The following is a 56,949-nucleotide window of genomic DNA, read 5'->3' on the forward strand; positions in this document are numbered from 1 at the left end:
TGGTAGATGGCGCCCACCCAGTAGAAATCGTCGCGCCCGGTCAGCGTGCCGTTCTGGTCCCGGTTCTGCCCCCAGCGGTAGCCGCCCATGACCCGCGCCTGCCCGAACGCATAGCTTGCCGCCGCCACCGCCTTCTTGACCGTGCCGCTGCCCGTGCCGCTGCCCGCGCCGATGGTCGGGTTGAACTGGTCATAGCCCAGCGTCATGCTCAACGGCCCGGCGGAATACGCCGCCGCCACGCCATAAGCGCTGTCGCGCCGGAACTGCCCCGGCACCTCGCCATTGCCGCCGATCGCCGTGCCCGCGGCCGCCACCTGCGGCAACGCCAGTCCGGTGCCGAACGACCAGTGCGCCACCGCCGTAAGCGGGCCGAACGTGCCCGTGTACTTCACCACGTTGTCCTCGCGGAAGTTGGCGCCCGTGAGCATCACGATCGGCTCGTACTGCGTCGCAAAGTAGGCTGGCACGAAATTGGCGATGTTGTCGAACAGCGAGGTGTACTGCCGCCCCAGCGTGATCTGCCCATACCGCGCGCTCTGCAAGCCCACATAGGCCTGGCGGCCGAACAACCGGCCGCTCTGCTGCGTGGTGCCCGTATCCAGGTTGAACCCCGTCTCCAGCACGAACAGCGATTTCAGCCCGCCGCCCAGATCCTCCACGCCGCGCAAGCCCCAGCGCGAGCCGGACAAGCCGCCGGAACTTAACCGGTACACATTGTTGGACGCCCCCGGATTGAAGCCGTTGGCCGCCGTCGGCACCACGCCCGCGTGATTGACGAACTCCAGGTTCATGTCCGCCACGCCATACAGCGTCACCCCCGACTGCGCCCACGCCGCGCCCGAACCGGCGAGCAGGCAGGCCAACGCCATCCGTCCGTATCGCCCATACCGCCCGTACTGCCCATGCCGCCCGTACTGTCTGCACTTCATGTCTGGTCTCCTCCTTCGATTTATGTTTTGTCCACACCGCCGCCATCTACCTCTACCGCTACATCCCACCCCTCATATTGCTAGCATGGCAATTAATGTAGGTTAATTTTGATAGTGACTCAATTTATGGTTTTCCCGGGTACGAGCGAAGAGAGCGCCACGCGCGGTGGCCAGTGCACATCAGGGAGGCACTTCGGCGATATCCGCCGCGCGCGGGCGGCTACAATGCAAAGCGCGACGGCGCCTCCGGCGAGGCCCGCAACCGCCCGGAGAACCGCATGCCCCACGACCCGAAGCACTTCAGGCCCCTGGACCCCGGCCGCGTGAACACCATGGACGGCGTGGAACTGCAATACTGGTGCGCGGAGCTCAACTGCTCGCCCGCCGAACTGCAGGAAGCCGTGGCCAGCGTGGGCGACCACATCTCCGCCGTGCGCGCCCGGCTCGAAGCGCTGTATCCCGACAGGCGGCACGGGTAAGCCCCGGCCGCCCGCGGTACTACGGTACGGCTCAGCGGCCGGTCAGGGCAGCGCCTGCCGCGCGTCCGGCGCGACCATCTCGCTCAGCACCAGCGTCTCCTGCGCCAGCCCGGCCGCCAGCGACAACAGCCGGCCGCGCAGCTCCGCCGCCGGATTGTTCCCGCCCGACGCGGCGTAATCGCTTGCCACCGACAACAGCGCATGCAACTGCGCCGCCTTCTCGGCAGCCACGCTCAGCGGCGTCTCGCACGGCATGTGGGCGGTCACGAACATGTCGGCGCCGGTGTGCTCGACGGTGATGCCTTGGCGAGTGTGCTTAGGCATGGGTGGCCTCCGCTTGGGGGATGGGCGGGTGGGCGGAGATACGGACGATGAAGAGAGATGAGTGCCCGGAATGGGCGAATGAAGACTTCGGCATGAGTGCCTCCTGTGAACGGGACTTCAATCCCGCACCCCGCTGTCAATCGAGGTGGGCGGGCGCAAGGCAGGGTTGACAGACCGACACAGGACCGGCGAGCCCGAAGGCTCCCCCACCCAGGCCCGCCCGTAGGGGCGTGCGAAGGCATAACGGACGAAAAAAAGCCGCCAGGAAATCGGCGGCCATCCGCCTGTGTTCGGGCTGTCAAACCCTGTCGCTGTTGTTTCAGCGACCCACGAAGTATACCTTTGGCCGCACTAGGCTGGAAGCCGCGCCAGGGAACGGATGTGTAAACTTTTGATTCCGATCCGCCAGCGACAACATCATGCACTACGTGGGAGGTACACCGCCATCCAGTTGGCCGCTTACAACATACCGAGGGTCGCCCATACCTCCTCCAGTGCCGGCCTGCTAATTTAGAGGCTCGAACCACGCGAAGGACACGCATGCCCAAGCAACGATACCCCTGGACCCGACACGCCGCCGCCGGCGCCATCGCACTCGCCACCCTCTTTGCAGGCTGCGCTGCCCAATCCCCCATGACGCCCATCCCCAACCCCGGCCCCCAAGGCGCCCGCGGCACCCCTGAAGGCTGCCAGGCCGACAAGCTCGGCGACGACGCCCTCATCGGCAAGACCGAAGCAGATGCCATCGCCCTGCTCCAGGGCTGCGCGTGGCGCTTCGGTAATCGCGAAGGGCAGCATATGCCTGGGACAATGGATTACAACCCGCAGCGGCGGACGTTGGATGTTAAGGATGGGAAGGTGGTGGGGGTTAGGCGGGGGTGAGGGATGGGGGATATTTGTTTGGTGAGGATGGCTGATATCGGCCAGAAGCTGCCGGTCAGCATTTATTCTTGTCTGACCGCCTCAGGTCGGTAACTGCCCTCTGTGTCCGGCGCTCGACCCTGTTGCGAGGTCGTATGCAGACCCAGTGTGTGGCAGCTTGCCAGGCGCGCGCGAGGCAGCGTCGGCTTCGGCGTGCTGGCAACTGGCGGCCCAGAAGTCCCGCTCAGCCTGACCGGCCCCGCTGGCGCCTCCGCGCGTCAGCGCGGTCCCAGCCTCGAGGTCGGGTAGGCGTGCTGCCCGCTACTGACGGTGCCGGCTTGGGCGGCGTGCCGGCCGGTGCCGGCGTCGTCTCGGTTCGGGCTGCAAGGTGAGCCAGCATGTGGGCGCTGGAGTCTGCTCTCTCTCACGGGTGTGCGTGCCGGCAGTTGGTGGCCCCGGCCGGTCGCTGCCGGTGCCGTGGGGCAGTGGGGGCGCTAGCCGGCTCACGGATGAGCGGTTCGCATCGGCACGCCGGCAGCTGGTGGGCCTGTCCGCGCATGGCGTTGCCGTGCGGGATGCGGACCAGGTCCGGTGCGAGCCGAGGTGCGCCGGCGGGCTGGCAACCCGCGGCGCTGAAGACCCTGGCCAGCTTGCCCGGCAACGCTGGCGCCTGTAGCTCTCTGCCTGCGCAGGCCTGATGCTAGCCTCTCGCGGGAGGGCCAGCCGGTCCGTACACGCCTCACGGCGGTGGCCGGTAGCCTTGTCGACCATGCTGGCGTCGGCGGCGCTGCCGACGCTGCCAGCAACGGCGGCCCGGAACGGTGACGTCTGAGCAGTGTGGGCGAGGAGAGTGGCCGTGCACGTCACCGCTACAATGGCCGCAGCCATTTGCAGACATTCGACAGTCTGTGGAGAATCGCCTACGGCGCGCGAGAAAATAATCCGAAAAAGATTTGGGGAAAGACGGATGACAGTGTTACGGGGCTATCTTCACGATGTCTGGCTCTGTCCGGACGACTTCGGCAACCGCCTTCCCGCATGTATCCCTCATGGACCTGACGGCGACGCGGCGCGTTCGTTGAACGAGCCGGGGAGTGAATGGGTCTGGACGTTCTGGGCATCATCACATGCTGATGCGATGAGTATTTACTATTCCTTTGTCGGTTATGGGGAGTATTTGCCGAGCGTTGAAGACCTTCTTCCCTACTCACAAGCCATGTGTGAGCGGCAAACCGATTATTTGACGCAGCATCCCTGTTCGGATCAACCATGCCATCGTGCTTAGGTGCGATCGCATCGACCCTCCTGCTGCCGGACCCTCCTCAATGTGCAACGCTGAAACGTGCGTCAGCTAGCCATCGGTTGTCCGCTAAGGGTCGATAACGGCCGCGGCATCCCGCTGAATTTCTGCTCGATTGGGAAGCCAAGACTCTCGGAACCCACGAGCAGTGACCTTGGTCGAGAATTGACGGTAATTGCTCCTCACAAGACGCCAACTGAAAAGCACCAGTCATGACACACCTAACCGATATCTTTGCAGACTGCAAGTACCTCTATCTCGACAGGTTGTTCGAACCGACCGAGAATCAATTGACGATGCGAATCCTCGAGGCTAGGGGAAATGGTCCGATCCCACCCTCACTTCTGGACGCCGAACCGTTGAAGCCCCTGAAGGAGCATCTCGGCGACGCGAAGACCATTGAGCATTGTGCGGGTTGCCGTATCTTCGAAATTACGTGGACGAGCTATGTTGGATATTCTGTGCTCAACGAAAGCTTCGCGCTACCAGAGCCGGAGACTTCTATCCGCATTGGTCATCTCTTTGTCGAATATACGTCGTCCACCTACCTGGACTATCTCAAGCAAGCTTCTTGGGCCTGTGCGGACTACCCCGGCCCATACAGGCATTGGGCCGCGCTCTGTCTAAATCATATTGTTGACGTCGCCTCCGTCGACGAGCCAACAGTCGCAGTCTCGATTTCGTCAGAAAATGAAAGCGTCCAGCAGGGCAACTTCAACGTTCAGATTCACCGCAGTTGACATTGATGTTCGCCATCTTCCGGGTGTGCTGGGGCAATGCCGTGGATGGATAGTCGCTCTTGGCACTATTGAAAGACCGCGGCAGCCGTTCGTATCAGGTGAGCCTTTGGCACAAGACACCCGTTAGTGGCTAGGTGAATCAAAGCCCCCTCCTCCATTGGATCCACCTAACTCGTCCCCGCCAAGCCCCAACAGAAAATCACCTGCCAGTTCCACACACGAATCAAAACTCAATTGAAACCCCAGCCGCCGGATGCTGTTGAACTGCTCCCGCATGATCGGCGCGCCAGCCCTTACTTGCTCGACAAAAGCCCGTGCATGCCGACCCAGATACGGCGCGGCGGCACTCAACGCTTGTGGCTCCCGCTCGATCACCATAGCCAGATCGAACAAGTCCCGCGCCGTCGCACGGTCGCCCCGATGGTAGAGCTTCTTGGCCACGATTTCCGCCGCGGTCTCGACCTTGACAGGCTGTCCCATGATTTCCCAGACTTCGAAGGGGTTTTCGGTGAGGTTCTGAGCGGCGACGATATCGATCTCGCCCGCATCGAGGACCAGCTTGACAAAGTTTGCTTGCTCCAGATAGTCGGCCGAAATCGCTTCCGCCGCATCGCTTAGACGGGGCGTCACATAGCCAATATATTGCGGGTCTGGCACAAACAGATCGATATCGCGGGACAGCCGATGGTCATAGCGAAGCATCAGAACGGTGCCACCGCCAAATGTCCAGAACGGCTCGATCCCACCATGCTTACGCACCTCATCCATCAAGGTAAAGGCATGCGGAAACAGGCTTTCCCAGGTGTCGCCTCTCAGTTTCACCTTCATGCCCACAGACCTCCGCGCGTGGCCGTCAACGCCTGCGCCAACTTGCGCAAGTTCTTCCAGATCTCGGATGGTTTGCGCTGCTGCCTGGTGGCGACTTCCGCCACGACCTTGGCGACTAGCTGGAGCGGGGCTTCGTCGAGGACCTGGGCGAGATGCGGACGGAAGGCCGGCGGCACCTGGCCAGTGACCAACGCCTGCTCAAGTTCCTCGGGCGTCAGTTCTCCGACATAGCTGACACTGGCCCCTTTCGCGGCCATCCACAGCGCCCTGGTTGGCCTTCCCTCGGCTTGCCGTTTGGATTCCGGATCACCCACCTCCAGCGACAAACCAAGCACATCCAGCAGCCGCCCCAGGGTATCGAGTGTGGCATTGACGTGACCCTGCTCTATCCCATTGAGTGACTGACGCGATACATTAGCCATCTCCGCCAATTGTTGCTGCGTGAGGCCCAAAGCGATCCGCTTGCCCTGGACGGCAGTACCGAGCGTTGCTGCGTTCATCTTGCCCTCCAATTTTGTCAAGTATAGACGACAAAATTGGCTTGGCCTATGCTTTCTGGGCCACAGGATATACCCTGCGCCGTCTGGGACGTAACCGCATATCATTTCAGCCAACCAAAGCGAAAGCGGGCTTGATGATTGCCCCGATGAGGCCGCCATGCCCCCTAACCGATATGACCGCCAACGGCCAGGAGCGGTCATCGACGGTTTGCTGTCCACTTGGTTTTACAGCGCCTCAATCGATTTTCCTATGTAGAAGCAGTCTAAAATGTAAACTTGGTCCTGAGATCTACGCGCCTACCCGGGGGGGCTTCATGAATCCACGACGCGTTCACGAACTTATGCGTCAGCATTTTCCATCTGTGGACGCGGCATCAAGAGAATGGATTCATATCATCGCTCCTGATGGTCTTCGCGAACCAGAACTACTGCATTTGCTAGAGAGATTTATCCCAGCAGACTTTGTTCTCATCGAAGTGCATCGAAAGCTTGGCGGCTATATTGCCAGAGATGAGGCTATTAAATTTACTGCCGCTCACTGGGGTGAAGGCGAGATCCACATAGCCGACCGGGATTTTCGTGGTTTCGTTGTCATTGGCCATAATGGCGTTGCAACTGGGTGGTCCGACAAAAAGTAGCGCCGAGTCCTTCTCTCGTTCGTCCTTTAGGCTTCCTGCGGCGACGGTCCGCCAAGGGTCGACCACAGCCCGTCGCCGCTGGGTTCACCAGCCGCCCTGGGCAATCGGGCACTTACCGGCCATCTGCGAACATTGGCGAGCGACTTCGCGTAAACGTTGTGGCGGCCGATATGGCTCAGCGACGGAACTCCGACTGCGACCGTGTTCGTGACATTTACGATTGAAGCGACCGCCCATCACCCTAAACGTACAGGCTCAGTACCCGGCTGCGGTTGGAAGCAGTCATGCTTCGCGTGCTCAGTCCCTGCAGTAGCCTTCGCCCGCCCGGACCGTCAAACAGTTCTTCTTGTCGGCGAGCCATTTCATTCCGGTCTCGGCGCCGTCGGTGGCGCGAATGACCTCCCTGGTCCCGTCGCGGTCGAATTCGATTCCGCCATCGGCATACCTGCCCTCGAACTTGCGCGGACCATCGAGATTCTGCACGGTGACATCGTACTTACCATGGCCACCGACCAGCTCAAGGAACGTGCCTTCCGGTCCGGTCCACTTGCCGAGCCATTCATCAGTGCGCGGTGCACTGACGGTAGCCGGCGTGTTTTCCGCACTCTTCTGAGAGAATGAGTTGCGATCCGAGCATCCGGCCATGGAAACGATGGCGACCAGCAATGCGGCGAGGAAGATATGGGGTGTCTTCATCAGTCGACTGACATGGGAATACATATGCGGATTTTCGCACGGCTGTCGAACAGGCTCTGTCCGCGCCCCTCTGATTGCCCGCCGTGCGGCCACGGACCAGTCAAATCGCCATTTCTTGCAGGAGTCGGGATCGACGCGTCAACGGTAGCGCGATTCGCCATACCTTCTGCTACGAGGGACTTTCGCTTACCTCTTGCCGGTTAGCTGGCGAGTACTGTATATTTATACAGTACTCGCCGCATCCCGGAAAAGCTGGCTCCTGAAGTCAATCCTGTGCGGCGCCCGTGCTTTCTCTCCCCACCTCGAAAGGCAATCATGTTCGTGGACCGCACCGAAATCATCAACGCCGCCAAGGCCCTGCGCGCCAGCCAGGAAGAATCCAGGTACAGCAAGCTCGTCGCGCTCGCGAACAAGCAACTCAAGGCCATGCAAACGGCAATCCAGAAGGGCAAGGAAGAATTCGAGACCAGACTGGTACTTGACATCAATGAAGACAATCCGCAAGCAGCGCTAGAACCGCGCGCGCAACGGCTAGCCGACGACCTCAGAGCGCAGGGCTACACCGCAACGGTGGCCACGTTTGCCGAGGTCAGCACCGACCGCAAGAACTGGACACCGAATATCACGGTCGCCATCGGTCTGGGCGACATGGTTTCCGAAGTCGACAATGCGATAGCGAAAAGTACCGCGACCAACGAGACGGAAGTCGCGCTGGCTGGCGAAGCTGCCAGCGAAATAGCCTGACAGCAAGCGGATGATCCGACATAGGGACCGGCATCACGGGGTTCGCGCACAGTCGCGTGAGTGATGACTGTTCCTACGAAGGAAATCCGCGCGCGATCACTGCTCGAATCGTGCACAAATGGCTGGCTGCTTTTGAGTCTGTCGAGAGACCGCTCAGGGTCGGCAACGGCCGCGGCATCCCGCATATCCCATGCCGCCAGCCAATGCCTCCCGGCGGCACAGATCCTCACGCTACCGCGGCCCCCCCCTACGCTGCGGCGCTAGGTCGTGCGGAAACAACCTCATGCCACCGCTTCACCGCGACGTGCGTCTCGGGAATCGGCATCGCGAACGCCTTCGTCGCGAAGTCAACGGCAGCGAGTCCGGTGATGTCCGCCGCGGAAAAGCTGTCCCCCGCAATGAACGCGGCACGGCCCAGCTGCGTCTCCAGATCGTCGTAGAAATTCGCGACCCGCTGCTTGCTCCGCTCGACCAGCGCCGGGATCTGGTCGTACCCGTGCGGCCCCGAAATGGCGCGCCCCTTGAGTCCCGCGACGGCATTGCGAACGCCTTCCATCACTGCGGCAAACCCCTCGATCTCCATGCGCCGTTCCCACATCGCGACCACGGCCTTGTCTGCCGCGGTCTTGCCATACAGCGATGGCGGCGTGTGCGCATCGTCGAGATAGCGCATGATCGTTGACGCTTCGCCGATGACCGTGCCGTCGTCGAGCACCAGCGTCGGCACGACGCCGCGCGGATTGATCGCGCGATAGGCTTCCGAGAGCTGCTCCCGCGTGCCGAGATCGACCGGCACGCGTTCCACTTCCAGGCCCTTTTCCGCAATCAGCATCCTGACACGGCGCGAGTTTGGCGAGCCGTTGGCATGATAAAGCTTCATTGTTTTCTCCACTTGGCGTTTCGGAATTTCAAAGTTTCAGAGCTTCGAGCCGCCGTCGACGCGCAGCGTCTCGCCGGTAATCCATCGCGCCCGGTCGGAGGCGAGAAACTCGACCGCCGCGCCGATGTCGTCGGGTTCGGCCATGCGCTTGAGTGCCTGCATGCCAAGCGTGAAGGCCCTGCCTTCCTCGCTCCTGGCGAAGCTGGACATCTCGGTCGGCACCACGCCGGGCGCCACGGCGTTGACGCGGATGCCGCGCTCGCCAAGTGCGGAGGCGAAGTGCCTGACGAGCGTGTCGATGGCGCCCTTGGTTGCCGAGTACGCCGGCAGTGTGCCCACGGCGGCATGCGCCGCGAGCGACGACAGCAGCACCACGCTGCTGCCCTTGCACATGACCGGCAGCAATTGCTGGACGAGGAAGAACGGCGCCCTTACGTTCACGGCGAACAGGTCGTCGAAGTCTTCCACCGTGGTGTCCTCGATGGTCGCCGCGCGCGAGATGCCGGCATTGGCCACGAGGACGTCGAGCCGGCCGCCGATGATGGCGCGCGCCTGCTTTGCCAGCGCATGGGGACCATCGGGAGCGCGCAGATCGGCGGCGATCTTCTCGGCCTTGCCGCCGAGTGCGCGGATCTCGGCCACGACCGCATCCGCGTCGCGCGCCGCCTTTCCGTAGTGAACCAGCACCTGCGCGCCAGCCCTGGCCAGCGCGAGCGCGCTGGCGCGGCCGATGCCCCGCGATGCGCCCGTCACGAGCGCGGTCTTACCAGTCAATGTGTTCATGATCGATGGTTCCCTCGTTTGTGCCGATTTCGTGCCGATTTCATGCCGCTTTCCAGACCGGGTAATCGGTGTAGCCCCGCGCGTCGCCGCCGTAGAAGGTGGCGCGATCGTAGGGATTCAGCGGCAAGCCCGTGCGCAGGCGCGACGGCAGGTCCGGATTGGCGATGAAGTGCCGCCCGAAGGCCACCGCGTCGACATGGCCGCGCGCGATTTCGGCCTGCGCCTCAGTGCCGTCGAACCCGCCCGCGGCGATCACCGGTCCGCCGAAGTGCGCGCGCAGGTCGCGCGCCGCAACGGCATGCAGGCCGGCGGCGATCTCTTCCGAGCCCACCACGCGCGGCTCCACGACGTGCAGGTAGGCCAGTTGCCGGCCCGACAGCGCCTGCGCCACATAGCGGAAATCCGACTCGGAATCGCTGTTGGACATGCCGTTGAACCCGCTGCTCGGCGACAGCCGCACGCCGACACGTCCCGCGCCCCAGATCGTGCGGACGGCATCCACCACCTCGATCAGCAGGCGCGCGCGGTTTTCGATCGGGCCACCGTAGCGATCGGTACGCCGGTTGCTGCCGTCCTGCAGGAACTGGTCGAGCAGATAGCCATTGGCGGCGTGGATCTCCACGCCATCGAACCCGGCCTGCAGGGCACGTCTGGCGGCGCTGGCATAGTCGTCGACGACAGCGAAAATCTCCGTGGTTGCAAGCGCCCGCGCCGGCGAGACCGGCGTCCACCCGTCCGCCGTGAAGGCGACGCCCTCGTAGGGCACGACCGAGGCCGTGACCGGCGCCGCGCCGCCGGTCAGGCTCGCGTGCGAGGTCCGGCCGACATGCCACAGTTGCGCGACGATACGCGCGCCGCGCGCATGCACGGCGGCCACGATCGGTTTCCAGGCTGCCATCTGGGCATCGGTGTACAGCCCGGGCGCCCCGAGGTAGCCCCGGCCCGTGGCCGAGACCGTGGTGGCTTCGCCGATGATCAGGCCGCCCGCCGACGCGCGCTGCGCGTAGTAGTCGCGCATCAGGGCATTGGGCACGTCGCCGTCCCGGTCGGCGCGCAGCCGGGTCAGCGGCGCCATGACGACGCGATGATCCAGCCGGATCTCGCCCAGTTCCAGCGAGCTGAACAGTGTGTTGGTGTTGGACATGATGGTTCTTTCCAGAATGAGGTGGCGCGTATCAACCGGCGGTCTTGCCGCCGTCGACGGTGAGGATCTGGCCCGTGACAAACGCCGCGCCCGCGGACGCGAGATAGATCACGGCCGCCGCGATGTCCTCGGGCTTGCCGAGGCGGGCCAGCGGTACGCCGCCGGCCAGCGCGGCCTTGTTCTCCGGCGTCCCCGTGAAGCGGTCGAGCATGCCGGTCTCGGTGGGTCCCGGCGCTACCGCGTTGACGCGCACCCCGGTGCCGGCGACTTCGAGCGCCGCCGACTTCGTGATGCCTTCCACCGCATGCTTGCTGCCCGCGTAGACCGAGGCATAGGCCGCGCCTTCGTGGCCGTAGGTCGACGAGATGTTGATCACGACACCGGAACGCTGCGCCGTCATGACGCGAAGCTCGTGCTTGAGGCTGAGCAATGTGCCCAGCACATTGGTGTCGAACGTGGCCGCATAGCTGTCGGCGGTCTGCTCGGTCACCGGACCCGGCCTGCCTTCCGTGCCGGCATTGTTGACGGCGACATCCAGCCGGCCGAAGCGCGTCACGGCCTGATCGACGAGATGGCGGACGTCCTGGTCGTGGCGCACATCGGCCTGCACGAAGAAGGCATCGGCGCCGAGCTCGCGCAGCTCGGCTTCGAGCGCGGCGCCTTCGGCGGGCCGGCGGCCCGAGACGACGAGCTTCGCGCCGGTGCGGGCGAATGCGACGGCGGTGGCGCGGCCGATGCCGGTCAGTGCGCCAGTGATGAGAACGACGGGATTGCTCATGGGAAACTCCTGTAAAGTATCGCTGCCACGCATGGGTTGGCGTTGCGCGGATAGCGGAACACGGTCGCTACAGGAGCCAATCTAGAGGCTTTCAGCACCCGCGAAAAAGACTTTGTAAGCCTGTAGGCATGCCTGTCAGGCATGAGGCGGATGGCACACGGATGGAACTGAGACATCTTCGATATTTCATCGCGGTGGCGGAAGCGGGCAGCCTGACCGAGGCCGCGGCCAATCGGCTTCATACGTCACAGCCCTCGCTAAGCCGGCAGATCCGCGATCTGGAGGAACAGGTCGGCGTGGAACTACTGCGCCGCAGCGCGCACGGCGTGACGCTGACGGACGCAGGCCGGGCCTTCATCGACCATGCGCGGCTGGCCATGGCGCAGGTCGACGCCGCGGTGGAAGCGGCCCGCCGCGCGGCACAACCCGCCAAGCCGCGCTTCGGACTCGGCTTTCTGACCGGCCAGGAGATGACATGGCTGACGGACGCCATGCACTTGCTGCGCGCGGAGCTGCCGAATATCGAGGTGAGCGTGTCGAGCGACTACTCCACGGAGCTGGCCGCCGCGGTGGCCCACGGCAAGCTGGACGTCGCCTTCATGCGCGCCGAGCCCGGATACGACCTCGAATACCAGGTCGTTGCCAGGGAACCGCTGGTCGTGCTGATGCCGAGCGACCATGCATTGACCGCGCGCGCCGCGCTGCGCGCGGAGGATCTCCGGAACGAGCCGTTCATCGCGATGGGAGACAAGGCGAGAGTGCTGCGGCAGGTCGTCGACGCCTATCTGGCCAGTTCGGGCGTAGACGTCGAGATCGCGCAGAGCGTCGACAATCCGGCCATGGTGATGTCGCTGATTGCATCGACCCGGGGCGTGACGCTGATCCCGGCCTATGTGGAGAACCTGATGCCGTGGTCGGTGGTCAGCCGGCCGCTGACCGGTGAAATCCCGACCATCGATCTCGTCGTCGGGTATAGCCCGAGCAATACCGCGCCAACGCTGCGGCTGTTCCTGTCCCGGCTCGACGAACTGAGATCGAGGATTGCCGGGCGCGCCGGACGGTGAGTGCCGCCCTCTTACTGCGCGGGCGGCTGACCCGAGGAAAGTATCGTCTTCAGTTTTGTGCCGCCAATGGATTCGCAACTGGAAGGCTTCGTATCAGTCCATTGGACCGCGACGCCGCGGACGACGGGCCGGACCATGCGCCACGGCCAGAAGCCAAACCGCTGTGATCCGGTGTACTGGACGATTGCGTCCGCTCCGCGCAATTGGGCGTACTCCGCCATTTTCGGCAGAATGTCCTGCACGCTGCCGTAGGTTCCCTTGCCGATCTTGATGTTCTTGATGATCTTGTATTTCTGGCTGGCGGGAGGGAGGTGCGCGAAGAAGCAGAATTCGCCGAGGTCGCCGTGAAGATCGTTCGCCGGGGTTTCGCCGTCTTTGGAGATATCCACTTCCGCGTCGGGGCTGGCATCCGAAGCCGGCTCCGCCGAATATGCGCTATTTTCGGCTATGCCGATAGCGAACAATGACGCGATCAACGCAACTACGAATTGCCGTGCAGGGTTCATTGGGGGATCTCGACGATCAGCGTCGGGTTGGTGTCTTGTGATGGGAGACGGGATAGTAACTAATTGTAAGTCTGCCGACCAAGGGATCGTTGTCAGTTCACCCGGGTCGCGCACGGTGGCGGCAATCCCAGGTCATGACCGCGGCCGGACGCTGACCTGCCTGCCAGGGACCGCGACCGGCCGGCGGGCGCGGCGGCTCGGAAAAGAGACGGCCCCGCACGTCCGGTCGGCTATGATGCCAATCCTCTCCGAAGTGGCCCCCATGATCTCCGTCCGTAATGTCACGCTGGTCACGCTGCGCCGCGGTCACGCTGCGCGGCGGCGTCAATGTCGTACTCGACCGCGCGTCCGCCACCTTCAACCATTTCAGCTATCGTGCGGACAAGCGCGCTCCAGCGCAGGAATCGGCCTGAAGGGACATTCGCCTTGTGGCGAAAAGTGTTTCAATCGCGGTTTGAACGTCGTTCCAGACTCGAGCCGGGCGGCAAGGCGAACATCGCGGTCACCGAGGACATCGCGGAGGACCCGAGCGCGGTGGTGTCACGGCAAAGGGCCGGACAGCATCACCATCACATTCCGTCCCCACGACGAATAAGGCAGCTCCGGCACGGAGCCGGACAATAGCGGTCGCATCATTTTTAGCACCATTTTTTTTGGAATTCCCCCATGGAAATCAAGGTCAACTTTCTCGACAAGCTACGTCTTGAAGCCAAGTTCGATGACTTCACGGTAGTAGCCGACCAGCCCATCCGCTACAAGGGCGATGGCTCCGCACCGGGTCCGTTCGATTATTTTCTGGCCTCGTCGGCCTTGTGCGCGGCTTACTTTGTTAAGTTGTACTGCGTAACCCGCAACATTTCGACCGAGAACATCCGCCTGTCGCAGAATAACATTATCGACCCGGAAAACCGATATCAGCAGATTTTCAAGATTCAGGTCGAGCTGCCGACGGATATTTCCGCCAAGGACCGCCAGGGCATCTTGCGCTCCATCGATCGCTGTACGGTAAAAAAAGTGGTGCAAACTGGACCCGAGTTCGTGATCGAAGAGGTAGAGAACCTGGATGCCGATGCCCAGTCGTTGCTGACGTTGAAGCCGGCACCTGACGCCAGCACCTATATTGCGGGCAAGGATCTGCCATTGGAGCAGACCATCGCCAATATGTCGGGTATTTTGGCGAGCTTGGGGATGAAGATAGAAATCGCTTCATGGCGTAATATCGTTCCCAATGTCTGGTCGCTGCATATCCGTGATGCGCACTCGCCAATGTGCTTTACCAATGGCAAGGGAGCGACCAAGGAAAGCGCGCTGGCATCGGCGCTGGGGGAATTTATCGAGCGCCTGAGTTGCAATCACTTTTATGCAGGTACGTTTTGGGGCGAAGACTTCGCCAATGCCGCATTTTTACATTACCCGAACGAGCGCTGGTTCAAGCCTGGGCCTAAAGATGCGCTGCCGGCTGAAATTCTCGATGCATACTGCCTGCCCATTTACAATCCCGATGGCGAGTTACGCGGCTCGCACCTGTACGAAACCAACTCGGGAAATTTGCAGCGCGGTATCTGTTCGCTGCCGTATGTACGGCAGTCGGACGGCGAAGTGGTGTATTTCCCGTCCAATCTGATCGAAAACCTCTACGCCAGCAATGGCATGAGTGCCGGTAATACACTGGCCGAAGCGCAGGTGCAATGCCTGTCGGAAATTTTCGAACGGGCGGTAAAGCGCGAAATTCTGGAAGGCGAAATGGCACTGCCCGATGTGCCCCGCGAGGTGCTGGCGAAATACCCTGGCATTCTGGCTGGCATTCAGGGGCTGGAAGAGCAAGGCTTTCCGATATTGGTGAAGGACGCTTCGTTGGGCGGAATTTATCCGGTGATGTGCGTCACCTTGATGAACCCGCGAACCGGCGGTGTCTTTGCTTCGTTCGGCGCGCATCCCAGCTTCGAAGTGGCGCTGGAACGGAGCCTGACAGAATTGCTACAGGGTCGCAGTTTTGAAGGCCTGAACGATTTGCCGCAGCCCACCTTTGTCACTAACGCCGTGACTGAGCCAAACAATTTTGTTGAACACTTCATTGATTCCAGCGGCGTGGTGTCGTGGCGCTTTTTCAGCGCCAAGGCGAATTTCGATTTTGTCGAGTGGGATTTTTCCGCCCGGGGCGAGAACGCCAATGCCGAGGAAGCAGCGACCTTGCTCGGCATTCTTGAGGACATGGGCAAAGAGGTGTACATGGCGGTGTATGACCAACTTGGCGCCGTTGCTTGCCGGATTCTGGTGCCGGGTTATTCGGAAGTCTATCCTGTAGAAGATTTGATCTGGGATAACACCAACAAGGCACTGTCGTTCCGCGCGGATATCCTGAACCTGCATTGCCTGGACGACGCAAGCCTGGAGGCTCTGCTTGAGCGTCTGGACAACAGCGAGCTCGATGAGTACGCCGACATCGCCACGCTGATCGGCATCGAATTTGACGAGAATACGGATTGGGGACAGTTGACGGTGTTGGAGCTGAAGCTGCTCATTCATCTCGCCTTGCAGCAGTTTGAGGCCGCGCACGAACTGGTGGGCGCCTTCTTGCAGTACAACGACAACACGGTCGAGCGCGGACTGTTTTACCAGGCCTTGAATGTGGTGCTGGAGGTGCTGCTGGATGACGACCTGAACCTGGACGACTACGCGGTCAACTTCCGTCGGATGTATGGCGATGCGCGGATGGACGCGGTGCTGGGTTCAGTGGACGGCAGCGTGCGTTTCTTTGGTTTGACGCCAACCAGTATGAAATTGGAGGGCCTCGACAGACACCACCGCCTGATTGACAGCTACAGAAAATTGCACTCGGCACGGGCAAACGCGGCGGCTACAGCCGGTTAAGGCCAAGGCCCTCCGTTCTGCAGCACGCGGATGCCAACGGAAATGCAATATCCGGTGGAAGCGCGCGGCTAGCAAGCGGGTAGCATCGCGGCGAGGTTCGACAGGACTCGCGCCTACTTCGCATCCACAACAACCGGTACCGTCTGCGTCTTCCACGACTCCGTCGGCAGCTTCCACAACGGCGGCATCTGCGAAAACGGCGGCACGGTATGGACCAGCCTGGCCAGTGCAAGGCGGCTGTCCGTGCCGATCTTGCTGAAGATGGCCTTCAGGTGCGCCTTGACGGTATCGAGGCCGACGTTCATCGCGGCGGCGATGGCTTCGTTGGATTTGCCCTGGGCCAGCCATACGGCCGCTTCGATCTGCCGTTGCGTCAGGCCGGGAAAGGCAAAGTGAAGGCGGTCCGCGGCGGAGAGCTTGTCGACCGTGCGCTGCTGTGCCTGGCGATAGACGCGCAGCACGTGCGCGCGGTAGGTCTGAAGCCGGTCGCGCTCGGCATCGCTGTACGCCGGCCGGCCAACGATGCGATGCGCGCTCAGATCCAGCGAGTATTCGCCGTGCTGGATCAGCACGCCCATGATGCGGCGGGCGCCGGATGGCAGGAACACTTCCTGCGCCATCGGCAGCGCCATGAATTCATCGTCGCTGAAGATGTCTGACTCGCGAATGGCCCGCTCGCCATAGAAGGCCGGATCTTTCTGCCAGAAAGGATGGCTGCCGGCATGGCGCGCGTAGGCCGCGAAGGCCTGCTCGCGCCGGCCGGGGGCGTCTTCGATCGACAGCAGCGCGCGCAGTTCTCCGCTTCGATGGTGAATCTCCGTCCAGGCGACGACGTCGGCGTCGGTCAACCTGATTACCCCATCGAACAGAACGCCTGGCAACGTCAGCAGGTCAGGCTCGGTTTCATACAGACGCACGATTTCCTGCAGCAGGATGGGGTCGGTGTGCATGACTACTCGTTCGGGTAATGGCATTTTTCTGCGGCAAATCTTACATTAGCGCGCCTTGATGTGCTTGCCGCGCCTGTGTCACGCGGAACAAACGCGGCTATGACCACGTAGTCCAAAAAAAAGACGAGGGGTTATCGGGATGAATTGCATTTACCGGCTGGTGTGGAACGGGGCGTTGGGTGTCTGGCAGGCTGTATCGGAACTGGCGGCGCCGCGCGCAAAGGGATCCGGCAAGGGAGGGAGGCGCCATCTCCGGCGGCGGGCCGGAGCGAGTGCGGTAGTGGCGCTCTCGCTGAGCCTGGCCGCGCCGATGGCGCGCGCGGTCGATGTGCTTCTCGTGGGTACCGGGGGCGTGGGTGGCGGCGACGGCGGCAATGGCGGCATCAGCGGCGGTGGCGGCGGGGCGGACTTTTTCCTTCCGGGCCCCGGCGGTGCCAGCGGCGTTCCCGCTCCAACGCAGACGATTCCCGGCACCGCCAATGGCGGTAGCCTCCTGCCGACTTACGATTACGTCGGCATCGGAGGTGGCGCCGGCGGCGGGGACGGCGCCAACCTGGGCGGCATCAATGGCGGCAACGGCGGCGACGGGGTGCTGGACCTCAATGGGACGACGCTGAACGTTGCCAACGCGCTGCTCATCGGAGGCGCCGGTGGCGGTGGCGGCTCGGGGGGCGCCGGTGAGACTCGCGGCGGCAATGGCGGCACGGGCGGCAGTGGAACGCTGACGGCCACGGGCGGCACGGCCATCACGGTCGGCACTCAGTTATACATTGGCGGCCTGGGCGGCGCGGGCGGCAACTGCGGCTGCTCCGGCAACGGCGGCGCCGGTGGCGCGGGCGTGTTCAACCTCGGCGATGGCAGCACGCTGAACCTGGCGGGCGCCACCTTCACCATCACCGGCAACGGTACGCTGAACATCGGCAACGCCACGGCCAATGGGGCGAGCGCCGGTACGATCAACGGGCTGGCCGGCAGCATCAACAATGCCGGCGCGATCCACTTCAACCAGTCCGACGCGGCATATACGTTTTCCACGGCGATCTCCGGCACCGGCACGGTGACGCAGAACGGCAGCGGCACGACCTTCCTGACCGGCGCGAATACCTACTCGGGTGGCACGACCGTCAACGCCGGCCTGATCAGCTTCAGCAATGGCGGCAGCCTGGGATCGGGCAACATCACGCTGAATGGCGGGGGCCTGCAATGGGCCTCGGGGAACACGACGGATATTTCTGGCCGGCTGAATGCGCTGGGCACGGCCGGCGGCACGTTCGACACCAATGGCAACGATGTGACCGTGGCAAGCGCCCTCGCCGGCGCGGGCGGCTTGACGAAGGCGGGCGCCGGCACGCTGACGCTGACAAACCTGAATGCCTATGCGGGCGTCACCACCATCAGCGGCGGCACGCTGGCGCTGACCGGCACGGGCAGCATTGCCAGTTCCAGTGGCCTCGTCAACAACGGCACTTTCGATATTTCCGGCAAGTCCGGCGGTGCGACCATCGCTGCGTTGTCCGGCACCGGTGCCGTCGCGCTGGGCGGCCAGACGCTGACGGTGAGCACGGGCGGCGGCACATTCAGCGGCGTGATCGGCGGCATGGGCGGCCTCACGCTTGGCGGCGGCACGCAGACCTTGTCCGGCCTGAATACCTACGCCGGCACCACCACGATCAACGCCGGCACCCTGGCATTGACGGGCGCGGGCAGCATTGCAAGCTCCGGCGGACTGATCAACAACGGCAGCTTCGACATCTCCGGCACAACGGGCGGCGCGGCGGTGCGCGCACTGTCGGGCAGCGGCACCGTGGCATTGGGCAGCCAGACGCTGACGGTCAACAATGCCGCGGGCACATTCAGCGGCGCGATTGGCGGCACTGGCGGCCTCACGCTCAATGGCGGCACGCAGACGCTGTCCGGCGTGAACACCTACACCGGCGCCACCACCATCAATGCCGGCACGCTGGCCCTGGCCGGCGCGGGCCGCCTGGCCGCGGATACCGGCGTGGCGCTGGCGGGTACCGGCGCGAGGCTGGACCTGTCCGCCGGCGGCAGCCAGTCCGTGGGACATCTCTCGGGCGTGGGGGGAAGCCAGGTGGCGCTGGGCGCCAATACGCTCACGCTGACCGACAACACCTCGCAAGCGTTCGGCGGCAGCCTGGCCGGTACCGGTGGCCTGATCAAGCAAGGCAGCGGCACGCTCACGCTCAACGGCATCAACAGCGCCTTCGCCGGCACCACGACCGTGGCGGGCGGCGCGCTGGCCGTGGGTGACGCGGCCAACGCCAATGCGACGCTCGGCGGCAACGTGCTGGTCAACGCGCCTGGCACGCTGCGTGGCCACGGCACGGTGTTGGGCAATGTCGACAACAGCGGCTTCGTGGCGCCGGGCGGCTCCATCGGCACGCTGTCGGTCGGTGGCAACTATGCCCAGGCGGCGAGTGGCACCCTGTCGATCGAAGTCAGTCCGACGGACGCGTCGCAACTGCGCGTGAGCGGTTCCGCCGCGCTGGGCGGCACATTGGCTGTGGTGTTCACGCCGGGTACCTACTCGGCGCGACAGTACACGGTATTGAGCGCGGCAAATGGCGTGACGGGCCGCTTTGCCAACGTCACCACGGCAACCGCCGGAGCCAGCCTCGGCACGCTGCAGCCGTCCGTCACCTATGGTCTTGGCGACGTTGCCCTGACCTTGGCGGCGGCCTCGCCGACAGACCCGTTGGTGGTGGCGCCTGCCAACACGTCGATCTACACGGCGCTTGGCACGACGGCGCTCTCGCAGGCGCAGGGCGCCAGCGCGACGCTGCTCGAGCGGCTGGCCAATGTGCAGCACGGCCTGGAGACGTCCAGGGACGTGTGGATCAAGGCCAACGGCACCCGCAACAAGGTGGGCGGCACCGGCAGCGCGCCGGGGTTCCAGACACACGCCTACGGTTTCCTGGCCGGCGCCGACGGGCAGCTCGGCAGTGCCACGGTCGGCGCCGCCGGCGGCTATACGCATACGTCCATCGGCGAGGATGGCACCGGCTCGTCCGGCGACATCGATACGCTGCGGCTGGCGCTTTATGGCAACCAGCCCGTGGGCGTGGTCAACCTGTCGGCCACGTTGGGTTATGGGCTGGATTTTCTGTCGCAGAAGCGGCCGTTTGCCGGGCTGGGCACGGCCGAGGGCGACCATATCGGCCACGAATTCACGGCGGCGATGCAGGCGAGCCTGCCCATGCAGGCCGGCGGATTCGTGCTGACGCCGCAAGCGGGCTTGCGCTATGCCTACATCCGCGCCAATGGCTTCGGCGAGAGCGGTGCCGGCGGCCAGAACCTGCAAGTGGATGCGGACAACGCGCGCAGCCTGCAGCCCTACGTCGGCGTGGCGCTCGACAAAGCCTTTGGCGATGCCGCGCGCCCCGTCAACGTGCAGCTGCGCCTGGGCTATGCGCACGAAGCGTTGGGCGGGAGCCGCGTTGCGCTGGTGCAAAGCCAGGATGGCACCGTGTTCGCCGCCCCGGGGACGGACCTGCCGCGCTCGTTCCTGACCACTGGCGCCAGCGTCAGCCTGCTGGCGTCGAAGGCGACTACCGTGGCGCTGGGGGTGGATGCGGTGCTCAATACCGGCCACGTGTCGGCGCAGTCGGTGCACGTGCGCGTCGACCACCGGTTCTGAACCGTGGCGCCCGGCAATCGCCACCAGCCGCTCGTTCCGCAGCAGGTTGCGATGCCGACGCCTCTCGATAAGACGGGCTGCTGCCCGGGCGCCAGGGCGGGCGTGTGAACGCTGGAAATCCCTGGCGTCATCCTTGCAGTTCAGGCGTTGCAAGCCATTCGCGTCCCTTGAGCATGCCCTGCCAGTAGAGCGGCGGCAGGATGCGCTCCTTGAGCCACCACGCCAGCCGCGAGGGCCGCGTGCCATCGATGAACCAGCGCGGAAAGCTCGGCGCGACCTTGCCGCCGTAGGTGAACTCGGCCAGGACGATCTTGCCGCGTTCCACCGTCAACGGGCAGGAGCCGTAGCCGTCGTAGCGCGCTTCGCCCCTGGCCTCGCCGCGCGTGGCCAGCACGTTGTGCGCGACCACCGGGGCTTGTTTGCGCGCGGCGGCGGCCGTCTTGGCATTCGACATGTTGCCGGCATCGCCCAGCCCGAAAATATTGTCGAACCGCTTGTGGCGCAGCGTTGCCGGATCGACGTCGACCCAGCCGGCGGCATCCGCCAGCGGGCTGACCCGGATGAAATCCGGCGCCTTTTGTGGCGGCACGGCGTGCAGCATGTCGAATTCGCGCTCCACCATCTCCGGCTCGCCGTTGGCCACGGCCCGCCGGAACGTCGCCCGCCGCGCGGCGCCGTCTACCTTCACCAGCGTCTCGCCGAAGTTCAGGGCGATGCCGTAGCGCTCCACGTACTGCATCAGCGCCGGCACGTAGTCGGCTACGCCGAACAGCACGTTGCCGGCGTTGCAGAAATCCATGTCCACGCGGTCAAGCATGCCGGCGCGGCGCCACGCGTCCGCGGACAGGTACATGGCCTTCTGCGGCGCGCCCGCGCACTTGATCGGCATGGGCGGCTGCGTGAACAGCGCCTTGCCGCCGCCCTTGCGGGTCAGTTCGCGCACGAGATGCCAGGTGTAGGGAGCGAGGTCATAGCGGTAGTTGGAGGTCACGCCGTTGCGGCCCAGCGTTTCGGGCAGGCCTTCGATCGCCTCCCAGTCCAGCTTGAGTCCGGGGCACACCACGAGCTGGTCGTATTTCACCACGCGGCAACCGTCGAGGATGACGGTATTGTGCTCGGGCTCGAAGGCCGCCACGGCCGCCTTGATCCAGGCCACGCCGCGCGGCAGCACCGAAGCCATGGTGCGAGCCGTATGGGCCGGCTCGAAGACCCCGCCGCCCACCAGCGTCCAGCCGGGCTGGTAGTAGTGGATATCCGCGGGGTCGATGATGGCGACGTCGAGCCCGGGCCTGCGTGCCAGCAGGCTCGATGCCACCGCGATTCCCGCGGCGCCGCCGCCGATGATGACGACGGCATGGCTGGCGTCGGCAATGTCCGTTGGCGTGCGCCCGCCATTGGCAATGCGCCTGACCACGCCCTTGAGCTGGTAGCCGGCGGCCGCGGCGCGCTCGATGATGTCCGGCAAGGGCCGGTGCGTGGCTTGCGACAAGGCCCACAGCGTGGCCGAGCGCATGCCGGTGCGGCAGTAGGCCAGCACCGGCTTCGGCAGGCTGTCCATGAGCCTGCCGAACGCCTGCGCCTGTTCGTCGCCGACCTTGCCCGACTCCACCGGCAGGTAGTGCGCCTGGAGGCCGAGCAGGGAGGCATTGCGCTCGATTTCCTGGAAGCCGGGCTGATCCGGGCCTTCGCCGTCGGGGCGGTTGCAGATCAGCGAACGAAAGCCGCTGGCGGCGAGGGTATGTACGTCGTCGGGAAGAATCTGCGGGCTGACCGACAGTTCACTGGTGAGGGCGCGGGGTTGCATGGTCTGTCTGTTCCTTCTGGGGCGGGTGGCTCAGAGCAAGTTGAGGGGTATCTTCAGGTAGCGCACGCCGTTGTCCTCCGGCGGCGGCAATTCGCCGGCGCGCATGTTGACCTGGACCGAGGGCAGGATCAGCACGGGCATCGAGAGAGTGGCGTCGCGCGCCTGGCGCATGGCGACGAACTCTTCTTCGCTGATGCCGTCGCGCACGTGGATGTTGTGCGCGCGCTCGTCCGCGATCGTGGTCGCATATTGCATTTCCCGTCCGCCCGGCTGGTAGTCGTGGCACATGTACAGGCGGGTGTCCGGCGGCAGGCTCAGCACCTTGTTGATGGAGCGGTACAGCGTGCGCGCGTCGCCGCCGGGGAAGTCGCAGCGGGCGGTGCCGTAGTCGGGCATGAACAGCGTGTCGCCGACGAAGGCGGCGGTGTCCGCGCCATCGCCGATCACATAGGTCATGCAGGCCGGCGTATGCCCCGGCGTGTGCATGGCGAGTGCCTGCAGTTCGCCGATGCGGAAGGCGTCGCCGTCGTGCAGCAGCAGGTCGAACTGGTGGCCGTCGCGCGCGAAGTCGGCGCCGCTGTTGAACAGCTCGCCGAACACCTGCTGCACGGTGGTGATGTGGCTGCCGATGGCGGTCTGCCCGCCCAGCCGCTCCTTGAGGTACGGGGCGGCCGAGAGGTGGTCGGCGTGTACGTGGGTCTCCAGGATCCAGCGCACGGTCGCGCCCAGTTCCCGCACGCGCCCGACGATGCGGTCTGCGCTGGCGGTGCGGGTGCGCCCCGACTTCGGGTCATAGTCCAGCACGCTGTCGATCAGCGCGCATTGCAGGCTGGTGCGGTCCAGCACAAGGTAGCTGAGGGTCGAGGTGTCGGGATCGAAGAAGGCTTCGATCTCCATTTGCGAGGTACGGGGCTCGGTCGGCGTCATGCGTTGTCGATTTGGGGTTGAGACGGGATCGGCTCCCCTGTCTCAAGACTCGTGCCAACGGCGAGGTGTGCCGCAAGGTGCTGATTTTCTTGTGATTTCCATGTGCGCCATGCCGGACTGCGCGCTGCCGGGCGCCAGACGGCGCTGCCACTTGGCAGTGATGGCAGGATTTGGCAGAATGGCACCTTCCCGATGCCGGCATGATGCCGGCCCGCCGCCAGCCCCAGGCCCCCCCCAATGGATCCCCAAGCCAGTCTCCAGGCTCTCCTCTCCTATCTGGAGCAGGAAAGCCAGCCGATGATCGTCCTCGACACCGACTACCGCATCCTGGCCGCCAACACCGCCTACCGGAGGCAGTTCGGCGCCGTCCAGCGCCCCTACCTGGGCCAGCCCTGCTATCGGATTTCGCATGGCTACGACGTGCCGTGCGACCAGGCCGGCGAGCACTGCCCGATGCGCAAGGCCTTCGAGACGCGCGGCCCGGACCGCGTCCTGCACATCCACCACACGCCGCGCGGGCCGGAGCACGTGAACGTCGAGCTGCGCCCGATCCTCGACGAGGACCAGCGGATCGTTGCCTACGTCGAGCGGCTGAGCACCGTGCGCAGCGCATCGGCCCGGCCGAGCGCGGAAGGGCTGGTGGGCCGCTCGGAGGCGTTCAACGCGGCGCTGGAGGCCGTGCAGCGCGTGGCGCCGTCTTCGCTGCCGGTGCTGCTGCTGGGCGAATCGGGCACCGGCAAGGAAATGTTCGCGCACGCGGTGCACGAGGCCAGCGCCCGCGCCGGCGGGCCGTTCGTCGTGGTGGACTGCTCGGGCCTGACCGAGTCCCTGTTCGAGAGCGAGTTGTTCGGCTACGAAAAGGGGGCATTTACGGGGGCGCTCACGCGCAAGCCGGGCCTGGTCGAGACGGCCGAGGGCGGCACGCTGTTCCTCGACGAAATGGGCGACGTGCCGCTGTCGATGCAGGTCAAGCTGCTGCGGCTGATCGAATCCGGCACCTACCGGCGCGTGGGCAGCGTGGAAACGCGGCGGGCGGACTTCCGGCTGGTCGCGGCCACGCACAAGCCGCTCGAGCAGATGGTCAGCCAGGGACTGTTCCGGCAGGACCTTTTCTTCCGGATCGCCGCCTTCCCGATCCACCTGCCGGCGCTGCGCGAGCGGCTTGGCGACATCGCGCTGCTGGCTGAATCGATCCTGCAGCGCGGCGGCGGGCTGCGGGACCAGCTTCACCTGAGTGCGGAGGCGCTGGCGTGGATGCGCGCGTACCACTGGCCCGGCAACATCCGCGAACTGCGCAACGTGCTGGACCGCGCGCGCCTTTACGCCGATGACGGCGTCATCCGCGTGAAGGACCTGCCACCGGGGCTGGGCGAGCCGGTTCTGGCGCCGGTGGCCAGGCGCCACATGCCGGGCGCCCGGGAAAGCGACGACGAGGCATTGCGCGAACGGGTGCGCAGTTTCAAGGGCACGCGGCGCGCGCTTGCCCACGCGCTGGGCATGAGCGAGCGCAGCCTGTATCGCCGGCTCAAGGAACTGGGCATCGGCTGAGCCGCGCTTCGTCGGCACCTGGCATTTCCCTGCCAGCGCACTGCCATTCACTGCCACCGCTGGCAGCACTGACACCCGGCTGACAGCCCCGCCATGCCGGCGTTGCCACGCCATTTCCGCGCAAGTGATTGTTTTGTCTGCCCTTTCGGCCCACGCGCCGGGATGGCACGGAACTTGTTCATATGTCGTCATGAACGATCCCGATCAAAACCTGTTACGTCACCTGTGCTGGATCCTGGCGATCAAGATGCTGCTGCTGGCGAGCCTCTGGCTGGCCTTCGTCGCCGGGCAGCGCGTGCCGGTCGACGCCGCCGCCGCTTCCGCGCACCTGCGCTCCGCGCCCATCGTGTCCAGCCACACACGCCTGCAAGGAGCCCGTCCGTGATTTCGGAACAACTGGTGGACCTTTCCCGGCTGCAGTTCGCCGCCACCGCTCTCTATCATTTTCTGTTCGTCCCGCTCACGCTGGGCATGGTATGGCTCCTCGTCATCATGGAGACCGTCTATGTCATGACCGGCAAGGTGGTCTGGAAGGACATGACCCGCTTCTGGGGCAAGCTGTTCGGCATCAACTTCGCGCTGGGCGTGACCACGGGCATCACGCTCGAATTCCAGTTCGGCACGAACTGGGCCTACTACTCGCACTACGTGGGCGACATCTTCGGCGCGCCGCTGGCGATCGAGGGGCTGATGGCGTTCTTCCTCGAATCCACGTTCATCGGCCTGTTCTTCTTCGGCTGGGACCGCCTCTCGCGCGTCGAGCACCTCGTCGTGACCAGCCTGATGGCGCTCGGCACCAACCTGTCGGCGCTGTGGATCCTGATCGCCAACGGGTGGATGCAGAACCCCGTCGGCGCCGAATTCAACTGGCAGACGATGCGCATGGAGATGACCGACTTCTGGGCCATCGTCTTCAATCCCGACGCGCAGGCCAAGTTCGTGCACACGGTGTCGGCCGGCTATGTGACCGGGGCGATGTTCGTGCTGTCGGTGTCGGCCTGGTACCTTCTGCGCGGGCGCGACGTGGAGTTCGCCAAGCGCAGCTTCCGCGTGGCGGCGGCGTTCGGGCTGGCCAGCGTCTGCTCGGTCATCGTGCTGGGCGATGAAAGCGGCTACACGGTCGGCGAGGCGCAGCAGACCAAGATGGCCGCGATCGAGGCCATGTGGGAGACGGAGCCCGCGCCCGCGTCGTTCAACGTGGTGGCCGGCATCAACGAGGCCGCGCAGCGCAATGACTGGGCGGTGCGGATTCCCTGGGTCATGGGCCTGATCGGCACCCGGTCGGCCACCAGGGAGATCCCGGGCATTCACGAGATCCAGGCGCGCAACCGCGAGCGGATCCGCAACGGCATCGAAGCGGTGACCGCGCTGGAGACGCTGCGCAGCCATCGCGACGATGCGCGTGCGCTGGCGACCTTGAAGCGGCATCAGGCCGACCTTGGCTTCGGCCTGCTGCTCAAGCGCTATGCGACGGACGTGCGCCAGGCCACGCCGGCCATGATCGAGCGCGCCGTGCGCGACACCATTCCCCGCGTCACGCCGATGTTCTGGGCGTTCCGCGTCATGGTGGGCCTGGGCTTTGCCATGCTGGCGCTGTTCGCCCTGTCGTTCTGGACGACCCTGAAGGGCCGGTTCCGCTCGCGCCCGTGGCTGCTGCGCTGGGCGATCTGGATGCTGCCGGCGCCGTGGCTGGCCTGCGAGCTGGGCTGGTTCGTCGCCGAGTACGGCCGCCAGCCGTGGACCATCTATGGCGTGCTGCCCACGCACCTGAGCGTCTCCACCCTGAGCGCGGCCAGCCTGTATGGCTCGCTGGCGGGCTTCGTCGGCTTCTACACCGTGCTGCTGGTCGTCGAGGTCTATCTGATGGTCAAGTTTGCGCGGCAGGGGCCGGGCAGCCTCGGCACCGGGCGCTACGAGCGCGAGCCCGTCCACGTCCACGCGCACGCATAAGGAGAACCGGATGTTCGACTACACCACCCTGAAGCTGATCTGGTGGCTGCTCGTCGGCGTGCTGCTCGTCGGCTTCGCCGTCATGGACGGGCACGACATGGGCGTCGGCACGCTGCTGCCCTTCGTCGGCCACGGCGACGAAGAACGGCGCGTCGTCATCAACACGGTCGGCCCGCACTGGGACGGCAACCAGGTCTGGTTCATCACCGGGGGCGGCGCCATCTTCGCGGCCTGGCCGCTGGTCTATGCCACGGCGTTCAGCGGTTTCTACTGGGCCATGCTTGCCGTGCTGTGGGCATTGTTCTTCCGCCCGGTCGGCTTCGACTATCGCAGCAAGATCCATGATCCGCGCTGGCGCCGCACATGGGATTGGGGCCTGTTCATCGGCGGCGCCGTGCCACCGCTGATCTTCGGCGTGGCGTTCGGCAACCTGCTGCTGGGCGTGCCGTTCCATTTCGACGCGTACATGGTCTCCACCTACACCGGCAGCTTCTGGGGCCTGCTCAACCCCTTCGCCCTGCTCGCCGGCGTGGTCAGCAGCGCCATGATCACCATGCACGGCGCCGCGTACCTTGCCCACCGCACGCAGGGACGGCTGCAGGCGCGCGCGGTGCGCGCCAACGGCTGGGCGGCCCTGGTCATGTGCGTGGCCTTTGTCGCCGCGGGGCTGTGGGTCGGCAAGCTCGACGGATACCGGATCGTCTCGGCGCTCGATACGGCCGCCGTCGCGGATCCGACCGCCAAGGCCGTCGTGCGCGAGGCCGGCGGCTGGCTGGCCAACTATGCGCGCGTGCCCGCGCTGTGGCTGCTGCCCGTGCTGGGCGTGGCGGGCGCGCTGGCCGGCGCCTGGCTCCAGCGCGCGCGGCGCACGCTGGCCGCGTTCGTGGCCACCGGCCTGAGCATGACCGGCGTGATCGGCACGGCGGGGGCGAGCATGTTCCCGTTCATCATGCCATCCAGCAGCGTGCCGGCCCACAGCCTGACGGTCTGGGACAGCGTGTCCAGCCAGCTGACGCTGACGATCATGCTGGGCGCGACCGTCCTGTTCATGCCGCTGGTGATCGGATACACGTCCTGGGCTTATCGCGTCATGCGCGGCAAGGTGACCGTGGAATACGTCAAAGCCAACGAGCATAGCGCCTACTGACATCAACGGAGTTTGCGAATGTGGTACTTCAGCTGGGTTCTCGGCGTGGGCTTTGCTGTCCTGCTCGCCATCATGAACGCCATGTGGGGCGAGAACGAGGAGGCGCGCCGCGCCAGCCGGGAAGAGGACGTATGAGCCCGCGGGCGAAAGCGCAGCGGCCCGGCATGCACTGGCCGGCATTGCTGGCGGGCGTCGCCGTCATGCTGGTCGTCAGCGTCGATCCCCGCGCGCTGATTTCGGCGAGTCCCGGCCGCACGCATCTTGCCGCGGCCCTGCTGTGCTGGGCCATGAGCGCGGCACTGGTGCGCGGTGTCGGCTTTGTCCCGGCGCACCCGGCGGGACGCTGGCTGCTCTCCGCCTGGGCGAGCGCGGCGGCGCTGGCCGGCTGCCTTGCCGCGCGCTTCGTGTAGTCTCCCGGCCCCGATCGTGTCCCCGATCCCGTCCCCCTCGATCCCGACCTTGAACAGATGGAAAACGTCGTTGCCAACAGTGCGGCACTAGGTGCCGTCGTCGGCCTCATCCTGGCGCTTACCGGCGCGGGCGGCGCCATTCTCGCCGTCCCTCTGCTGCTTTTCGTCCTGCATCTGAGCGTGGCCCAGGCCGCGCCGGTTGCCTTGCTCGCGGTGGGCCTGTCCGCAGCCGTCGGGGCCTTGCTCGGACTGCGCGCCGGCATTGTGCGCTACCGCGCCGCCTTGCTGATGGCCGTGTCCGGCACGCTGTTCTCGCCCATCGGCCTATGGTTCGCGCATCGCCTGCCGAACGGACCGTTGACGCTGCTCTTCGCCGCGGTGCTGGCGTTCGTGGCATTGCGCATGTTCAGGCAGGCCGCCGGCAGCGGGACGGCGCGCGTGGCGGACGCAGGCCAGTCCGTCCAGCCCTGCCAACTGGACAACCGCTCGGGGCGCTTTGTCTGGACCGCCTCGTGCAGCCGCGCGCTGGCGCTCTCGGGGGTGAGCGCGGGGTTTCTCTCCGGCTTGCTGGGCGTGGGCGGCGGATTTGTCATCGTTCCCGCGTTGAAGAAGGCCACCAACGCGCCGCTGCACACCATCATGGCGACATCGCTCGCAGTCATCACCTTGGTATCCGCATCAGGCGTGGTTTCGACCGCCATTGCCGGGCACATGAACTGGCAGGTGGGCATGCCGTTCGCCGCGGGCGCCGTGCTGGCCATGCTGGGCGGCCGGCTGGTCGCGAGCCGGCTGAGCGGCGCCAGGCTTCAGCAAGGCTTTGCCGTGGTGGCCGGGCTGATTGCCATCGGCATGGTGGCGAAGGTGGTCATGTCAGCCTGAGACAGGCAAACAGGCGCCCGTGGGAAAATCCGCGCGGATGCGCAGAGGTGTCTTACGGCTGGGATGTGGAAAGCAGAACACCGAGCGCGGCGGGCGTAGAGCATTCAGGCCGGCTTCGCGCTGTCGCCAGCTTCTCCTTGCACGTAGCGGTTGACCCGCCAGGCATCCGGCGCGGCGGGATCCGGCCCCGCCGGGATGCAGGAACGCTCCGCCTCCATATGCATCCGGTGGCTATCGAACGACGAAATGAGTCTTGGACGCCGAAGTGTTAAGTGTTAACACTCTCGGAAAACGACGCTTTCGCTTGTCCGATGCCTTCCGATTCCACTCTCCTCGTACCGCCCTTGCCCGGCCGCGTCTCTCTCGACGTCCAGGGCGCCACCGCCATCCGGCAAGCCATCATCGACGGCGCGCTGCATCCCGGCCGGGCGGTCAATGAGACGGCGCTCGGCACCATGCTGGGCATCTCGCGGAGCACGGCGCGCACCGCGCTGAGGCTGCTCGAACTGGAGGGGCTGGTGGTCCAGCAGCAGTACAAAGGCTGGCGGATCTTTATGCCTACCGCGCAGGATGCGCTCGACCTCTACATGCTGCGCGGCGCGCTGGAGGGGGTCGCGGCCGCCACGGTGGCGCAGCGCGCGGATCCGGCCAGCCTGGCGCGCATCGCCATGCAATACGAGGCGATGCAGGCCGCCGCGACCGAAGGCGTCATGCAGCGGATGAGTGCGTCCGACCACGCCTTTCATACGCAGATCGTGCTGGAGTCGGGCAATCCCAGGCTGGTCGACCAGTATCAGCTCGTGCAGCAGCACATCAAGATCTACGTGGCCACCGCCAACCGCATCCGGGGGCGCTTCCGCGACATCGTGCATGACCACGACGCGATGAAGGACGCGATCCTGGCCGGCCACGCCGCCGACGCGGAAGGCGCCGCACGCGACCATAGCCGCATCGCCGGCGCGATGATCGCCGACATGCTGGCCAGCGCGCCCGCGTCCGCCCTGTAACCGCATCCCTTGCCTTCCCCCTCACCCTCTTCATCATGAAAATCGTCAACGCCGACGCCATCCTCGTTTCGATCCCGTTCCAGCCCATCGGCATTCCCCCGTGGAGCTGGGGAGACAAGGCGGAAAACTGCTTCGACACGCTGCTGGTCCGCATCGAGACGGACACCGGCATCGTCGGCTGGGGCGAGGCGTTCTCGCGCAACAAGGACCGGGCGCTGGCGGAGACCATCCGCACGAAGATCCTGCCGCTCGTCATCGGCAAGGAGGCGTCGGCCATCGGCCGGATCAAGCACGATCTCGAATTCAACCTGCACAACTTCGGGCGGGTGAGCGGCGTCATGAACGGCATCTCGGCCGTGGATATCGCGCTATGGGACATCCTGGGAAAGTCCGTGAACCGCCCGCTGGTGGACCTGATCGGCGGCGCGTTCGCCGACACCTTGCCGGCATATGCGAGCCTGCTGCGCTATGCCGACGAAACGCATCTCGGCGATGCCATCGAGCAGGCGATCGGGCGCGGCTACCGGTATATCAAGCTGCACGAGATCGATCCTGGCCTGATCCGCTTTGCCGTGAACCTGGGCGCGGGACGTGCGCGCTTCATGCTCGATACCAATTGCCCGTGGCCGGTCTCCGAAGCCATCCGCCAGGCGAAGTCGCTGTCGGATGTCGACCTGATCTGGTTCGAGGAGCCGGTGTGGCCGCCGGAGAACTACAGCGGCCTGGCGCAGGTGCGGGCCGCGGGGCCGTTTCCGATCGCCGCCGGCGAGAATCAGGGCAGCCTGTTCGATATTGCCGCGATGATTGCCGCCGGCGCCATCGACATCGCGCAGCCCGACGTGGCCAAGACGGGCGGCGTGACGGAGCTGCTGAGAATCCGCGCGCTGTGCGAAGCCACCGGTGTCGATTTCGTGCCGCACTGCGCGTTGTTCGGGCCGGGGCAGGTGGCGACGTTCCACATCAATGCGGCAACCCGGTCCACGCCGGTCGTGGAGCGGCTGTACTGCGACTTCGACGAAGACCTCTACGGCGGCCGCGCCAATCCGGTGGCCGGCAATATCCGGGTGCCGACAGGCCCGGGCCTTGGCCTCGATCCGGATCCGGCCATCGTCGAAAAATACCGCGTGCGCTGACGCATCGGCGTCGCGCGACGCATCACCGATCGGACCTCAATGGTGGGACAACCAGTGAGGGAGCGGCCAGCCGCGCATTTTTTATCGAATCCCCCGTCTCTCAACCATTCCAAAGAGGTAAGTCATGAGTCGTCACGTTTCGCTGTCCCGCCGCAAATTCCTCATCGCCACGCCGGCGCTTGCCACGGCCGCCGCGGCGGGCCTGGGCGTCAGCCTGCCTTCGCGCGCCGCCAGCGCCGACACTACGCTTGTGCTCGGCGATCAGGCCGGGTTGCTGCGTGGCCTGGTGGAGGCGTCCGGCGTACTCAAGGACGCGGGCTTCAAGTATCGCTGGGCCAGCTTCCAGGGCGCGGCGCCGTTGTTCGAGGCGCAGCGCGCGAGCGCGGTGGACGTTGCCTGGGGCGGCGACCTGCCGATCCTCGCCGCATCGGTCGGCGACCCCACCTTCAAGATCGTGACCACGCTGGGCGGGCAGGCATCGTCGCTGGGCCTGCTGGTGCAGGACGACTCCAAAATCCGGTCGGTCGCCGACCTGAAGGGCAAGACCGTGGTGATTTCGTCCGCGCGTGGCAGCGTGGCGCAATACCAGTTGTATGGCGCGCTGGCGGAGGCCGGCCTGAAACCCGACGACGTCCAGGTCCGCTTTGTGCTGCCGACCGATGCGGCGGCCGCGTTCGCGTCGCGGCAGATCGAAGTGTGGGGCACCTTCGACCCGTATTTCGGCGTGGCGCAGCAGCGCGGCGGCCGCATCCTGCGCGACGGCAGCCGGATCAACAGCGGGCTGTTCTTCGTCACCGCGCCGCAGACGTCGCTGGCCGACCCGGCCAAGCGCGCCGCGCTGGCTGAGTACCTTCGCCGCCTGCAGCAAGCCGGCGCCTGGGCGAAGAACAACGCGGAAGCCTACACACGCATCTACGGCGAGCTGACGCGCGTGCCGCCGGAAGCGGCCAAGCTCATCACGAACCGGTCGTTCATCAACATCCGCCGCTTTACCGACGATGACGTGGCCACGCTGCAGAAGGTGTCCGACGCGGCGTCCGCCTGGAACATCATTCCGAAGCGCATCGATGTCAGGTCGATCGCGGAACAATCGCTGGCGACGTGACAGGCATCGGCCGGGCATAGTCTGGCGGGCGGCGCGCGATCTCCCCGGGCTCGCCACGGGCTGCCGCGCCTTCGGTAGCGGAAAGCGCTCAACGAAGCGAGTACGCGAATTCGTCGAGCTGCGTGATGGCGCTGTTCCAGCCGTCGAAGAAGCCATACTGTTCGTGCGTGGCGCGGCCCTCTTCGTCCTGGTGCATTACGCGGGCGGTATAGCGGCTTCCCTCGCCTTCGTCTTCCATCGTGATCACCGCCGTGAAGCCCAGCATGGGCCTGGTCGGACGCCAGCCCGCGGTAAGCAGCGAGGTGAAGACCAGGCGCGATTGCGGAACAACTTCGAGAAAGCTGCCCGGGTTGTCGCTGCTACCCCCGTCCGGACCCTTCATGAAGGTATGAAAGGCACCGCCCGGCCGCAGGTCGAAGGCGACAACCTCAGTCTGCCAAGGTCTCGGACACCACCATTCTTTCAACAACTCGGGCTCCGACCAGGCGCGCCACAACGCGGCGCGCGGGGCGCGCAGGACGCGGGTGATGACGAGATCACGGGAATCAGCGCTATCGGCTACGTTCTGGGTCATTTCTTCTGCTCCGCTTGATGAAGTCGTTCAACGAACCGGACCATGCGATCCGATCTGGCTTCCCACATGGCCCTTTGTTCCGCTATCCACTTTTCGGCCATCGAAAGTGTCTCCGGCCTCAGCTCGCAGGTGCGCGTGCGGCCGGCCTTCTGCGTATGGATAAGGCCGCTGCGTTCAAGCACTGTCAGGTGCTTCATGAAGGACGGCAGCGCCATGTCGAAAGGCGCTGCCAATGCGGAAACGGTTTGCGCACCGCCGACCAACGCGCAAACGATGGCGATACGTGTCGGATCCGACAGTGCCTGGAAGACCTCGCTGATCGGCGGTAAATACTTATCCATAAAGCTAAGTATAGGGTCGCTCAGAAGAATGCGCAATACCGGCGTCCGGGAACAGGAAGAACGCCGCCCGTCGCCGCCAACCCCGACAAAAAAGGCAGGCCGAAGCCTGCCTCAACGGTGCAAGGTGGAGAGGCCTTATTCAGCCACGACATTCGCCGACCTGGCGACGGCGCCCCACTTGTCCGTTTCGCTCCTGATGTAGCCGGCAAACTCCTCCGGCCTGGTCGCCACCACTTCCGCGCCGAGTGTCGCCAGCTTGCTCTTCACCTCCGGCATGGCGAGCACCTTGGTCAGGGCCGCGTTCAGCTGCCTGACGATCTCCGGCGAGGTGCCGGCGGGCGCGACGAGACCGCCCCACGAGGATGCGTCGAAGCCCTTCAGCACCGATTCGTCGATGGTTGGCGCGTTCGGGAACGCCGGCACGCGCTTCTTGCTTGCCACCGCGATCAGCTTGAGCTTGCCGCCCGTCACGAACGGGCGCGCGGCGACGGCGGTGGTGAACATCATGGACACCTGCCCGGCCATGACATCCGTCATCGCCGGACCATCGCCCTTGTAGGGCACGTGCATCATGTCCAGCTTCAGCCCGGACTTGAACATCTCGCCGACGAGGTGGTTGGAGGAGCCGTTGCCGGCGGAAGCGAACGTGTATTTGCCCGGATTCGCCCTGACCTCCGCCACCAGCCCGCTGATGTCCGCGGCCTGAACCTTGGGTCCGGCCACCAGCACGATGGGCACGGTGGTGGTCTGGCCGATGGGCGCGAAGCTCTTGTTGACGTCGTAGTTGAGGCGCGGATAGATCGTCTGGCTGATGGCGTTGGGGCCGACGTTCGCCATCAGGAGCGTGTAGCCGTCGGCGGGCGACTTGGCGACGAACTCCGCCGCGATGTTGCCGTTGGCGCCAGGCCGGTTCTCTACGACGAATGTGCCGCCCGTGACATCCTTCAGCTTTTCGCTCAGGACACGCGCGGTGGTATCGGATGCCCCGCCCGGGGGGTATGGCACGACAATGCGCACGGGCTTGTCCGGATAGGCCGCCGCCGCCGCGCCCGAGACCAGAACTGCCGCGCCGATCGCCAGGCGCCAGGAAATGTGGATTCGTGTTTTCATGGGTGTCTCCTCCAGGTTTTGATTATCGAGGTTGGATGGGTATCAGTACTGCGCCTCTTGCGAGCGGCTTGACCGTCTTGCTGTAGATGTTCAGCCAGCCCTGCTCGGCGGCGCCCAGAATCGGCGTCGCCACGGCGCGGCGCGCGGCCATCTCGCTCTCGTCGACCAGCAGGTTGATCTGCCGGCCGGGAATGTCGATCTCGATGTCGTCGCCGTCCTTGACCAGCGCCAGCGGACCGCCCGCGGCGGCCTCGGGGCAGACCTGTCCCACGGCGACGCCCCGGTTCAGGCCCGACAACTGCCCATCGGTCACCACCGCGACCTTGCCGTTGAAGCCGGCGCCTTCGACAGCCGCGACGAACGACGAGGCCAGAGCGACGCCCGGGCCGCCGATGGGTCCCATGCCGCGCAGGCACGCCACGGTTCCGGCCGTGATCCGGCCATCGGCCAGCGCGGCAAGCGCTTCTTCCTGCGAGTGGAAGACCACGGCCTTGCCGCGGAAGCTCTCCGCCTTCTCGCCGGCATTGCCAAGTTTGAGAATGCTGCCCTCCGGCGCCAGCGAGCCCTTGAGGATGACCAGCGACGGCTTGGTCGAGACCGGATCGTCCAGCGTCCGGAGAATGGACGGCGACGGCGCCTCGTACGCATCGAGAATCGCTTGCCACGTCTTGCCCGAGACCGTCAGGCAGGTCTGCTCGATCATCGGCGCCAGCCGCTTGATCGTCGCCAGCGTGCCGCCCGCCGCTTCGAGCGCCTCGGTGCGGTGCGGGCCATTGGGCTTGACCGTCGCCAGCAGCGGGACTTCGCGCCCGAGGCGATCGAACAGATCGTAGAGATCGACCTCCGTTCCGGCCTCTTCCGCGACGCCCTGCAGGTGGCGCAGCACATTGATCGACGTCGACAGCGCCAGCGCGACCCGCACGGCGTTGCGGAACGCCGCCGGAGTCAGGATGCTGCGCGGGGTCAGCCCCTCATTGACCATCTCGACGATGCGCGCGCCGGCTGCCCGGGCCTGGTCGACCATCGCGGGCGAGTTCGCCAGCACCGGGCTGGCGCCCGGCAGCGTCAGGCCCAGGGCCTCGCAGACGATGTGCATCGAATTCGCCGTGCCGAGCCCGGCGCACACCCCGGGGCCGCGCACGGCGCGCTTGCACATCCCGTCCAGGTCCTCGAAGGAAAGCTGGCCCGTCACGTGCATGCCCACCTTCTCGAAGACGTCTTCGATGTCGACATGCTCGCCCTTGTACTGGCCGCTGGCCTGGTAGCCGCAGATCACCATGAGCGTCGGTATGTCGAGCCGCGCCGCCGCCATCATCTGCCCCGGCGTGGTCTTGTCGCAGGACGCCAGGCAGACCATGCCGTCGAGTTGCGCGCCCTCGACCTGCACTTCGATGTCGTTGACGATCAGGTCGCGCGACGGCAGGATGTAGCGCCCCTGCTTGCCCGCGCTGGTGATGAAGTCGCTGGGCGCGGCCGTGCGGATCTCGAAGGGCACGCCCCCCGCCGCGCGGATTGCCGCCTTGACCTGCGCGGACACGCCGTCGAGATGGCTGAAGCAGCTCGACAGCTCCGAGGACGTGTTGACCACCGCGATCTTGGGCTTGTCCAGGTCCGCGTCGCTCAGGCCCAGCGCCTGCCACTGGGCCTTGCGCAGCGCCCATCGGGTGGTGCCCGGGTCGAAATTGCTACGGTATTTCGGGGAAGTCATTGCGGGGCTCCAAGGAAGGCACCATTGTTTTCCAGCACCTGCTGGATATCGGATACCGGCACGCGATGGACGCTGGTGCCGCGCGCCGCGGCAGCCGCGGCGGTGTGGCCGGCCGCCTCGCCCATCGCGAAGCATTGCGCGGTCACGCGGATCGAGGCCTGCGCGCCGTGGGTGGCCGACGCGCACCGGCCCGCCACCATCAGGTTGTCGAAGCCTTCCAGCAGCAGCGAGCGCAAGGGAATCTGGAAATACGTGCCGGGCGGCAGCCAGATCCACTTGGTGGCCCGGCCGGCGGCGTGATCCTCCATCGGCCACGCGCAGCAGGCGATGGCGTCGTCAAAGCGCGCGCCCTCCAGCACGTCCCGGTCGGTGAGGACATAGCTGCCGACAGTGCGCCGGCTTTCCCGGATGCCGATGACCGCGCCCGTATCCATGACAAAGGCGGACTCGAATCCGGGCACGTACTTGCGGAATGCCTTCAGGTAGGTGCAGACCTGTTCCCGCCCGGCGATTTCCGCGCGCGACATGACGCTCAGGTCGAACGGATCGGGCGACTTGCCGTCCACCGCCACTTTCGTGATGTTCAGGTGCGCGAGCCCGGGACGCTCCGCGAACACCCCGCCGGCGGTGCGGGGCAGGTCATAGCCGTCGGCGACGGCCTGTTCCAGCCGCTCGCGCAGCGCGGGGCGGCTCAAGCCGGCCAGCGCGTCGGTGTCCACCCCGCCGAACCGCATCATGGTGGTCGGAAACTGGAGATCGCCCGCCGATACCTCGCACGGCGCGCCCGCGAAGTTCACCAGGTCGGCGTCTCCCGAGCAGTCGACGAACGCCTTTGCGCGGATGGCCAGGCGCCCTTCCTTGGTCTCGATCAGCACGGCATCGACCTCGCGGCCGTTCATCGCCACGCCGGCCACCATCGCGTGAAACAGCACCTCGACCTTTGTCTCCTGAACGAGCTGGTCGAGGGCGATCTTCATGGCGAACAGGTCGTAGGGCAGCGATGCCGTCTCCAGCCACCGGGTCGGCGCCCCGAGGCCGTCGAGCCCCCGCAGCCGCTCGATGACTTCGTTGCAGAAGCCGCCCACGATCTGTCGGACCTGCGTTTCGGTGACGGCGTACAGGCCGCAGATGCTGCCCAGGCTGACCGATGTCAGCGTGCCGCCGAGGAAGCCCTCGCGCTCGAGCAGCAGCACCCTGGCGCCCGCGCGTGCCGCCGAGACGGCGGCCGCCACGCCGGCGGCACCGCCGCCCACCACGCAGACGTCGGCGGTGCGGAACACTGGCGTGGACCGGGCTGGCTCGGATACCACGCCAAATGAATACGTAGTCATTTTATCTCCAAAGAAATGCGCGATCCCAGACGATGCTGGTTCGATCGCGCCCTTAACCCATATGGTTACGTAGTCATTTTATAGGAAAAAAAGCGGTTGCCAACCTCAAGATGTTGTGCGGCGCAGCACAAGGTCGTTCGGCAGCACAAACGTGTGCGGCGGAAGGTCCGGTGCCGCCATGCGCTGCTCCAGCCGCTCCACCACCTGCTCGACCATCGCGGGCAGCGGCTGCTGCACGGTGCTCAGGCTGATGCAATCCCATCGTGCCATCGGGATGTCGTCATATCCGACGATCCAGAGATCGTCGGGGACCTGCTTCCCGGTTCGCCTGGCAGCATCGAGGACGCCGATCGCCACGATGTCGTTGGTGCAGAACACGGCATCAAGCTCGGGGCGCTCGGCGAGCAATGTCTGCATCGCCCGCAGTCCATACTCGTAGCCGAAGTCGGTGGCATCGGCACGCACGAAAGCGCGGCTGTTGAACTGGCCGCCCAGCCCCTCGATGAACCCCCTCTCCCGCTCGCGAATCGTGCTCGCCTTGGAGCCCCGGCCCGAATCGGCGGAAATCAGCCCGATGCACCTCCGGCCCGCCGACAGGAAGTACTCGGCGACCCGCCGGCCGCCGGCATGGTTGTCGCTGACGATGGTGTCGAAGAGGTCCGTCCCCACCGAGCGGTTGATCAGGATGATCGGCTTCTCGGCGGCGACGCGGCTCAGCATCTCCCGGGATTCGTCCAGCGCGGCGGCGAAGATCACGCCGTCCGTCGCGCTTTCCGCAAGCGCGCGCACGGTCGCATCGTCCATCTTTCCGTCAACCTCCCAGACGGTGGTGCGAAAATCCCGGCTGGCGAGCCGCTCGACCAGGAGCTGCAGGAGCAGCGGGTACAGCGGATTCGACAGGCTGGCGACCACCACCGCGACGGTGCCGCTGCGGCGCGTCTTCATCTGCCGCGCGGCCGCGCTCGGCGAGTATTCGTGGTCCTGGATCACCTTCAGGACGCGCGCCTTCGTCGCGGGCTTTACCGACGGCAGATCCTGCAGCACGCGGGACACGGTGGTCTGGGACACACCGGCCAGGCGAGCGATGTCGATACTGGTAAGCCTCTTGTTCATGTTGCGTGATTCGCGTCGCGATGTAGTCGGCGCCTGTGATTCTAATGGAACGCCGCGGGAACCAGTCCAAATGCGAAACTGGCGGCGCCGCGGCAACCGACTGGAGGAATTCCGACGGGCCCGAGGCGAGCGGATGCGGGTAACATTGGGCGACGTGATGCGCCCGATACAAGCCTCCGACACCGGCGCCCGATACCACCGCCCCCGACTCATGGATTACTTCTCGGCCGTCCGCGCCTTTCTCCTCGCCGGCGATCTCCAGAGCTTCAGCAAAACCGCGCAGCAGATGTCGCTGAAGACATCGACCGTCTCCCGGTACGTGTCCGAGCTCGAGGCGGATCTCGGCATTGCCCTGTTCAATCGCTCCACGCGCGGCCTGGTGCTGACCGAGGGCGGGCGCGTGTTCCGCGAGCGCGCGATGGTGGCGATGGAAGCGATGGAAGAAGCCCGCAGCATGGCGTCGTCCCTGAACGCCTCGCCGCAAGGCATGCTGCGCGTCACCGTGCCCACGTCGTTCGGCCGCAAGCACGTGGTCAGACATCTGCCCGCCTTCATCGGGCAGTATCCCCGCATCAGCGTCGATCTCGTCTTCACGGATGACGTCATCAATCTTATCGACGAAGAGATCGATCTCGCATTGAGAATCGGCGTGCTGCCCGATTCCCGGCTGGTCGCGCGGCGGCTCGCTTCGCACCGGCGCATCGTCTGCGCGAGCCCGGCATACATCGCCGCGCATGGCGAGCCTTCGGAACCCGGCGACCTGACCCGGCACACGGCGCTGCGCTTTTCCCGCGCCCACGACGACAAGTGGACTCTCGCCCGTGCCGATGGCAAGACACCCAGGGAATGCGCGGTTCCGGTCGGCGGCCAGGTCAGGGCCGACGACACCGACGCCCTGATTGCCCTGGCGGTAGCCGGGTGCGGCGTCGCGCTCCTGCCCGCATGGAGTATCGGCACGGAGCTCGCCCGCGGCGAGCTCGTTCACCTGCTCCCCGGCTGGCAGGCCGGAGCAGGCCAGCCCGCGCCGGCGATCTGGGCGGTCTATCCGCCCAAGAAGGTGGTTTCCTCCAAGGTGCGCGCTTTCGTGGACTTCTTCGCCGAGCGCTTGAACGACGAAGACGAAGACGCCCCGCCGAACGGCCGGGGCGGCAGCTAGCCAGCCCGCTCCCGCGGGACCGATGCACGATGCGGGCTTGCCGCGCGGCAGGCCCGCGCCTGTCGCTGGTGGCGCGTCGCTGCGCGCCGGGCCGCGCGCCCGGCCCGGCGGCGCTGGCCCGGCGGCGCATCAATGCGCGAATCGAATATCGAGCGCGCGCAGGTACGTCTGCAGCCCGGCATCCTGGATGGGGATCACGTAGCCGTTCTCGGACGACTCGTTGAAGTGCGCATGCCAGTATCCCGGCGGCGTGACGAACACCATGCCGGGCTCCCAGTCCACCCGCTGCGGGTTGCGGATATTGCCGTGGTCGTCCAGTTCCGTGCCCACCAGCGTATAGCAGCCCGGCTGGCATTCCGAGATGAAGTCCAGCGCGATCGACTGGTGGCGGTGCGGCTTCTGCATCGTCTTCGGCGCGACCACGCCGAACATCGCCCACATCGTATGGGTCACGGTGCGCGTCTGTGGGAAGTTGGCGTTGCCGAGCAGGATGCTCACGCGGTTGCGCTGGCCGGCGCCCGGCGCCTTCAACACCTTGCGCAACTCTTCCTCGGCACGGGTGGCCGGATAGAGGGTCGGGACGAAGCGCCGCACGGTCGCGCTCGCGCCAAGATAGGCGAGCAGCGGCGCGTCGTTGACGTAGTAAAGGCGCGCCGTCGAATCGGCGGCCAGTTCCACGCTTTGTCCGCCCGGAAAGGTAAAGAAGTCACCTTTGGAAAAGCGCAGGCCCGTGCTGTCTTGCGACGCGATGCCGGAACCGTCGACGACATAGAAGACGAGCGACGTTGCGTTCGGCTCAAGCGAAACCTTCTCGCCCGCCAGCACCCGCACGAAGTTCGCGCAGAGGCCGGGGCCCGTCGCCGGGCCCTCGCAGCCGAGCTCGGCCGCGAGGTCGAGCGGCACGACGCGGGTCGGCCCGCCGTCATACAGCGACGCCGGAAACGAGCGGTAGGGCACGCGCGAAATGAGCTTCGCGCCGATCGGGTTGGCCGAGGACGTGTATTCGAAATACCGGGCGTCTTCGGTAGTCGCCGGCGCGTCGAGGTTCAAGGTAGAAGTTGCGGTACGGTCCAGCATGAGTAGCTCCCAAAAAGGTCCGGGGAAACGACAACCGGCGTCCCCGGACAGTCCGCCGGCCATCGCCAGCGTCTGGTAGCCACTATAAGAATCCGCGCCCTTCGCCAGAAGCGCTCGTCGGGGAAATCACCTTTGCGGAGAACGGCATGCCGGGCTGGAGACGGGATGAAGCAGGGAGGCGCTCCGGGAAGCTGGCGGATAGTCCGGCCGCACGGCTGCGCCAACGGGTGCCTGGAGGCAGGAAGCAGTCGTCACGCTCGGACCCGGCCAAAGCGATCTGCTTGCTCCGGACGGCTGCTTGGCGAGCAGCCGGACCCGTTTTCTCTCGCGCGTTCCGCCGTTCTCTCCTGGTTCGTGCGCCTCCATTGTCCAACTCAATATTGGTACGTCAGTTGGACGCCAGCCGTGACACCCGCTGTATGGAAAGCAGCAGGCTTGTACACGGGCGTGCCCAAGAACACGTCATACGAAGCCCCTCCGAGTTTCCGCGTTCCGATAGCGCCCCGCATGCCGATGACCGCGCCTGCCAGTTGCGTGCCAACCAGGCCCTGCGTGGAAGGTCCATGCACCCTTCCGTAGTCCAACCCGACATAGAATGCTTGCCCGCTTCCACCGAGCGGCGCCTGCAGTTCGTTGCGCCAGTAGAACCCGCGTTCGCCCGCGAGCTGGTTTTCGCCATCGAAGCCACGCACCGTATAGCGACTGCCGATGGTCAAGTCATCGATGTAATAGAGTCGGTCATTGGTGAACTGGCCGTGTAGCGTGGTCACATACCGGAACGGCTGGTCGGCCACCTTGAACGGCACGGACAGGTTGGCATCGAGCACCATCATGCGGAAGCGCCACGTCGGGCCATCGTCGGCGGCCAGCGCATCGGATTGTGCACCGAATGCGCCGATGCCCTGGCGGAATGCCAGCGTGGCGTCGAGCTGCGACTGGCCGAAGTAATGGCGATCCGTGACGCCAAATTCCAGCATCGTGTTGTTCCGGTGCTGCTGCGGGATCTCCGTATCCTCGATGAAGCTCTTTCCGAAACGACGCGTCAGGCGCACCTGCATGCCGAACACATCGTTCTGGCCCCGGCTCAGCACACGATGCAGCTTCAGGTCGACGGTCTCCGATTGGCCGCTGGAAACGAACGTCGTATTGACGCCGGCAATCTGCTGAAAGTAATTGCTGCTATAGGCGGACAGCGTGGCCGTCCAGTACCCCCACGGCACAGAATAGAAACCATTCCAGCCCCGCGTGCCGTGCGCCTTGTTGCTGAACATCAGATCCTGGTTGTAGCCGACGTTGAACATGTCGTTCAGGCCCAGGGGATTGTCGATACCGACGCTGAGATTGCCCTGCCACTTTCCGGTGGAACGCGAGCCCGAATTATCGACCGAGGCCACCAGCGTCCAGGGCTTGTTGCGTTTCACCGCGATCACGACATCGCTGCGGCCCGGCACAGAGGTGGGCACGATCTGCATATCGACGTCCTGGCTCGCCACGCGCTTCATCTGCTCGAGCCCCTGCTCAAGATCGCGCAGGTTCAGCAGCTCACCCCGGGAGGTCGGGAACGCGGTCTTCCACGTGCCCCAGATATCCGGCTCCGCAAAGCGAATTTCTCCGATCACCCCCGGAATCAACGCCAGTTTGAGCGCACCGGAGGACAGGTCCTGCTGAGGCACCAGTACCCGCGTGGTGACATAACCCCTCGACAGGATCGTCTGCGATAGACCCTTGACCAGCATCTCCACGCCCTGCTGGCCGACACATTCACCCTGATAATGATTGAGCCATTGCAGCGCAAACGCAAACGGATCCATCGGCAGCGCCGACGCACCGCGCGCCTGAAGATCTGCGGGCAGGTCCTGTGGGACTTCGAGCAAGAACTGGCTGATGCGGAAGCACGGCGTCTCCGTCGGCAACTCAGGAAACTCCGAGCGGGCAATCGCTTCGGCTCGGACCGTCGGCTTTTGCACGAGCGCTGCGCGCTCGCGCGCTTCCTGCTGCTGGCGAGTGCGTTGATCTTGTTCGGCATTAGACAGCGCGGCGGCCTGTCCTGGGCTGGGTGGAACCTGAGCCATCACATGCGACGGGATACTCGAAAGACCCATCGCGAGTGATGCAGCAGTTGCAATGTGCAGCGGTTTGAAAGACATCGGAGTAATGGAGACCCGGCGGATGCCTTTGCACCCGCTCAAACAACGGAAAATGGATTTGATCAACAAGGAGCCAGGACGGATACGCTTCTCTAGAACGTGACGCAGGCGAAGCTGGCTTGTGGCGACTCAGTTGCCTTGGATATCTAAATTGCCCACCGCGGCTCCCACGCTTCTACAAATGCGCCAAGAAGGCGACACACTTGATCGTTCGAGTCAATCTCAAATTTTTTCGGCAAATGCAACACCACAGCATTGGACAAGCCAGCTACTTGGGGAATACATGCCGCATGAAATGGACACGAAAGAGACCGGCTCGCTGGTTCCTCCGTTCCAGGCGGATACGGAGTACCCCAGTTCCTCAATGACGTCGCCACCAACGTCTTTCCTATGCCTTCCTTTTGGCAGCAGGGCAACCAGTGATCAAGGGAGCTTCCCGCAAGCCGATCAGCACTAAGTACCTACTTTCGGGAATGTCTCCTCTTTCGCCAACCAGTGAAGTCAGGCGACAAAGTCGCAACTTCACTCAAGAAGCGCTGAACTCTCGTGGCACAAGACTCCATGCTTTCTTTTCGAGTGCCCCAGTATGCAGCAGCAAGAAATGATTCGACTAGCATGCATCGTCTCATGAAAGCGCGCCTGGGATGTGGGTATGCTACCGTTGCCAAGATGCACCGCCAGGACAGGCTGGTGAGAAGAACCACAGCCCTCCGTCCATTTCCGCGTCATTCGATGGGAATGCTTTCCGAAACAAATAAACTTGCGCTTCAGCGCTGCCCAGAAGAGAAGCATGCGTCGTCAGATCCACCAAAATTATACGTTTTTCATAAAGTAACCTATTCAGAACCCAAAGAAATCCATCGCGCCTTTCTTCAAATGACTGCAAACGGTGCGGCAAGAATTTGCTCCCGAACGGAGACGAAAAATAATCCCAGATGGAATCTAGCTCCATATCCTCGCACCCCTCCGCGATGAACTCATACTGAGCATTGGACAGCATCGACACACTCCTATTGGAACTTTATTTCCATGCACGATCGTAAGCCCCACGGATTATATCGAAGGGGTGTTGATCATTTCTACTGTCCATCTCGCCTATGCCCCTGATGTACCAACTGCTGAACTCGAACGAAAGAAAACACGGTCGGCGTCGCGAGCGATCGGCAACCCCGTACCGAAATACTCTGACGACCTAACGCCTTGCTCTGACGAAGAGCAGCCAGAACGATCTCTGCACATTCGCGCGCAGTGCGTTCAGTCTTCATGTTCCGCACGGCCAGGGACACTTGCTGTATTACTCGAACTATGCGATGTATAAGGTGCCGCCGAGCAGCACGTGCTGGGTGGCCGCAACAGGAAGATCGGACGGCGCTGGCGTGGTGGTACTGATGTACAGTGCACGATCCAGGTATGGACCATGCTCGGTCCGCCGAGCCCGCGCGGACTGCGATGTGACAATTGCCCAATCTGACTCCCAAGCTTCGGCAAATGCGCGCAAGAGATTGCAGACTTTCTCATTCGAACCACCATCGAATCGTTGTGGAAGATCAAGTATCACAGCATTCGGCAGCCACCTACGCAAGAATACAGGCCACATTTGATTGATAGGCCAGAAACATTCTCTTTATCTCCTCCATTCCAAGCCGACATGGAATATCCAAGCTCATCAATAACGTCGCCGCCGATATCCCTCCGATTTCCTCCCTTTGAAAGCAAGGACACAAACGCTTCCAGCGAATCTGCCGTGATGCGCTCAGAAGCCAGTGCATCTTTCTTGCTTCGCCCTCTCTTTCGCCAACAACTAAAGTCGGGGGATACGATCTCAATCGCGGCCAGAAGCCTCTGGGTTCTGGCCGCGCAGGATTCCACACTCTCTTGCCGTGCGCCCCAATACGCTGCGGAGTAAAAAGATTCCACTTTCGTCGTATCCTTTACTGTAGTGGCTGAATGACGATTTTGATGCCATTCACACCGTTGCGTTCGAATAGGTGCTGCATAGCCGTGGCAGCAGCAGGCTCTGCAACAACCCATTGGACTGGTTAATTTGGCTCTGCGCTTGGTTGACAAGGCTCTCTTGACCACCAAACCTAGGCTGGAACTGGTCGGTCAACAGGCCACGGTCCAGCATGTCCTGCCGGCTCAGCACCTTGCCTTGCCGTAGGTCGTGAGGAAGATTTCCACGCATCCGCGTGCGGTGCGATTAGGCGCTATGTCTTGCAGTTACCGTAGCCAGAACGGCTCGCCTTCTAGGGCGTCGTAATCTTCCAGAGGCTTACTCTTGTCACGAGCGAATCCTGGTAGGTCGGAGATGACCACCCTCACTGGTTGATAAATATTAAAGACTTCGACAAAAGATTTTGCCGAACCACATGCTTTCACGAAATTCTCGAAGAATCTGCTGAATACTTCCGCCAAGGTCGGCTGATAAGGATCTAACCAGCTCTTTTGGGGATCACCTATCATCTTCGAATCCCACTCGACGCCCGATTTGGCAGGAACCTGCGCAAAAATCTGCCGCACCTGTTCCATCAGCGCCAACGTCTCGTCAAGCTCCTCTCGCCGAAGATAGCGGCGATACAGCCGATCTGTGAGGAGACTCCAGTCCTGTTCCTGGTGGTCATTTTCTGCGTAGGTCTTCAAGCAACCAAAGAACAGTGCCACATCCGGAGCAGGTCCGAGTTCATAGATCGAATGACCTCCATGAAATCCAATTTTTCTCATTGCGTTTTGAACTGTATCGCCGTTGGACTAATTATTCCGCCCGATTTTTTCAAAATGCCTCGGATAATTAATTTCTGCACCGCCAATGCCGTGGCACGTAGAATAGACGCGCGGTTTCCAGAATGGGATGGACACCCTGCGGGAACATCCTTGACTCACGGCAGGGGGACAACAAATAAATCAATCTACAGAGGATCAAACTTTCGCCAAGTACGTATCTCGAACTGATCTTATATCGGTGACGAGGTCATCGTCGTCGAAAGGTTTGCCATCACCGCTTCGCGCCTCGAATCCTTTGACCGCCTTCTTAAGCTCGCAGAGTACATCCTGCGTGGCGACAACAAACCTTGGGACTCATCCCGCTAGCACCGTTTGTAGCGACAAGTTTTGACTGTGTGCGAACGCCTCCACCGACAGCTTACGAATCCTCTGTCTCTCGTCGATCTGATCAAGCGCCGCTTGAATCTCCGCCAACAGACGCTCTACATTGGCTCTCGAAGCACCGATCCGTGTTTCGAACTCAAATACGTCAATGCCGTTGCAAGCCTCGTTAAGAGCCGCATTGAGAACAAGCAATTCATCTTGGCTAAGCTCGACCTCGACATCGTCGGAAATTCGTTTTATCTTCATAGTTATCTCAAGTTATTAAAATACGCCTTCCCATTCGTCGGCTTAAATGCGGTTCCGCCATCCGCCGCATTAGGGTTCCGAATGACAACCATACCGAAAACATCGTCCCAATATGCAGAACGACCGTTGCTCAGTTGCTTCTTCGTCGAAGGGTTATTGAGTATATTTTCAATCTGATCAGCAAACTGCTGTTGCGTCGTGATCAAACCACCGAATTCATTCTGATGCCTTTTCTTCGTCTTTTGCCGGCTTGGTATCCTTATGCAACTGCCGATTGTAGGCATCCGCCAGACCAGTCGCCCCCGCAGCAGCCGCGCCGTTCGCACCACCACCACCTACCGCCCCTGCCGCCACCATCCCAACAGCCTGCAACACGGCATCGCGAGTCGGCTTGTCAAGACCAAGCGTGCCCAGGCTCTCATCGAGCACGGCGATGGCCGCAGTCCCCGCTGCGGTCGCCGCTGCACCCTTCGCAAAATCCCCACCCACCAGCGACGTCAGCAGCCCACCGATCAGCCCGTGCACTGCCACCTTGATCGGTTCAGACTGGTTCTTGAGCAGATCGCCAACCGCCTTATCCAGGAGCGGCATCGCCTGCTGGATCGTCTGCGCTGCCAGTTGGCGCTCGGCCTGTTGGTCCGCCACCTTCTGTGCATCAAAGATCTTGCCGATGCTCTGGTTGGCGTTGGCCGTGTCCCGGTCCAGGCTGGCAACCGTCTGGTCTGCCGTCTTGCCGGTCATGGCTTCCTGGCCAGCGTTGTCCGTAATGGTCACAGTACCCGACGCGATGGCACTTCGCGTCACGCCGGAAGCCGATCCGGTGCTGGGCGCAACCGCTTGACCCAGTACCGTCGTCATGGCGGAATTCGTCAGGTTTTTGGAAGCAATTCGCAAAGCCGATCAAATACGTCTATTTCAATTAGCCCCCACTCTAGCAAGCCGGATAGATAGCCGTGCCAGATCAGTACAACGGTCTCGGTTGCTCCCCGCCTTGCATGTTGACGTTCTATCCTTTCACGCAACTCGATTTCCGTTGGATATCCATTAATCATAGCTGTCATTGTGGTAACCTCGAAACGTATATTTCCCCCTGATGAGTAATGATCGTAACGCTCTGAATCTTGGCACCGGATCTGGAATCCGCAGAATATGCACGATTTACTCTGCACTAGGCAATATCAGCCGTCATGCCTGGCTGATTTCGTGCGTCAAAATAATATCCGGAGACTGCCCGCGTGCATCCATTGCTGTACTGGATATCGCCTTCGACAACCCGTCAGATGTCTGACTTACAACACCCGTCATCGTCTTCAACTCATACGTCGTTCCCTCAATGAGGAAACCCGCCGCCCTTCCAGCATTGGACGAAGGTGTCACCTGAACCGTTCGGCCACCTGCAACCAATTTGCCTGCAAAGCTCTGTTCTGCCGCCGTTAGCCCATCAACCGAACCGATCAGCTTTCCTGGAGCACTTGCACTCGGCTTTTGCGCGGCATTCCCGATGTTCTTCCCGGCCATTCCTGACATCGCAGCGCCAAGAGCAGCATCTGCTACAGCCGCGACACTCTGCTTACTCGCCTCAATCAGTGAGGCCCGGAAAGCCCCACCGGAGTTCCACAGGTCTCCACCATCCTCGCTCTTTACCAAGCGGCACAGTACGCCGTGTGCAAATCTATGTGGGCAGTCTCGCGCCATGGCAGATTCCATCATGGCTAACAAAGATGGGCCAATTCCCGACAACAGAGTAATCAATATCACCTGTTTCGATGAAGCGACGTGTCTGATATGGAAAGTACCATCCCCCATCGGCCTCCCGAATCCCGGCGTCGACGATCACATACAGATCATCCTTGGGAGGAGTCATCTTTTCCTGCAGATATTTCTCAGCGATCTTCCTGGCTTCTGCAACACCCATAATAATTCCCCTAGTTGATGACCCCAAAGCGGATATTCGGGAACCTGCTAAAGTTAGCTGCGCCCGAACCACCTGTTTGCCCATCTATATAGTTTACCTTGCCGCCTTGAACTACTGCATTCCAGACATGAGCCGTTGCTCTTTGGGTATCCATCCCATAGACCACCGCCCGGGTTCCTTCTCCTGCGCCAAGCAGAGTGTCTTCAACGTTTGTCCTTGTCGTCCAGCCACTCATTTTGGTGTTGTATAGGCCGTTCAACTCATTAAACGGAAGAGGTTCGGAACGCGGTAGCGCACTTGCCTTTGCTCCGGTCGCAAGCTGATTGTCAACAACATATACGCAATTGGTGCAGTTCTGCGTCGAGCCAGTAGGATTCACGTCTTTCACAGATCCTGCCGGCACAGAGTTACTGCCGTCAACGCGTACGTTTCCGAGTCTGCCAGCCAACCCTGTCATTGCTGCACCAAAAACAGCATCCGCTCCAGCTGCCATACTCGGCTTACTCGCCTCAATCAGTTCCGCCCGGAAGGCCCCGCCGGTGTTCCACAGGTCCTCGCGTAGCCGACTGTCCAGTTGGGTGCGCTGTGTACCATTGAGCCGCGCCGTGGCAACTTCGGGGTCTTCCAGCCATTTGCCTGTCGTCTGATCATAGGACACCGGCACCCCGGCCGCATTGGCTTGTGCCTGCGTATCAAAGCTTTTCAGGTCTCCCGTACCAACCTGGTCATTTCGATACACGACGCGAATCGCGTAGTAGATCTCGTCCTGCGTCATCTCTGCGTACTTTGGATCCTTGGCAAGCTCGGCCGCCTTGATACGCAGGTCCGCATCGCTCACATTGTGCAACTGCCGATTGTAGGCATCCGCCAGACCAGTCGCCCCCGCAGCAGCCGCGCCGTTCGCACCACCACCACCTACCGCCCCTGCCGCCACCATCCCAACAGCCTGCAACACGGCATCGCGAGTCGGCTTGTCAAGACCAAGCGTGCCCAGGCTCTCATCGAGCACGGCGATGGCCGCAGTCCCCGCTGCGGTCGCCGCTGCACCCTTCGCAAAATCCCCACCCACCAGCGACGTCAGCAGCCCACCGATCAGCCCGTGCACTGCCACCTTGATCGGTTCAGACTGGTTCTTGAGCAGATCGCCAACCGCCTTATCCAGGAGCGGCATCGCCTGCTGGATCGTCTGCGCTGCCAGTTGGCGCTCGGCCTGTTGGTCCGCCACCTTCTGTGCATCAAAGATCTTGCCGATGCTCTGGTTGGCGTTGGCCGTGTCCCGGTCCAGGCTGGCAACCGTCTGGTCTGCCGTCTTGCCGGTCATGGCTTCCTGGCCAGCGTTGTCCGTAATGGTCACAGTACCCGACGCGATGGCACTTCGCGTCACGCCGGAAGCCGATCCGGTGCTGGGCGCAACCGCTTGACCCAGTACCGTCGTCATGGCGGAATTCGTCAGGTTCTGGGTTAAGGTCGAACTGCTATCGAAGCTACCCCCAATCGTCGAACTGTCGCTCCTGTAATCGGCAGCATTCTGCAGGTCGCTGGTCGTGAGCGTGCCGGTGGTGAGTTGGTTTTTCGTCTGATCGGCAGTACTGGCAATCACGGCCCCCTTGAGATCCGTGTTGCCCTTGACGTTCACATTGAAGCCGCCGTTACCCGCGTAGATGCCGCTTTGCTCCACCACCGATGTGTACGTGCTGTCGGTATTGCCCTTGCTCGTGCTGGCGCTGCCGCTGACGGTCGTGCCGGCACACAGCGGCGGCACGCAGAGGCTGACCTGGGCTCCGGAAGAGGATTGCTGGCTATGGTAGTTGTCGGTGTCCTGCTGGCTCGCAATATTCAGGTTGCGGCCCACGTCGGCCACGACCGTCTGGCCGATGGCCTGTGCGCCCTGCAGGTTGGTATCGCGCCCGCTCGATACCGTCAGCATATCGCCGGCCGTCACGTGGCTATTCTGATGCGTGACCGAATCGCCGTTGGCATTGCCGTGGTTCTGGCTCGCGGCCGCCTCAATGGTGAAGCCGTTCTGCTGACCGCCCAGCCCAAAACCCACCCCGATGCTCGCACTCGATCCGCTGCCGGAACTGTTCTGGCTGGAGGCGTCTTGCGCGCTCTGCAGATTCACGTCGCGCGCTGCGGACAGGGTAACGTTCTTGCCCTCGATCTGCGCCCCGTGACCGGTGATATCGCCATCGGTAGCGTAGCCATCCGTGCCCGTGCCCCCCGAACCGGTCGCCACAATGGTGACGTTATTGCCCCCGGTCACCGTCGTCCCCTGCACGCTGCTGCTCTGGGTATGTGACTCGCTTTGCTGGCTGCCGCCACCAATACTCACCGTTGCCTTGATGAGCGCGCTGCCGCCGTTGCTGTTGCCGGGATTGCCGGTCTTGTCTACCCCGACCGGTTTCGCACCTGAGGCTGCGTTATACGTATTCAGCCCTGCTATGGCAGCCTGCGTGGCATACAGCGCAGCGACCTTGTCGCTCTTGCCATCTTCTACCGCGCGTGCGGCATTCTCCGCCGCCTGGGCTGCCTGCACGCTGTAGCCCGAGAGCGCCAGCGTCACACCATATTGGCTGGATTTGTCCCGCTGGTTGGTGGCGCTGGTATCGGTGCCCGGATCGAGCACGACATTCTTGCCGACCATCGTCACGTTCTGCCCAGCCGAGATGTCCGCACCCTTGGCCGTAATATCGTCCCTCGCGACGATGGAGACGCTACCGCCATTGCTGGCGATCTGGCTGCGGATCGTGTTCTGGCTGGTCTGCGCGGTATCCAGGTGATGCGAGCTCGTCTGCACGCCTACCGTGCCGGCGTAGCCGCTACCGCCCAGATCCCCGATCTGACGGCTGGAGCTGTCCTGCCGCTGGCTCTGGCTGTCCTGGCCGGACAGGATGTCGATCTTGCCCTGCGTGGCCGATAGCGAGACATCGTTGGTACCCGCAATGCCGCTGCCGGTAATCTGTATATCGCCGGTGCGGCTGGTCACTGTGACATCCTTGCCCGTCACCAGGCTGGCGTTCTGCCTGGTCGCGGACGAATCGCCACTGCCATTGGCCGACTGCGAGCCATAGGGGAACAGACCCACGCCGCTGTTGTTCGGCCCGCCACCAATGTTCCGCCCGATATCGCCCAGGCTTGGTACGGCCGTGCTGGCATGCCAACCGCCACTGCTGGAGGCCGATGACGACTGGAAGGTATCTGTCGAAGTCGCAATATTGACGTTGCGCTGCGCGTCGAGCGTGGCTGTCCCGCCCGCCGTGACGGAGCTGCCGGAGAGCAGAATGTCACCGCTTAGCGCCTTGCCGTCGGCATCGGTCTGGCCATCTCCAGTCGCGCGCAGCGTCACGTTCCCCGCGCCGGACAGGCTGCTGCCCTGGTGCGTCACCGAATCCGTGCTGGCCGAGTTGTCACTGTGGCTGCTGCCTGCCGTGATCGCAAGCTGCGGCATTGTTGCCGCCGAGGCACCGATCTCATTCAGGGTCTGCTTGGCGCGCGTCACCCCACTAGCACTCTTCTGTGCAGCCGACAGATTCCGCGCGGTGTCCAGTGGCGTGCCCACCAGCGCCACGCCGAAGCCGCTGGAATGGCTGCTCTGGCTGGTCTGCTCGCTGACGTGATCCACTCCGGCCGTCACGTTGATGTTCTGCGCCTGAATGTCGATATTGCCGGCGGCAGAATTGCCGGGTGTCGCCCCGGCGATCACATCGCTGCCGATAATGGCCACGCTCTTGCCAGCGTTAATGGTCACGTTGCCATCGGTCGCCCCGACCGTCGAGCGCGCGTCGCTCTGCGTCACCGCCAGCACATGGCCGCTTGCGCTGCCGCCGCTGCTGCCCACCGACACGCCGATGCCGCCGGCTCCCGCGAAGGCGGACACGCCAGACTTCGATTCCTCGTGCGAGACGCTGGATTCCCGCACGTTCTGGCCCGCCGTGATGACCACGTTGCCCTGGGTGGACTGGAGATTCACCGCATCCGAGCCAATGACCGCACTCTGACGGATCGTGACGTCGTTGTTGGCCTTCAGCCCAACGCTATCGCCCGCGAGCGTGCTACCCACGCCCAGGTCCTCATGGCTGCTGCTCTGGTCGTGCGTGGAGCTGCGCGAAAGGAAACCGCTGCTGCGGGTGCGGCTCTCCGACGCGGCATCGTGTACCTCGCGGGCTTCGCTCACTGTCACGCCGTCCGTTGCCACAACCGCCAGCCTGCCGCCGCCCTTGCCGTCATTACCTGCGGACACGGCGCTACCCGTGATCGCGACGCTGCCCGACCCGGTCGTCGACGCCGCAGTAATGCCGTTCGCCGCGAGAGCCGTGGCGGCCAGCGTGGATTGCCCCGCACCGATCGAGACATTGCGGCCCGCCTGGACGTTGCTGCCCTGCACCGTTTCGTCATACGACGATTGGGTGTAGCTCGATTGCTGCCGGTTCGATTGCGCCGCTTCGCTGTGCGTATGCGCATCGGTCGCATTGACGATGGCAACGTTCTGCCCGGCAACCAGCGCCGCGTTGGCACCCGACTGGACGTTGGTGTTCGTCAGCGTCATGTCTCGGCCGGCGACGGCGGTGACGCTTTGGCCGGCCTGTATGGTACTGCCCTGATTGACGACGGTCTGGTCGTGCAGATAGTCCTGTCCGCCATGCGCGGTGGCATCCTGGGTGGTGCCCGTCGCCACGGTACCGAAGCGCATGTCCCGGCCCGCGCCCAGCGCGAGGTCGTTGCCGGCGCTGAGCGTCGCGCCCGTCGACGTCAGGTCGCGCCCGGCCATCACGGCCACATTGTTCGTCCCCGAGATCGACGCCACCGCGCCAATCCCGGTGGCGCTCGCGCTATTGCCGTTGGCAAGCACGGTGGCATTCGTGATCGTCTGCGATTCATTGACGACATCGCGACCGGCGGCGACCACCACATCCTGTCCGCCAATGCGGCCGCCCAGGTTGCGCACGTCCTGCGTTGCGCTCACCACGGTCGTACCCGTGCCTCCGATGCTGCCCCGATTGACGATATCGGTACCCACCACCTGCGTGGCGATGTCACCGACGATCGTTCCGCTGTTCTCCACGCTGCCGGCAGCATTGATTGACACGGCATTGCCGGCGACCAGCGCGCCCGTTGACTGCAGGTCCACACCGTTGCCTTGTGCCAGATACACCTTCGGCACCAGCACCGATTGTGTCGTGCCATCGGGCAACGTCACGTCCTGCGACACCATCCACACCATATCGGTGGTGAGCTGGCGCATCTGCTCGTCGGTCAGGCCCACACCCGGCGTCAGGTTGAAGGTCTTGGCATAGGTGACGCCATTGTTCATCAGCGCCTTGTACTCTTCGAGCTGGTCGGTGTAGCCCGCCAGGAACGTCCTGCCCGTCAACTGCGTGACCTGATCGCGGATCAGCTTCTCCTCGTAGAAGCCATCGCCGAGGCGCTTCTGCGTCTTCTGCGGATCGAGCCCCAGCGCGTTGAGCATATAGTCGCTGGAGATGAAGTTCGTGTACTGCGTGAAGCGCGGGTCCGTGGCGACGAGGTACGTGTCGCCCGGCGTCGTGCGGATGGTATAGAGGCCGTTGGTCGGCAGTTTCAGGTTCGGGATCCCGCCGCTGGCCGTCCCGAGCGTCTGCGCGGGCCGGGCTTGCCCGGTCACACCTGTCACCGCGCTAGCCCCGCCCGCACTGACCGCAGCCGCGCCGCCCGCGCTACCAGAGACGCCCGCCAGCTGCGTGCCGCTTGCACCTCCCCCCGTGACACTGCTACCGGTGACGGTCGCACCCACGGCATTGACCGACGCCACGGTCACGTTCTGGGCCGTGGTCTGTACCGTCTGATTGGCCGTGGCAATGGCGGGCAGCGCCATCACCGTAGTTGGCGCCTGCGGCTCGCCGGGGAGCGCCACAACTTGTATGTCCTGGCTGCCGCCGGTACGCTGGTGCCAGTAGAAAGTCGAGGTGTCCTCGGTCGTCACCGTTTGCTGAAGCACCGTACCGACATCCTGAACCCCGCCATTGGCCGCCACCCGGACCAGATTTCCGCCCGCCGCCATGGTCGAGGACTGGTTCAGGATATTGCCGCCATTGCTATTGATGCGGATGCTGCCGCCCGCCTGGATCTTCGCCGGGTCAGTGGCGCTGACGAGCTGGTCCGTTGCCGTCATGGTGACGGTGGTGCGGGAGATCTCGTTGTAGTCGTGCCCGAAGTTCGCCTGCCGCACCAGATCCGGGCGGATATTGACGTTCGGGTCCCAGTCAGGCCAGAACGTAATGCTGTAGGTCGTACCGTTGTCCGTGATCGACTGGTAGTACTGTGTCGGATTGACTGTCAGCGGGCGCGTGCAGATCAGCGTACTCGGATCACAGTTCGCCCCCGTCGGCATGCCGTTGTATTCCTCGATCGGGGATTGCGTGAAGGACAGCGTCTGGCTGGTGGTGTTCAGGCTCGTCACCGTCGACTTGTCCACGGTCACCGTGACTGGCGCGCGCAGCGCGTTGGTTTGCGGTGTGCTGATCTGCGCGTTCTGCGCACTCCAGTTCCAGCCCGGAAAGGTGACGCTGGAATGCGAGTTCAGGTCGATGTCAATGAGTCCCGCTTGCCAGAGCGTGAGTGTCTGGACGGCAGTCTGCATGGGCGTGCCAGGCGTGGTCACGATGCTCGTTCGCGTGTTGCTGACCTGATTGGCGGCGATGTCGATATCGCCATCGGCCTCGATGTTGGCCGAGCGATTGATGAGCGTATTGACCTGGTTGGCCAGCAGTCCCGTGTTGGAGTCGCGCGTGCCATCACGGGCGATTTGCAGGTTGCCCGCGCTGTAGAGCGTAGCCCCCTCGAGGTTCTGGACGGAGTTGGTCGCGTAGAGCTTCAGGTTCTGGACCGCCGCCATCAGCGCCGCCGCACCATTGTTGACGATGTCCGTTCCCTGTGCCTGGACGTTGTTGCCGATCACCGTGCCGGTGTTGACCACCGTCGGGCTGCCGATCAGGACTGCGTCACCCTCGATGCGTCCGGCATTCGACACGATGTTGCTGGCCGTGACGGTGGTATTGGCAGAGTTGATATCGGCGCCGGCTGCGTTTGCCACATTGGCCCCGGAGACAGTCAGGGCGCCTGCCGCCGCCAAGGTCGCGGTATTGGCGAGCGTGCCGCTGGCGGCGACCCGCATATCCCTGTTGGCGCGCAGCAGATTGCTCGCATCGTTGGTGTAATCCCCGGCCACGTTCAGCGTCAGGTCGCGCCCGGCGATCATTGTCCCGCTGCCGGACACGGCACCGCCCACGACGACATCCTGGTTCGCCTTCACCGCGCCGCCCAGGTTGGACAGCGATGCCACATCGAGCTTGACGTCCGTGCTACCCAATACCTGGCCACCGGCGTTGTTGAACGTCGCGCCAGCCTGGTTGAGCGTCAGGCTCTGGCCATATAGCGTGCCACCACGATTGTCGAGCTGCGACGTGATGTTCAGGGCGAGTGCGCCACCTGCCGCCACCAGCCCACCCGCGGTGCCATCGGTGTTGTTGGCCAGCGCCTGCGCACCGATGGTGACATCACCGTTGCCGCCGAGCTTGCCCGCGGTGTTGGTGAATGCATTCGTCGCCGTCACGGTCGTCACGCCATCGCCGGCATTGACCAGCAGGCCCCGAGTATTGTCAACGCTGGTGGCCGAGATGTTGACCTCCCCATGAAGGCCATTGGCCGCCAGCTTGCCGCCCTGGTTGACCACGGCCCCGGTCGCGACCGCGGCGAGGTTGCCGGCGGTCTGTGCCGAGCCGGCGGTATTGTCCACGGTGCCACCGCTGGCTAGTGTGAGTCCGGTCTGGCCGTATATGCTGCCTTGCCGGTTGCCGAGATTGCCGCTCGTGATTGCAGTCGCCGTACCCTGGGCGGTGATCGTGCCCTGACTGTTGTCGAGCGTCGTGGCCTGCGCCTGCAGGCTACCGTTGGTCTGGATCGCGCCCGCGGCATTGGAGAGGGTTCCCTGGCTTGCCACTGCCAGCGTACCGGTGCCCGCGTGCGCCACCGACCCGCTGTCATTGACCAGGGTGCCGGCGCCAATGGTCAAATTGGCGCCATTGGCCGCGATGATGCCGCCCGTGTTGTCGAGCTTGGCGCCGGCGGTAACGATTGTGTCATTCTGACCGTACTGCTTGATCGTGCCCCCACGGTTGGACAGGTCTCCTGCGGTCGTGACGTTGACGCTGTCGCCATCGAGCCAGCCATCTGTGTTGTCCAGGGAAGCCGCGCCCAGCGTCGTGGTCGCCGCCGAGATGAAACCGCCACGATTGCTCGTTGTCCCGGTGCTGGCCACCGACAGCACCCCACCGGCGGTCAAGCTGCCGGTGTCGTTGGCGATGGTTTGAGCGTTGAGGGTTGCGTCATCCCGGGCGGATATCACCCCCTGATTGACGATGGATGTGCCTGCATTCAGCGCCAGCGCGCCATTGCCGCCAATGAGCCCCGCCGCAGATGTTGCACCGGGTGCATTCAGGATCTGCTGCCGCGCCGTGACCTGGGTCAGGCCATCGCCCGCATTGGCGATGCGTCCGCCGGTGTTGTCA

51 protein-coding genes (2 of these 51 cut by a window edge) are annotated in these 56,949 nt (G+C 63.9%); 20 read left to right on the plus strand and 31 right to left on the minus strand.

Going from position 1 to position 56,949, the window contains the following annotated elements; translation table 11 throughout:
* Positions 1-869, minus strand: the 5' portion of a protein-coding gene (locus tag KF708C_RS25050; protein ID WP_059413631.1) for a porin. 292 nt of this gene lie to the left of the window's left edge; 869 of the gene's 1,161 nt are visible here — the first part of the coding sequence; the start codon lies at positions 867-869; its stop codon lies off the left edge, out of view.
* A gap of 338 nt (positions 870-1,207) precedes the next feature.
* On the opposite strand from KF708C_RS25050, the gene KF708C_RS25055 reads away from it, so the two are divergent.
* Entirely contained in the window at positions 1,208-1,408 is a 201-nt protein-coding gene (locus KF708C_RS25055) for a DUF3606 domain-containing protein (protein ID WP_020200625.1), read from the plus strand.
* Between the two features lie 42 nt (positions 1,409-1,450).
* Here the strand turns inward: KF708C_RS25055 and KF708C_RS25060 are convergent, their stop codons facing one another.
* A complete protein-coding gene (locus KF708C_RS25060; RefSeq protein WP_059413632.1) occupies positions 1,451-1,732 on the minus strand; it encodes a hypothetical protein in 282 nt (93 codons plus the stop codon).
* Positions 1,733-2,272: 540 nt separating this feature from the next.
* On the opposite strand from KF708C_RS25060, the gene KF708C_RS25065 reads away from it, so the two are divergent.
* Together KF708C_RS25065 and KF708C_RS35905 are read left to right on the plus strand one after the other, a co-directional pair.
* Positions 2,273-2,614, plus strand: coding sequence for a hypothetical protein (locus KF708C_RS25065; RefSeq protein WP_059413633.1), 342 nt, complete (start codon positions 2,273-2,275; stop codon positions 2,612-2,614).
* A gap of 1,491 nt (positions 2,615-4,105) precedes the next feature.
* Positions 4,106-4,633, plus strand: coding sequence for a hypothetical protein (locus KF708C_RS35905; protein WP_156173940.1), 528 nt, complete (start codon positions 4,106-4,108; stop codon positions 4,631-4,633).
* A gap of 123 nt (positions 4,634-4,756) precedes the next feature.
* On the opposite strand, the gene KF708C_RS25070 is transcribed toward KF708C_RS35905, so the two are convergent.
* Positions 4,757-5,461, minus strand: coding sequence for a nucleotidyl transferase AbiEii/AbiGii toxin family protein (locus tag KF708C_RS25070; RefSeq protein WP_059413634.1), 705 nt, complete (start codon positions 5,459-5,461; stop codon positions 4,757-4,759).
* Entirely contained in the window at positions 5,458-5,961 is a 504-nt protein-coding gene (locus KF708C_RS25075) for a helix-turn-helix domain-containing protein (protein WP_059413885.1), read from the minus strand. The genes KF708C_RS25070 and KF708C_RS25075 overlap by 4 nt, the downstream gene beginning before the upstream one ends.
* A gap of 314 nt (positions 5,962-6,275) precedes the next feature.
* Between KF708C_RS25075 and KF708C_RS34845 the strand changes: the two genes are divergently transcribed.
* The gene (locus tag KF708C_RS34845; protein WP_082079824.1) at positions 6,276-6,599 is read left to right on the plus strand and encodes a hypothetical protein; all 324 of its coding nucleotides are present in this window, start codon (positions 6,276-6,278) and stop codon (positions 6,597-6,599) included.
* Between the two features lie 297 nt (positions 6,600-6,896).
* Here KF708C_RS34845 and KF708C_RS25080 read toward each other — a convergent pair whose 3' ends face one another.
* Complete coding sequence (locus KF708C_RS25080; protein ID WP_059413635.1) at positions 6,897-7,295, minus strand: hypothetical protein; 399 nt, start codon at positions 7,293-7,295, stop codon at positions 6,897-6,899.
* 315 nt (positions 7,296-7,610) lie between these two features.
* Here KF708C_RS25080 and KF708C_RS25085 point away from each other — a divergent pair, with 315 nt between their 5' ends.
* The gene (locus KF708C_RS25085) at positions 7,611-8,039 is read left to right on the plus strand and encodes a hypothetical protein (RefSeq protein ID WP_059413636.1); all 429 of its coding nucleotides are present in this window, start codon (positions 7,611-7,613) and stop codon (positions 8,037-8,039) included.
* Between the two features lie 247 nt (positions 8,040-8,286).
* Here KF708C_RS25085 and KF708C_RS25090 read toward each other — a convergent pair whose 3' ends face one another.
* The 4 genes from KF708C_RS25090 to KF708C_RS25105 are packed head-to-tail and all read right to left on the minus strand — an operon-like array spanning position 8,287 to position 11,624.
* A complete protein-coding gene (locus KF708C_RS25090) occupies positions 8,287-8,919 on the minus strand; it encodes a glutathione S-transferase family protein (protein ID WP_059413637.1) in 633 nt (210 codons plus the stop codon).
* Positions 8,920-8,955: 36 nt separating this feature from the next.
* Positions 8,956-9,702 (minus strand): SDR family NAD(P)-dependent oxidoreductase, encoded by a 747-nt coding sequence (locus tag KF708C_RS25095; protein ID WP_059413638.1) that lies wholly within the window; start codon positions 9,700-9,702, stop codon positions 8,956-8,958.
* A gap of 40 nt (positions 9,703-9,742) precedes the next feature.
* On the minus strand, positions 9,743-10,846 hold the full coding sequence (locus KF708C_RS25100) for an alkene reductase (RefSeq protein WP_059413639.1): 1,104 nt from the start codon (positions 10,844-10,846) through the stop codon (positions 9,743-9,745).
* A 31-nt stretch (positions 10,847-10,877) separates the two neighbouring features.
* On the minus strand, positions 10,878-11,624 hold the full coding sequence (locus KF708C_RS25105) for an SDR family NAD(P)-dependent oxidoreductase (RefSeq protein WP_059413640.1): 747 nt from the start codon (positions 11,622-11,624) through the stop codon (positions 10,878-10,880).
* Positions 11,625-11,785: 161 nt separating this feature from the next.
* Here KF708C_RS25105 and KF708C_RS25110 point away from each other — a divergent pair, with 161 nt between their 5' ends.
* On the plus strand, positions 11,786-12,688 hold the full coding sequence (locus KF708C_RS25110; protein ID WP_059413641.1) for a LysR family transcriptional regulator: 903 nt from the start codon (positions 11,786-11,788) through the stop codon (positions 12,686-12,688).
* Positions 12,689-12,699: 11 nt separating this feature from the next.
* On the opposite strand, the gene KF708C_RS25115 is transcribed toward KF708C_RS25110, so the two are convergent.
* The gene (locus KF708C_RS25115) at positions 12,700-13,194 is read right to left on the minus strand and encodes a hypothetical protein (protein WP_029043103.1); all 495 of its coding nucleotides are present in this window, start codon (positions 13,192-13,194) and stop codon (positions 12,700-12,702) included.
* Positions 13,195-13,472: 278 nt separating this feature from the next.
* Here KF708C_RS25115 and KF708C_RS36935 point away from each other — a divergent pair, with 278 nt between their 5' ends.
* Positions 13,473-13,607, plus strand: a complete 135-nt coding sequence (locus tag KF708C_RS36935; RefSeq protein ID WP_269432177.1) for a hypothetical protein — start codon at positions 13,473-13,475, stop codon at positions 13,605-13,607.
* Between the two features lie 253 nt (positions 13,608-13,860).
* Positions 13,861-16,065, plus strand: a complete 2,205-nt coding sequence (locus KF708C_RS25120; protein ID WP_059413642.1) for an OsmC domain/YcaO domain-containing protein — start codon at positions 13,861-13,863, stop codon at positions 16,063-16,065.
* Positions 16,066-16,178: 113 nt separating this feature from the next.
* On the opposite strand, the gene KF708C_RS25125 is transcribed toward KF708C_RS25120, so the two are convergent.
* On the minus strand, positions 16,179-17,015 hold the full coding sequence (locus tag KF708C_RS25125; RefSeq protein ID WP_020200639.1) for a helix-turn-helix transcriptional regulator: 837 nt from the start codon (positions 17,013-17,015) through the stop codon (positions 16,179-16,181).
* 139 nt (positions 17,016-17,154) lie between these two features.
* On the opposite strand from KF708C_RS25125, the gene KF708C_RS25130 reads away from it, so the two are divergent.
* Positions 17,155-20,673 (plus strand): autotransporter domain-containing protein, encoded by a 3,519-nt coding sequence (locus KF708C_RS25130; protein ID WP_059413643.1) that lies wholly within the window; start codon positions 17,155-17,157, stop codon positions 20,671-20,673.
* A gap of 127 nt (positions 20,674-20,800) precedes the next feature.
* On the opposite strand, the gene KF708C_RS25135 is transcribed toward KF708C_RS25130, so the two are convergent.
* Both KF708C_RS25135 and KF708C_RS25140 read right to left on the minus strand, forming a co-directional pair.
* Positions 20,801-22,477 (minus strand): bifunctional protein tyrosine phosphatase family protein/NAD(P)/FAD-dependent oxidoreductase, encoded by a 1,677-nt coding sequence (locus KF708C_RS25135; RefSeq protein ID WP_020200641.1) that lies wholly within the window; start codon positions 22,475-22,477, stop codon positions 20,801-20,803.
* Between the two features lie 30 nt (positions 22,478-22,507).
* Positions 22,508-23,404, minus strand: a complete 897-nt coding sequence (locus tag KF708C_RS25140; RefSeq protein ID WP_059413644.1) for an MBL fold metallo-hydrolase — start codon at positions 23,402-23,404, stop codon at positions 22,508-22,510.
* A gap of 237 nt (positions 23,405-23,641) precedes the next feature.
* Here KF708C_RS25140 and fisR point away from each other — a divergent pair, with 237 nt between their 5' ends.
* The 10 genes from fisR (at position 23,642) to KF708C_RS25185 (ending at position 32,583) form a co-directional block, all read left to right on the plus strand.
* Positions 23,642-24,952 carry a sigma 54-dependent transcription regulator FisR gene (gene fisR, locus KF708C_RS25145; protein WP_029043106.1) on the plus strand — a complete coding sequence of 437 codons (1,311 nt, stop codon included), beginning with the start codon at positions 23,642-23,644 and terminating at the stop codon, positions 24,950-24,952.
* A 190-nt stretch (positions 24,953-25,142) separates the two neighbouring features.
* Positions 25,143-25,337 (plus strand): cytochrome oxidase putative small subunit CydP, encoded by a 195-nt coding sequence (gene cydP / locus KF708C_RS25150; RefSeq protein WP_020200644.1) that lies wholly within the window; start codon positions 25,143-25,145, stop codon positions 25,335-25,337.
* Positions 25,334-26,902 (plus strand): cytochrome ubiquinol oxidase subunit I, encoded by a 1,569-nt coding sequence (locus tag KF708C_RS25155; protein ID WP_020200645.1) that lies wholly within the window; start codon positions 25,334-25,336, stop codon positions 26,900-26,902. Before cydP ends, KF708C_RS25155 begins: the two co-directional genes overlap by 4 nt.
* 10 nt (positions 26,903-26,912) lie before the next feature.
* Positions 26,913-28,049, plus strand: coding sequence for a cytochrome d ubiquinol oxidase subunit II (gene cydB, locus KF708C_RS25160; RefSeq protein WP_059413645.1), 1,137 nt, complete (start codon positions 26,913-26,915; stop codon positions 28,047-28,049).
* Positions 28,050-28,067: 18 nt separating this feature from the next.
* Entirely contained in the window at positions 28,068-28,184 is a 117-nt protein-coding gene (gene cydX, locus KF708C_RS34205) for a cytochrome bd-I oxidase subunit CydX (RefSeq protein WP_020200647.1), read from the plus strand.
* Between the two features lie 29 nt (positions 28,185-28,213).
* The gene (locus KF708C_RS25165) at positions 28,214-28,459 is read left to right on the plus strand and encodes a cyd operon YbgE family protein (protein WP_020423624.1); all 246 of its coding nucleotides are present in this window, start codon (positions 28,214-28,216) and stop codon (positions 28,457-28,459) included.
* A gap of 57 nt (positions 28,460-28,516) precedes the next feature.
* Positions 28,517-29,338, plus strand: coding sequence for a sulfite exporter TauE/SafE family protein (locus tag KF708C_RS25170; protein ID WP_059413646.1), 822 nt, complete (start codon positions 28,517-28,519; stop codon positions 29,336-29,338).
* 311 nt (positions 29,339-29,649) lie between these two features.
* Positions 29,650-30,345: a GntR family transcriptional regulator gene (locus tag KF708C_RS25175; RefSeq protein ID WP_082079826.1), complete on the plus strand. Its 696-nt coding sequence runs from the start codon at positions 29,650-29,652 to the stop codon at positions 30,343-30,345.
* A gap of 35 nt (positions 30,346-30,380) precedes the next feature.
* The gene (locus KF708C_RS25180) at positions 30,381-31,478 is read left to right on the plus strand and encodes a mandelate racemase/muconate lactonizing enzyme family protein (protein ID WP_020200651.1); all 1,098 of its coding nucleotides are present in this window, start codon (positions 30,381-30,383) and stop codon (positions 31,476-31,478) included.
* A 124-nt stretch (positions 31,479-31,602) separates the two neighbouring features.
* Positions 31,603-32,583: an ABC transporter substrate-binding protein gene (locus KF708C_RS25185; RefSeq protein ID WP_059413648.1), complete on the plus strand. Its 981-nt coding sequence runs from the start codon at positions 31,603-31,605 to the stop codon at positions 32,581-32,583.
* Positions 32,584-32,671: 88 nt separating this feature from the next.
* On the opposite strand, the gene KF708C_RS25190 is transcribed toward KF708C_RS25185, so the two are convergent.
* From KF708C_RS25190 to KF708C_RS25215, 6 genes are all read right to left on the minus strand, one after another.
* A complete protein-coding gene (locus tag KF708C_RS25190; protein WP_059413649.1) occupies positions 32,672-33,157 on the minus strand; it encodes an SRPBCC family protein in 486 nt (161 codons plus the stop codon).
* On the minus strand, positions 33,154-33,498 hold the full coding sequence (locus KF708C_RS25195; RefSeq protein ID WP_020200654.1) for an ArsR/SmtB family transcription factor: 345 nt from the start codon (positions 33,496-33,498) through the stop codon (positions 33,154-33,156). Before KF708C_RS25195 ends, KF708C_RS25190 begins: the two co-directional genes overlap by 4 nt.
* Before the next feature lie 135 nt (positions 33,499-33,633).
* Positions 33,634-34,608, minus strand: a complete 975-nt coding sequence (locus KF708C_RS25200; protein ID WP_020200655.1) for a Bug family tripartite tricarboxylate transporter substrate binding protein — start codon at positions 34,606-34,608, stop codon at positions 33,634-33,636.
* A gap of 22 nt (positions 34,609-34,630) precedes the next feature.
* The gene (ilvD, locus tag KF708C_RS25205; RefSeq protein WP_059413650.1) at positions 34,631-36,316 is read right to left on the minus strand and encodes a dihydroxy-acid dehydratase; all 1,686 of its coding nucleotides are present in this window, start codon (positions 36,314-36,316) and stop codon (positions 34,631-34,633) included.
* The gene (locus KF708C_RS25210; protein ID WP_059413651.1) at positions 36,313-37,647 is read right to left on the minus strand and encodes an FAD-dependent oxidoreductase; all 1,335 of its coding nucleotides are present in this window, start codon (positions 37,645-37,647) and stop codon (positions 36,313-36,315) included. Before KF708C_RS25210 ends, ilvD begins: the two co-directional genes overlap by 4 nt.
* 105 nt (positions 37,648-37,752) lie before the next feature.
* Positions 37,753-38,760 (minus strand): LacI family DNA-binding transcriptional regulator, encoded by a 1,008-nt coding sequence (locus tag KF708C_RS25215; RefSeq protein WP_059413653.1) that lies wholly within the window; start codon positions 38,758-38,760, stop codon positions 37,753-37,755.
* Between the two features lie 211 nt (positions 38,761-38,971).
* On the opposite strand from KF708C_RS25215, the gene KF708C_RS25220 reads away from it, so the two are divergent.
* Positions 38,972-39,916 carry a LysR family transcriptional regulator gene (locus KF708C_RS25220; protein ID WP_059413887.1) on the plus strand — a complete coding sequence of 315 codons (945 nt, stop codon included), beginning with the start codon at positions 38,972-38,974 and terminating at the stop codon, positions 39,914-39,916.
* 129 nt (positions 39,917-40,045) lie between these two features.
* On the opposite strand, the gene KF708C_RS25225 is transcribed toward KF708C_RS25220, so the two are convergent.
* The 12 genes from KF708C_RS25225 to KF708C_RS25250 all read right to left on the minus strand — a co-directional run.
* Entirely contained in the window at positions 40,046-40,993 is a 948-nt protein-coding gene (locus tag KF708C_RS25225; RefSeq protein ID WP_059413654.1) for a cupin, read from the minus strand.
* Positions 40,994-41,367: 374 nt separating this feature from the next.
* Positions 41,368-43,140 carry a ShlB/FhaC/HecB family hemolysin secretion/activation protein gene (locus tag KF708C_RS25230; RefSeq protein ID WP_059413656.1) on the minus strand — a complete coding sequence of 591 codons (1,773 nt, stop codon included), beginning with the start codon at positions 43,138-43,140 and terminating at the stop codon, positions 41,368-41,370.
* Between the two features lie 461 nt (positions 43,141-43,601).
* The gene (locus KF708C_RS37065) at positions 43,602-43,769 is read right to left on the minus strand and encodes an Imm52 family immunity protein (protein WP_370552853.1); all 168 of its coding nucleotides are present in this window, start codon (positions 43,767-43,769) and stop codon (positions 43,602-43,604) included.
* A 26-nt stretch (positions 43,770-43,795) separates the two neighbouring features.
* The gene (locus tag KF708C_RS34850; RefSeq protein ID WP_082079828.1) at positions 43,796-44,140 is read right to left on the minus strand and encodes a DUF596 domain-containing protein; all 345 of its coding nucleotides are present in this window, start codon (positions 44,138-44,140) and stop codon (positions 43,796-43,798) included.
* Positions 44,141-44,694: 554 nt separating this feature from the next.
* Complete coding sequence (locus KF708C_RS36520; RefSeq protein ID WP_197090423.1) at positions 44,695-45,057, minus strand: Imm52 family immunity protein; 363 nt, start codon at positions 45,055-45,057, stop codon at positions 44,695-44,697.
* Between the two features lie 303 nt (positions 45,058-45,360).
* Positions 45,361-45,861, minus strand: coding sequence for a hypothetical protein (locus tag KF708C_RS34855; RefSeq protein ID WP_082079831.1), 501 nt, complete (start codon positions 45,859-45,861; stop codon positions 45,361-45,363).
* A 354-nt stretch (positions 45,862-46,215) separates the two neighbouring features.
* The gene (locus tag KF708C_RS25240) at positions 46,216-46,491 is read right to left on the minus strand and encodes a hypothetical protein (RefSeq protein WP_063923059.1); all 276 of its coding nucleotides are present in this window, start codon (positions 46,489-46,491) and stop codon (positions 46,216-46,218) included.
* Between the two features lie 216 nt (positions 46,492-46,707).
* The gene (locus tag KF708C_RS25245; protein WP_156173941.1) at positions 46,708-47,349 is read right to left on the minus strand and encodes a hypothetical protein; all 642 of its coding nucleotides are present in this window, start codon (positions 47,347-47,349) and stop codon (positions 46,708-46,710) included.
* An 11-nt stretch (positions 47,350-47,360) separates the two neighbouring features.
* Positions 47,361-47,552 carry a hypothetical protein gene (locus KF708C_RS34860; protein WP_156173942.1) on the minus strand — a complete coding sequence of 64 codons (192 nt, stop codon included), beginning with the start codon at positions 47,550-47,552 and terminating at the stop codon, positions 47,361-47,363.
* A gap of 124 nt (positions 47,553-47,676) precedes the next feature.
* Complete coding sequence (locus KF708C_RS37070) at positions 47,677-48,018, minus strand: hypothetical protein (RefSeq protein WP_197090424.1); 342 nt, start codon at positions 48,016-48,018, stop codon at positions 47,677-47,679.
* A 145-nt stretch (positions 48,019-48,163) separates the two neighbouring features.
* Positions 48,164-48,490 carry a YrhB domain-containing protein gene (locus tag KF708C_RS37075; protein WP_082079837.1) on the minus strand — a complete coding sequence of 109 codons (327 nt, stop codon included), beginning with the start codon at positions 48,488-48,490 and terminating at the stop codon, positions 48,164-48,166.
* Positions 48,417-56,949: the 3' portion of a hemagglutinin repeat-containing protein gene (locus KF708C_RS25250; RefSeq protein ID WP_231586575.1), read on the minus strand. Its footprint extends 2,435 nt past the window's final position; only the last 8,533 of its 10,968 coding nucleotides appear in the window; the start codon falls outside the window, past its right edge; the stop codon is at positions 48,417-48,419. Before KF708C_RS25250 ends, KF708C_RS37075 begins: the two co-directional genes overlap by 74 nt.

Origin of the sequence: Cupriavidus basilensis, assembly GCF_000876015.1 — a bacterium.
Lineage (GTDB): Bacteria > Pseudomonadota > Gammaproteobacteria > Burkholderiales > Burkholderiaceae > Cupriavidus > Cupriavidus basilensis_B.

Bases quoted from the DNA above. Each gene is read 5' to 3' on its own strand.
- KF708C_RS35905 (WP_156173940.1), top strand. From the start codon at position 4,106: ATGACACACCTAACCGATATCTTTGCAGACTGCAAGTACCTCTATCTC.
- cydP (WP_020200644.1), top strand. From the start codon at position 25,143: ATGAACGATCCCGATCAAAACCTGTTACGTCACCTGTGCTGGATCCTG.
- KF708C_RS25165 (WP_020423624.1), top strand. From the start codon at position 28,214: ATGCACTGGCCGGCATTGCTGGCGGGCGTCGCCGTCATGCTGGTCGTC.
- KF708C_RS25120 (WP_059413642.1), top strand. From the start codon at position 13,861: ATGGAAATCAAGGTCAACTTTCTCGACAAGCTACGTCTTGAAGCCAAG.
- KF708C_RS25115 (WP_029043103.1), bottom strand. From the start codon at position 13,194: ATGAACCCTGCACGGCAATTCGTAGTTGCGTTGATCGCGTCATTGTTC.
- KF708C_RS37075 (WP_082079837.1), bottom strand. From the start codon at position 48,490: ATGGGCAAACAGGTGGTTCGGGCGCAGCTAACTTTAGCAGGTTCCCGA.
- KF708C_RS25185 (WP_059413648.1), top strand. From the start codon at position 31,603: ATGAGTCGTCACGTTTCGCTGTCCCGCCGCAAATTCCTCATCGCCACG.
- KF708C_RS25245 (WP_156173941.1), bottom strand. From the start codon at position 47,349: ATGACGACGGTACTGGGTCAAGCGGTTGCGCCCAGCACCGGATCGGCT.
- KF708C_RS25210 (WP_059413651.1), bottom strand. From the start codon at position 37,647: ATGACTACGTATTCATTTGGCGTGGTATCCGAGCCAGCCCGGTCCACG.
- KF708C_RS25240 (WP_063923059.1), bottom strand. From the start codon at position 46,491: ATGAAGATAAAACGAATTTCCGACGATGTCGAGGTCGAGCTTAGCCAA.
- KF708C_RS34860 (WP_156173942.1), bottom strand. From the start codon at position 47,552: ATGACAGCTATGATTAATGGATATCCAACGGAAATCGAGTTGCGTGAA.
- KF708C_RS25170 (WP_059413646.1), top strand. From the start codon at position 28,517: ATGGAAAACGTCGTTGCCAACAGTGCGGCACTAGGTGCCGTCGTCGGC.
- KF708C_RS25085 (WP_059413636.1), top strand. From the start codon at position 7,611: ATGTTCGTGGACCGCACCGAAATCATCAACGCCGCCAAGGCCCTGCGC.
- fisR (WP_029043106.1), top strand. From the start codon at position 23,642: ATGGATCCCCAAGCCAGTCTCCAGGCTCTCCTCTCCTATCTGGAGCAG.
- KF708C_RS25215 (WP_059413653.1), bottom strand. From the start codon at position 38,760: ATGAACAAGAGGCTTACCAGTATCGACATCGCTCGCCTGGCCGGTGTG.
- KF708C_RS25110 (WP_059413641.1), top strand. From the start codon at position 11,786: ATGGAACTGAGACATCTTCGATATTTCATCGCGGTGGCGGAAGCGGGC.
- KF708C_RS25130 (WP_059413643.1), top strand. From the start codon at position 17,155: ATGAATTGCATTTACCGGCTGGTGTGGAACGGGGCGTTGGGTGTCTGG.
- KF708C_RS25075 (WP_059413885.1), bottom strand. From the start codon at position 5,961: ATGAACGCAGCAACGCTCGGTACTGCCGTCCAGGGCAAGCGGATCGCT.
- KF708C_RS34845 (WP_082079824.1), top strand. From the start codon at position 6,276: ATGAATCCACGACGCGTTCACGAACTTATGCGTCAGCATTTTCCATCT.
- KF708C_RS25180 (WP_020200651.1), top strand. From the start codon at position 30,381: ATGAAAATCGTCAACGCCGACGCCATCCTCGTTTCGATCCCGTTCCAG.
- KF708C_RS34855 (WP_082079831.1), bottom strand. From the start codon at position 45,861: ATGAGAAAAATTGGATTTCATGGAGGTCATTCGATCTATGAACTCGGA.
- KF708C_RS25070 (WP_059413634.1), bottom strand. From the start codon at position 5,461: ATGAAGGTGAAACTGAGAGGCGACACCTGGGAAAGCCTGTTTCCGCAT.
- KF708C_RS25080 (WP_059413635.1), bottom strand. From the start codon at position 7,295: ATGAAGACACCCCATATCTTCCTCGCCGCATTGCTGGTCGCCATCGTT.
- KF708C_RS25230 (WP_059413656.1), bottom strand. From the start codon at position 43,140: ATGTCTTTCAAACCGCTGCACATTGCAACTGCTGCATCACTCGCGATG.
- KF708C_RS37070 (WP_197090424.1), bottom strand. From the start codon at position 48,018: ATGTCAGGAATGGCCGGGAAGAACATCGGGAATGCCGCGCAAAAGCCG.
- KF708C_RS25140 (WP_059413644.1), bottom strand. From the start codon at position 23,404: ATGACGCCGACCGAGCCCCGTACCTCGCAAATGGAGATCGAAGCCTTC.
- KF708C_RS25195 (WP_020200654.1), bottom strand. From the start codon at position 33,498: ATGGATAAGTATTTACCGCCGATCAGCGAGGTCTTCCAGGCACTGTCG.
- KF708C_RS25100 (WP_059413639.1), bottom strand. From the start codon at position 10,846: ATGTCCAACACCAACACACTGTTCAGCTCGCTGGAACTGGGCGAGATC.
- KF708C_RS25200 (WP_020200655.1), bottom strand. From the start codon at position 34,608: ATGAAAACACGAATCCACATTTCCTGGCGCCTGGCGATCGGCGCGGCA.
- KF708C_RS25135 (WP_020200641.1), bottom strand. From the start codon at position 22,477: ATGCAACCCCGCGCCCTCACCAGTGAACTGTCGGTCAGCCCGCAGATT.
- KF708C_RS25065 (WP_059413633.1), top strand. From the start codon at position 2,273: ATGCCCAAGCAACGATACCCCTGGACCCGACACGCCGCCGCCGGCGCC.
- KF708C_RS25060 (WP_059413632.1), bottom strand. From the start codon at position 1,732: ATGCCTAAGCACACTCGCCAAGGCATCACCGTCGAGCACACCGGCGCC.
- ilvD (WP_059413650.1), bottom strand. From the start codon at position 36,316: ATGACTTCCCCGAAATACCGTAGCAATTTCGACCCGGGCACCACCCGA.
- KF708C_RS25225 (WP_059413654.1), bottom strand. From the start codon at position 40,993: ATGCTGGACCGTACCGCAACTTCTACCTTGAACCTCGACGCGCCGGCG.
- KF708C_RS25095 (WP_059413638.1), bottom strand. From the start codon at position 9,702: ATGAACACATTGACTGGTAAGACCGCGCTCGTGACGGGCGCATCGCGG.
- KF708C_RS37065 (WP_370552853.1), bottom strand. From the start codon at position 43,769: ATGAGACGATGCATGCTAGTCGAATCATTTCTTGCTGCTGCATACTGG.
- KF708C_RS25220 (WP_059413887.1), top strand. From the start codon at position 38,972: ATGGATTACTTCTCGGCCGTCCGCGCCTTTCTCCTCGCCGGCGATCTC.
- KF708C_RS25105 (WP_059413640.1), bottom strand. From the start codon at position 11,624: ATGAGCAATCCCGTCGTTCTCATCACTGGCGCACTGACCGGCATCGGC.
- cydB (WP_059413645.1), top strand. From the start codon at position 26,913: ATGTTCGACTACACCACCCTGAAGCTGATCTGGTGGCTGCTCGTCGGC.
- KF708C_RS25090 (WP_059413637.1), bottom strand. From the start codon at position 8,919: ATGAAGCTTTATCATGCCAACGGCTCGCCAAACTCGCGCCGTGTCAGG.
- KF708C_RS25125 (WP_020200639.1), bottom strand. From the start codon at position 17,015: ATGCACACCGACCCCATCCTGCTGCAGGAAATCGTGCGTCTGTATGAA.
- cydX (WP_020200647.1), top strand. From the start codon at position 28,068: ATGTGGTACTTCAGCTGGGTTCTCGGCGTGGGCTTTGCTGTCCTGCTC.
- KF708C_RS36935 (WP_269432177.1), top strand. From the start codon at position 13,473: ATGTCACGCTGGTCACGCTGCGCCGCGGTCACGCTGCGCGGCGGCGTC.
- KF708C_RS34850 (WP_082079828.1), bottom strand. From the start codon at position 44,140: ATGCTGTCCAATGCTCAGTATGAGTTCATCGCGGAGGGGTGCGAGGAT.
- KF708C_RS25175 (WP_082079826.1), top strand. From the start codon at position 29,650: ATGCCTTCCGATTCCACTCTCCTCGTACCGCCCTTGCCCGGCCGCGTC.
- KF708C_RS25055 (WP_020200625.1), top strand. From the start codon at position 1,208: ATGCCCCACGACCCGAAGCACTTCAGGCCCCTGGACCCCGGCCGCGTG.
- KF708C_RS25190 (WP_059413649.1), bottom strand. From the start codon at position 33,157: ATGACCCAGAACGTAGCCGATAGCGCTGATTCCCGTGATCTCGTCATC.